Below are 48,198 nucleotides of genomic sequence, written 5' to 3'. Positions count from 1 at the left end.
CCCGACCGATCCCGCCCCTCACGTCCGGGGGCCGGCGCCCCCGCGCCCCGCCGGGGGCCCCGCCGGGCGGGGGGGGGCCGGGACCGGGCACGGGGTGTGAACGGTGCCACGTGGTACGAACGGTGCCACGTGGTACGAACGGTGCCACGTGGTGTGAACGGTGCCACCGGTACGAACGGTGCTACGCGGTACGCGGTGCGGGTGCGATTCCGGTCAGAGCAGGCTCTCCGGGCTGACGAAGGTGTAGCCCAGCGCCAGGATGCCCTCGACCGTCTCCTTCAGCGGCTCCACCGGCTGGTACGGGTGGTAGTAGAAGCTGGCGAAGCCGTCCCGCACGGCGAGGTTGGCCTTGGCGTTCTTGACCAGGTCGGCCGCGAGCCGGGGCGGGTTGTTGTTGTGCGCGTCGGGCTCGTAGCTGCCCAGGTTCTCCGGGAGCACCTTCGAGCCGTAGACGTCGGTGACGGGGTACGGGAAGAACTGCCCGAGGTAACGGCTGGAATCGGTCGGCTGACCGGACAGCGTGCCCGCGAAGTACAGCGGACGCTCCATCCTCGCCTCGAAGTTCTGCGCGAACACCCGGTAGTCGGTGGCCGAGGCCGCGTAGTGCGGGGTGACCCACAGCCGGGGCTGCGGAAGGCCGACCCGCGCGAACTCGGCCAGCGCGGCGGTGACCCGGCCCTGCGCCCACTCCGCCGAGTCCTCCGTCGCGGGACCGTCGTAGATCACCGTGTCGGTGGCGTCCACATGGGCCCGGAAGAACTCGAAGTCGTCGGCGCTCAGCCCGTTGTACGGGTTGTCCGCGTTGCCGTACTGATGCGTGTAGCCGTGGTCCATCAGCACCGCGCCGTTGGCCAGCATGTACTTGAGGGTGTTCACCAGCGCCGGACGCTGGGAGAGCCGGACCGTACGGGCCACACCGTTGTTCTGTACGCCCTTGGGGTCGCTGTACACCGGGATGACATTGATGCCGTACGGGATGTTCTTCGACTTCAGGTAGTCGGCGATCGCCCGCATGCTGGTGGCGTCGGACAGCGGAGTGATGTCCTCCAGACGCACCATCGCGCGGTGCTGCTCGGCCGTCCCGGGCGCCAGCGCGTCGAACAGCATGTCCTGGAAGGCGAGAATGCGGTCCGTCTCGGAGACATAGGTGAAGGGGATCTCACCGATGTACGTCAGATTGCCCGAACGGATCGCCCACGGCGAGGTCCTGGTCGTCCCCCCGGCCGTGTCCACCGCCCGCGCCACCTCGGTCACCTGCGGATCGCCCGCGGCGGCCGTGATGTGCGGGTGCAGCACCCCGGCGTCCTGGCCCGCCGGGATCTTCCGCGTGAGCTGCTGGCCCTTGTAGTCGACCCGGCTGATCTGGCCGACGCTGCCGTCCGTCTCGTAGAAGGAGGACGTCGGGTCCCAGCCGTACCGGTACTGGAACTCCTGGAGGCTGATGGAGTTCGCCATGTTCCAGATGTTCTCGCCGATCCAGATCACCGGCCGCTCGGACAGCAGTGTGTCGAGGTAGAAGTCCTCCGGCACGGCGTCCGGGAGCTCCTCGCCGTAGTACGTGGAGCCGATGTACACGGTGGCGTCGAACGCCTCCATCAGCTCCGGGGTGTACTCCTGGACCGGCTTGGCGACCACGGTGCCGAAGTGGCCACCGAGGTTCGCCACGCCCATCGCGTACAACTCACCGAGGTGCCCGAACGGGCCCGCGGTGTCGTACAGGACCAGTGTCTTCGCCTCGCCGGGCTCGGCGGCCCGCGGCGCGGTGCGCGCCTGCCGGCCGGCGGCCGACGCGAGGCCCTTCGACAGCTTCGATGTCCGGTTCCCGGCGGTGGGACGAGCGCTCTTGGCGGCCCGCCGCTCCGCGTCGGCGGAGCGCTGCGCCGCCGCCCAGCCCTTCAGTTCGTCGGCGCGCACACCGGTGGAAGGCGTGTGTGCCGACGACCGGTCGGCGTCCCCACGGCCGACCCGGTCGGCCGCGGTGGCCGGTGCCAGCAGGCCGCCGCCGACCAAGGCGGCGATCGCGAGAGCGATCACGGCCAGCCATGCCGACCGTGCTCTTCTCCAGGGTTCACTCATGCTTTGTACCCCCCTCGATTTGGACCCCGCATTACGTGGAACAAGGAGCTGAGGCATCGGCGGATCATGGCCGACAATCGATGCGATGATCCTGTCCTGCCCGTCGTGCAATTCCACAGGCGGGATTAATGAGCTCGACAGGCCGGTGATTCTTCTGACCATTCCGGCCGACTGTCAATGGGGCCTCTGGGGAGAAAATCCAGACATGTGATTGCGCCGGAAGAGTCCTCCCCCGGGGGTGCTGCCGGGGTGATGCGTCTGGTACTTTCCGTAAGCGCGCAGAGGCGGTTCCGTTGGGGAGCGCCCGCCACTCCTGCGCCGAGTTGACTGTGGGGGACCGATGTATGGTAGGTCTGTTTTGGGTTCAGCCCTGCCCTTGGTGGGCCTGGCTGCTGCGCCCGAGGCGATGCCCGGAATTCCGCTGGCCAGAGGTTTGCAGGCCGCTGCGGGTGCGGGTTTTCTGTTGTACTGCCTGATTGTTTTCGGCCTGTTGGTGGCTCGTTTGCGTTTACGCTCCGGGCTCTCCGCGGCTGATCGTGGTGTTCCGGTGGCAGGCGACCGGACCGCGGCGGACCGGTCGTGATCGGGGAGGTCCTGATATGGGCCAGCATCGCCCTGATCGCGATGGCGGGAACGTACAACTTCGCGCTCTTCCTGCTTTCCCGCCGTCAGGTGCCCTACCGCCCCGACTCCGGTGAGCAGCGCTTCTACGTCTTTCTTCTGGCCTGTCTCAACGAGGAGATGGTGCTGGCCGAAAGCCTCGCGCGAATAACCGCCCTGCCCGCCGGGAACTGCGTCGCCCTGGTCATCGACGACGCCTCCGACGACCGGACGCCCGAGATAGCGCGCGCCGCCGACCCGGAACGCGTCTGGCTCCACCAGCGCCGGTTGCCGAACGCCCGGCTCGGCAAGGGCGCGGCGCTCAACGACGGGGTACGTCTGCTGCGCGCCTCGGGGCTCCTCGGCGACCGGGACCCGGGGGATGTCATCGTCTGTGTGGTCGACGCGGACGGCCGGCTGGACCAGCACGTCATCGACGCGGTCGACCCGTTCTTCAACGACCCGATGACCGGGGCCACCCAGATCGGCGTCCGGATGTACAACCGGCGGGAGGGCCTGCTCGCCCGGCTCCAGGACATGGAGTTCGTCGTCTACGGCGACATCTTCCAGAGCGCCCGCCGCTTCATCGGCAGTGTGGGGATGGGCGGCAACGGACAGTTCATGCGGCTGTCCGCGCTCGACACACTGGGCGAGGACCCGTGGAGCGACAGCCTCACCGAGGACCTGGACCTCGGGGTGCGGCTGATCGCCCGCGGCTGGACCAACCAGCACTGCACCACGGCGGCCGTCTCCCAGCAGGCCGTACTGAACCTGCGGCGGCTGATCCGCCAGCGGTCCCGCTGGTTCCAGGGCCACCTCCAGTCGGCCAACCTGGTGCCGCTGATCCTGCGTGACGTTCCCGGCCGGGCGGCGATGGACCTGATCTACCACCTCTCCAGCCCGGTGCTGATCCTGCTCACCTCGCTGCTGCCGCTGTCCTTCCTGGTCGCCGTGGTGGGTACGGTCGTGGGGTCCCTCATGACCGGCCACGCGCAGGTCTCCTTGATGTGGTTCCTCGGCCCGTACCTGCTGTCGTTCACCGCGGCCTGGATCTACGGCTTCGTGTACCGGCGGCGCGAGCGGTCGCTCGGCGCGCTCCACGCGGCCCTGCTCGGACATGTCTTCGTGATCTACGGCTACATCTGGTTCGCGTCCGGCTGGTGGGGGCTGTGGCGGACCGCCACCGGCAAACGGACCTGGCTCAAGACCGCCCGCAGCTGACCCACGTACCGCACCGCGCCCCGAACCGAGCACCGCCTCTGATCGAGCACCGCGCCTGACCGTGCACCGTACGCCCGTGCCACCAGCGCCTCCCGTGCCACCAGAAACACGAGCAACACGCGCAACACGCCCAACGCGAGAGCAACACGAGCAACACCGTTGTGCCCTTTCACCGTTCGTGCTCCTCCACCGTTCGTGCTCCTTCCGCTCGCCCAGCCAAGGGAGACCCATGTCCACATCAGGCAGACCCCTGTCCTCCGCCACGGCCGTCACGGCTGCCACGACCGCCCCGGAGACCGGACCCGGCACGCCCGGGACCGTACGCACCATGCTCGTCCTCGGTACCCGGCCCGAGGCGATCAAACTGGCCCCGGTGATCCGGGCGATGGCCGCCTCCACCCTCTTCCAGCCGATGGTGGTGACCACCGGCCAGCACCGCGAGATGCTCCAGCAGATGCTCGGCCTGCTCGGGGTCGGGGTGAAGACCGATCTGGCGGTGATGCGCGACCGGCAGCGGCTCTCGGAGCTGACCGCCCGGCTCGTGGACGGGCTCGCCACCGTGATCAGGACCGAACGCCCCGAACTGGTGGTGGTCCAGGGCGACACCACCACGGCGCTGTGCGGCGCGCTGGCCGCCTTCTACGAGCACACCCCCGTGGCCCATGTCGAGGCGGGCCTGCGCACCGGGGTGCTCGACAACCCGTTCCCCGAGGAGCTGAACCGCCGGCTGATCGGCCGGATGGCCCGCTGGCACTTCGCCCCCACCACCCGGTCCGCCGGCCATCTGCGGGCCGAGGGCATCCCCGACGAGCAGGTCATGACCACGGGCAACACCGTGGTCGACAATCTGCTGTGGGTGCTGGCGGAGGGCGCGGGACGCAGCGCGTTCCGCACCGACGGCCGGCGGGTGCTCCTGACCCTGCACCGCCGGGAGAACCAGGGCGACCGGATGCGCGCGATGGGCGCCGCGCTGCGCCGGCTGGCCGACCGGGGCGATGTGGAGATCGTCCTGCCGCTGCACCGCAGCCCGGCGGTGCGCGAGGCCCTCTTACCCGCGCTGGCCGGGCATCCCGGGGTGAGGGTGGTCGATCCGCTCGACTATCTGGACTTCGCCGCCACCCTGGCCGCCTGCGACCTGGTGCTGACCGACTCCGGCGGGATCCAGGAGGAGGCCCCGAGCCTCGGCAAGCCGACCCTGGTGCTGCGGACCACCACCGAACGCCCGGAGGCGGTGGAGGTGGGGGCCGCCCGGCTGGTGGGCACCGATCCGGACGCGATCCTCGCCGCCGCCGGCCGGCTGCTCGACGACCCGCACGAGTACCGGCGGATGGCGGGGGCGGGCAACCCGTTCGGCGACGGCCGGGCCGCCGACCGTATCGTCGCCCGCCTCACCGAGGACTTCGGCGGTGGTACGGAACCGGGGCGCGGCGCCCTCGCCGGCACGTACGATCCGGCGGCATGAGGACCGTGCGGTGGAGCGACCGGAGTCCGGGCAACCGGCAGTGGTGTGACTGGCGTCGGGCCGGGGGACTGGTGCTGGCCTTCGTCGTCCTGGCGACCGGCGGGGTGGTGCTGGCGGGCCTCTGGGAAGAGGAGAGGCGCGCCCCCTCCGCCGCGTCCTGGCAGGACGGCACGGTGCACGGCCCCTGGCGCTCGGTGTTCCACGGGTACGGGGGCAACACCGGCGGGGTGGACGAACTCACGCTCACCCCGCGCGCGGCCCGCGAGCGCGACCGAACCCACGCCTGTCTGGTCGTCTCCACCGCACGGTACGGGCGACTGGACTACCGGGCGCGGATGCGTACCGTCGAGCAACTGCGCACACCGGAGCCCAACCCCTGGGAGGTGGCCTGGCTGGTCTGGGCCTACACCGACCCGGAGCACTTCTACTATCTGGCGCTCAAGCCCAACGGCTGGGAACTGGGCAAACGGGACCCCGAATACCGGGGCGGACAGCGGTTCCTGGCCACCGGCACGCCGCGGTTCCCCGTCGGCGACTGGTCGGACATCCGGGTGCGGCAGCGCGGCCCGCGGATGACGGTGACGGTGGACGACCGTGAGGTGGTCGCGTTCACCGACACCGAACGGCCGTACACGGCGGGCAGTGTGGGCGGCTACACCGAGGACGCGCGGGTGGAGTTCCGGGACATCACGGTCGCCGAGCCGGAGGGATGACCGCGCGGACCGCCTCCCGTCGGCGCGGGAGGCGCTCTGTCCGGCCAACTGAAGCCGCTCGCATATCACTTCGAGTTGACCGACGGGCGACGACTCGTTGTCCGAGGCTTCCCCTGACTGATCACCGAGGGAAAACTGTGCCGAGCACAGTAGGGGACCGCGTGGGTCGGAAGACCGCGCGACAACGATGTCAGACGTCGGACGGACCCGGGCGCGCCCGGGTCACGGACCACCGTCCGGCACGAACCGAGAGGATCACCGCCATGCGGGACTCGATCCGGGCCGCCCGCGGTCCGTCGGCGCGGCGGCATCGGCCGCCGTCCGGAGCCGGCCGTCTGCGCACCGCCGCGCTCGCCGCGCTGCTCTCCGGCGCGCTCCTCGCCGGACTGGCCCCCGCCACCGCCACCGCCAGGACCACCGAGTCCCGGGCCGGCGAGCCCCGGGGTTCCGGCGGCCCCGGTGGCTCCGGCCGCGAGGTGAGCGCCTACGACGCGGTCGACCAGTTCATCGGCACGGAGCTGGACACGGGGCAGAACAAGGGCAACAGCGCGTACGGCAACACCTGGCCGGGCGCCACCGTGCCGTTCGGCATGGTCCAGTCGAGCCCGACGACGTACCGGTCGAGCGACGGCGACCAGAAGGGCGGGTACGAGTACACCGCCGACAAGATCCGCGGCTTCGGCATGACAAGGCTGTCCGGCACCGGCTGCGAAGGCCGGTTCAGCGCCTTCGACTTCCCCGTGCTGCCCTACACCGGGGCGCTCCCCGACGGCGCCCTGCCGACGAGCCCGGCGTCCGGGACCGGTTCGTACCACCTCGACTTCGACCACGGCGACGAGACGGCGCGGCCCGGCTACTACCGGGTCGGTCTCGGCAACGGCGTGAACACCGAGCTGACCGCGACGACCCGCACGGCGGTCAGCCGCTTCGGCTTTCCCACCGGGACCGGCGGCAGTTCGACCCTGATCGTGGACGTGGCCGGCTCGAACAACCGGGTCTTCGACAGCGAGGTCACCGTCCGGGGCCGTACGGTCAGCGGCTGGGTGGAGACGGCCTCGGTGTGCGACGAGGGGGGCCGTTACCGCGCCTACTTCTCGACCACCTACGACCGTCCGTTCACCTCGTACGGCACCTGGCAGGGCGACCGGGTCACCGCCGGAGCGACCGCGGCGCGCGGCGGCGAGGGCAGACACCGCGCCGGCGCGTACCTGGTCTTCCCCCGGGGCTCCCAGGTCACCGCGAGGACCGGTCTGAGCTACGTCAGCGTGGCGAACGCCGCCGAGAACGCGGCCGAGGAGACCGGCCGCCGCTCCTTCGACAGCGTCCGGGCGCAGGCCGCGCGGGTGTGGAAGGACGCGCTGGGCACGGTCGACGCACGCGGCGGTACCCGGGCGGAGCGCGTGAAGTTCTACACCGCGCTCTACCACGCGCTGCTGCACCCGAACACCGCCGACGACACCAACGGCCAGTACGCGGGCCACGACGGCACCGTACGCACCGTCGCCCGCGGCCGGCACCATTACGTCACCTACGCGGGCTGGGACATGTACCGCGGCCAGTCGCAGCTCGTCGCCCTGCTCTTCCCGAAGGTCGGCGACGACATCAACCAGTCCATCGTGGACCTGGTGCGGCAGACCGGGACCTGGCCCAACTGGCCCCATCTGAACCAGTCCCAGCAGAAGATGAGCGGCGACTCGCTCCAGGTGATCCTCTCCTCCGTCGACGCCTTCGGCAGTACGCGCTACGACCGCAGGGCCGCACTCGACTCGATGGTGACGACGCAGTCGCTGCCCGCCGACACCACCCGGCGCGCCCACGCCCAGCAGTACTTCAGCACCGGTTTCGTCGAGAACCGCAAGGGGGACTCCGCCACCTCCAAGACACTTGAGTACGCCGTCGACGACTTCGCCATCGCCCGGCTCGCGCAGCGGCTCGGTGACAGCGGGACGCGCGAGCGGTTCATGGCACGCGCCCAGAACTGGCAGAACGTCCTCGACCCGGAGACCGGGCGGATACGGCCCCGGGACCGGGGCGGCTTCGACCGCGCCTTCAACCTCGGCGAGCGCGGCAACCAGTTCGAGCAGGCCACCGGCTACCAGTACGGCTGGATGGTGCCGCACAACATCGGCACCCTGATCGAGAAGCGCGGCGGCATCGAGGCCGTCACCAGGGACCTGGACGAGCACACCGCCTCCCTGGACGCGGGCGTGTACGACACGAAGGGCGCCTACCTCAGCAACCAGCCCAGCTTCTCCATGCCGTACGTGTACAACTGGCTGCGCCTGCCGCACCGGACCACGGACGTGCTGCGCCGCGCGGTCGGCGAGATGTACGACACGACACCCTCGGGCCTGCCGGGCAACGACGATCTGGGCGCGCTGAGCGCCTGGTACGTATGGGCCGGGCTCGGCATGTCGCCGTCGGTCTACGGCACCGCCGATCTCGTCCTGAGTTCCCCGATGTTCGACCGGATCACCATCGACAGCGCGGGCACCGGACGCGAGATCACCGTCAGGGCGCCGGGAGCCACCACCGGCAGGCCGTACATCACCGGCCTGAAGGTCGACGGCCGGACGACCACGAAATCCTGGCTGGGCGAGGAGTTCACCCGGCGCGGCGGCGACCTCTCCTTCACCATGGGCAGCGCTCCGAAGACCTGGGGCACCGGCGCGGGGGACGTGCCCCCGTCGTACACCGAGGGCGGCGACAGTCGTAACAACGTCGGTGTCTCACCGGACGGCCGGTCCCATCTGGCCTCGCTCGACCTCAGCGGCAACTCCCTCTCCCGGGAGAAGCTGGCGGCGGCCGGCGCCACCCCCGGCGCGAAGCTTCCCCTCGGGGACACCGGCGTGGAGTTCACCTGGCCGGGGACCGAGCCCGGCGAGCCCGACAACTGGATCCCGCACGGCCAGCGCGTCGACCTCTCGGGCCGGGGCGGCAAGGGCACCACGGCGACCGGGATCTCCTTCCTCGGCCTCGCCACGAACGGTCCCTCCCAGGGGACGGCGGTCGTCGAGTACACCGACGGCTCGACGCAGAACGTCACCGTCGGCCTGACCGACTGGACACCCGGCACCACCTACCGGTTCGGCAACGTGCCACTGGTCGTCACCGGGGGCCGCAACCAGGCGGGCGGCGCGGCGGACACGGTGCGCACGCTGGTCTTCGGCACCGTGCCGCAGGTGCTCGACCCCGCCAAGCGGGTGCGGTCCGTCGTGCTGCCCCAGGGCAGCGACCGCGGCATCATGCACATCTTCGACGTCGCCCTCACCTCCGACCCCGACCTGGACGTGCCCGGCGCGAGCCCGGAACGCGTCGTGCTCACCCCGACCGCCACCCCGGCGACCTCCCAGGCCGTGACCTGGCGCACCGGCAGCGCGATCTCCACGGGCGAGGCGCTGGTCCGCGAGGCGGGTGCCACCACGCCCTGGCGGAAGGTCACGGCGGTGACCGACGAGGAACTGATCAGCGGCGGTCTGCCCACCCGTGCCCACTCGGCGGTCCTCACCGGTCTGAGCACCGGCACCCGGTACGAGTACCGCGTGGGGACGGGCGACCGGCTCAGCCCCGTACACACCTTCACCACGGCCCGGGCACCCGGCGAGGAGTTCACCTTCCTCTACTTCGGGGACGCGCAGAACGAGCTGACGGAGAAGTGGGCACCGGTCGTCGACCAGGCGTACGGGCGCTTCCCCGGCGCGGTCGGCAGTGTCAACGCCGGTGATCTCGTCAACTCCGGTGGCAACGACGCCGAATGGGAGGAGTGGTTCGGTGCCATGGACGGGCACCGCCAGACCACCAATGTGATCGCCGCCCCCGGCAACCACGAGTACAACGCGGACCGGTTCCTGAAGACCTGGAAGTCGACGTTCGCGTACCCGGCCAACGGCCCCGCCGCCACCCCGGCGAAGAACGACACCCCCGCCGAACGCCAACGCGCCGCCTACGAGGCGCACATGGCCGAGGCGCTGACGGAGACCGCGTACTACACCGACTACCAGGGCGTCCGCTTCATCACCCTGAACGCCAGCACCGGTGACGCCAGGGACCTGATGACACCGCCCGGCCTGCCGTCCTGCTCGGAGAACTGCCCCGACCCGGAGAAGCTCTGGCTCGCACTTCAGTCACGGTGGCTCGACACGATCCTGGAGGACAACCCCAACCGGTGGGCCGTCGCCGTCTTCCACCAGCCGGTCTTCTCCGCCGCCGAGGGACGCGACGAGAAACCGGTCCGTGACGCGTGGCTCCCGGTCTTCGAACGCCAGGACATCGACCTGGTGCTCATGGGCCACGACCATGTCTACGCCCGAGGCCATCTGAACACCAGGGCGACCGGAACACCCGGGGTGACCACGGGCCCCGTCTACACCGTCGCCGTATCCGGCCCGAAGTACTACGAACTGGCACCCGCCGACGACAACGTGTGGACCCGCAACGGCGCGACCCAGGTCGTCCGCGCGGGCCACACCTCGACCTTCCAGGGCATCACGGTCTCGGCGGACCGGCTCCGTTACGAGGCGGTGGTGGCCGCCACCTGGGACAACCGGCCGACGACCGACAAGAAGCCCGGAGAGACCCTGGACGCGTTTACGATCACCAAGGACGAGGACGGGACGAAACACGTCACGGACGACACCCCGCCGGCCCCCGCCACCGCCTCGCACCGGTGAGCCCCCGGGGATCCGGTGAGCCCCGGGGGCCGACGGCCCGACCCGCGGATCAGCTCACGGTGAGCGTGTGCAGCAGGTTGTTGTAGCCGGTCGACGCCTCCCACGTGCCCTGGTTGGCGAGCCTGAGGGAGTACTCGGGCCGCTGCGACAACTGGGGGTCGGGGAGGTTGAGCAGCAGGCTGTAGCTGCCCGCCGGCAGGTTGGCGGGCAGCGTCACCGTCCGGTCGACCGTGGTGGTGGTGCCGGCCGCCCAGCTCCGCGGGTCACCGCTCATCGGCAGCCGGTACACCTGGGACGTCGAGGTGTTGCGCAGGACCAGTTCGAGACCGCGCGGATTGAACGGCGCCGCGAACCCGTCGTTCCTGACGGTGAAGCGCACCGGCAGGGATCCGCCTTTGGCCGCCGTGCTGGGGAAGGTGCCGTTCTGAAGGGCGAACCGGTAGCCCAGGTTCCGGGTGACCTCGGGCAGACAGCCACCGCTTCGCCAGCCGTTGATGACGTTCGGCTCGTAGTCGGTGTTGAGGTACGACCAGTGGAACATCTTCAGCTCGGACAGTGTGGTGGGACAGCTCGTCCGCGGTGTGTTGACTCCACAGGTCTCGCCGCCCATCGCGAGATAGGAGGTCTCGGCCGCCAGATAGGGGTATTCGACGGCGGGGTTCTCGTAGGTGCCGTAGTCGTCCGCGCTGGCGAGGAAGCAGTCGTTGTGGTGGCCGAGCCGGGCGAGCGACGAGCCGTCGTACGCCTGACCGGCCGGCAGCGGGGTGGTGCCGTACATGGTCCGCTTGTACTTGGGCGTGCGCAGCTGCACCATGCGGTTCGACGGCAGTGAGGCGAGCGTCCTGTCGACGACGGCCTTGCGGTTGGCCCAGTCGGCGGTGGTCACATTGCCCGCGTCGCCGAAGTTCTTGGTGTAGTACCCCTCTCCCCAGGCCCCGACGAAGCCGGCCTGCACCACGTAGATCACATCGCTGTTCGCGCGGAGGTACGGCGCCAACTGGTCCAGATGGGCGAGCACCCGGTCCTTGGGCGCGTCGGCGCCGTCGGTGGACTCGGTGTAGGCGAACCGGACGATCGCCTTGAGACCGGCGCTCCGTACGGCGGCGAACTGCCGCTGGAGCCGGTCGAGCGCGCTCTGGCCGATGGCGCTGTTCTTGAACTCGGCCAGATAGAAGACGCACATCACCAGGGAGATGCCCTCGCTGGTGCGGTAGCTCTGGAGGGTGGCCGCGCTGAAGTCGCTCTTGTCGCAGCTCTCGGTGTGGTGGTAGAAGCCGCGCTCGGGGTTGGCGAACGCTTCGGTGGTCTGGGGGTACGTCACCGAGTCGGCGCTCGCGGCGGTCTCCCCGTCCGCCCGGGCGACCTGGGCGGAGACGGGGGAGGCACCGACCAGCAGTGCGCCCAGCAGCCCCATCGCGGTGAGGCTCCTGGTGAGCGACGGTCGGAGGAGGGGTCTTCTCATCGGGTGATTCCTGTTCTGGAGTCCGGTGGGGGCCCGGCCGGTCGGGCGGCCGGGAGCATGGGGGGTGGTGGGGGCGCGGGAGCCGCGCGGCGCTCAGCCTTTGACGCCGGTGTGAGCGATCCCCTGGATGAACTGGCGCTGGAGCAGCACGAAGACGGCGATCATGGGCAGGGAGGCGAGCAGGGAGCCCGCCATCAGCACCGGGTAGTCGGTCTGGAACTGCCCCTGGAGGGCGGTGAGTCCCGCCGAGAGCGTCATCTTCTCCGGGTCGGTGTTCACCACCAGCGGCCAGAACAGATCGTTCCACGACCAGAGCAGCGCGAGTACGGACAGCGCGATCACCCCGGGGCGGGCCAGCGGCAGCATCACGGACCAGTAGATCCGCAGCGGTCCCGCGCCGTCGAGGCGGGCCGCCTCCTCCAGTTCCGGGGGCAGACCGAGGAAGAACTGCCGCAGCAGGAACACACCGAACGCGCTGAACATCCCCGGTACGACGATGGCCTGGAGGGAGTTGAGCCAGCCGAGGATCGCCATGATCTCGTACTGCGGCAGGATGAAGAGCTGCGGCGGCACCATCAGTACGGACAGGAAGAGCCCGAACAGCACCCCGCGCCCCGGGAAGCGGAGCCGTGCGAACGCGTACGCGGCCAGTGGGCAGAGCAGGATCTGCCCGGCCGTACGGCCCGCCGCCATCAGCGCGGTGTTGAGGAACTGGTCGCCGAACGGCAGCAGGTCGAACATCCGCCCGTAGTTCTCCCAGCGCCCCTCGGGCAGGAGCGACGGCGGGACGCGGGTGGCGCTGGAGAGCGACTTGAGGGAGGTGACGACCTGCCAGAGGAAGGGCGCGACCATCACCAGGGAGGCGGGGATCAGTACGGCGTGCACCCCGGCATGGGACCGCCACCGGGATGCCGACCGCTTCCGCGACCGGGTACCGCGCCGGGACGGATCGGCGTACGGACGGGCCTCAGCCATAGTGCACCCACCTCTTCTGGAGCCTGAACTGAAGGGCGGTCAGCGCGATGATGAGCAGCAGCAGCGCCATCACGATCGCCGCCGCGTAACCGCGGTCGTTGGTCACGAAAGCCCGGTCGTAGAAGAGCTGGACGACCGTCTCCAGCCGGGGGAAGGCCGGGTTCGCCCGCGCGGTCTGGCCCGAACCCACCAGCACGTAGACCAGATCGAAGAGTTGCAGGGAACCGATCACCGAGATGACCGAGACGAAGAACGCGGTGGGGGAGATCAGCGGGACCGTGATCCTGAAGAACTGCCGTACCGGACCCGCGCCGTCGATGGCCGCGGCGTCGTAGTACTCCTTGGGGATCGCCTGCATCCCCGCCAGGAAGATGATCAAGTTGTAGCCGAGGCTGCTCCAGGCCCCCACCACGACCAGCGCGAACAGCGCGGTGTCGGGGTCGGCGACCCAATTGGGACCGTCGATCCCGACCAGCGACAGCACATGGTTGATCAGTCCGTAGTCGCCGTTGTACAGCCACCGCCAGACCATGGCGATGGCCACCGGCATGGTGACGACGGGCAGGAAGAACAGGGTGCGGTAGATCCCCGTACCCCGAAGCCCCTCCCGGTTGAGGAGCGCGGCGAAGACGACGGCGAGCGGGATCGCGACCAGCCCCAGCACGGTGTACAGCACCGTGTTGAGCAGCGCCTGCCCGAACTCCGGGTCGGTCAGCAGACGTTGGTAGTTGCCGAGGCCGTACCAGGTGTGCCCGCCGAACGCCCCCCACTTGGTGAACGAGAAGTAGCCGGTCTGCACGACGGGCCACAGGTAGAAGACCGCGAGCCCCAGACCGGCGGGCGCGATGAACGCGTACCCCCACAGGGCCTCGACGGTACGGTCCCGGCGTGCGCGCCGTCGGCCGGGGGAGTCCGGCCGGCGCGCCGGGGAGGGTTTCCCGTTCCGGGCCTCGGGTGTGCTGGTGATCGTCATCTCACTCCTCGGCGAGCAGGTCGTCCATCGCCGCCGCGAGCGCGGTGGCCGCCTCGTCGACCGTCTGCTCGCCGGCCCACGCCTGGGTGAGATAGGTGAGTTCGGCCTGGTTCCAGGCGGCGGTGTTCTTCGACACGGGGAACGGCACCGCGTGGTCGACGGCGTCCAGGAAGGTCGTGAGCGTGAACTGCGGATGCGCCTTCACCCACGCCTCCTGGGTGCCCTCGCGCGCCGGGAGCGGTCCGCTGCGTCCGATGGCGAGCGCCGCCTTCTCGGAGCCGAGGAACTCGACGAACCGCGTCGCCTCCCGGGGATGCGCGGTGTCGGCCGAGACCACGTTGGCCACCCCGTGGATGATGCCGGCGCGCTTCTCGCCCCTGGGCAGCGGCGCCGCGTCGACCCTGTCCTTGGTGTACTCGTCCGCGGAGAACTCGCCCGCGTTCCACGAACCGCCCCAGTACATGGCGGTCTTGCCCGCCTCGAAGAGCTGGATGGGGGCCGTGTCGGTCATGGTCTTGAGATCGGGCGACTGCTTCCGCTCGATCAGATCGGTCCAGAAGCGCAGCCCCTCGATCGTTCTCGGATCGTCGTAGCCGGACTTCCCGCCGTCGGGGGAGACGACGTAACCGCCCGCCTGGGCGATGGTGTTGTACTGGTACTCCTGGAAACTGGTCAGCGACGCGGCGACGCCGTACACGCCCTTGGCCGGATCGGTCAGCCGGGCCGCCGCGCTCTTGAATTCGCTCCAGGTCCAGTCGTCGGAGGGGTACGCGACGCCCCGGGCGTCGAAGAGCTCCTTGTTGTACCAGACGCCGACCGTGTCCATGTCCTTGGGAAGGCCGTAGAGCTTCCCCTCGTACGTGTACAGATCCTTCAGGGCTTTCGGGTAGGCGTCCAGATCGACGCCGTCCCCGGCGAACTCCTCGTCCAGCGGCAGGATCACGCCGTTGGACGCGTAGAGCTGGAACTGGGGGCCGTTCATCCAGAAGACATCGGGCGCGGAACCGCCGGTGACCGCCGTCTTGAGCTTGTTCCAGTAGTCGGGCCACGGGGTGAGCTGCACCTGCACCGTCACCCCCGGGTGCTCCTCGGTGAACTCCCGGCCCAGCTCCTCCATCACCTTCTTCTGGTTGTTGTCCCAGACCGCGTACGAGAGCCGTACCGATCCGTCCCCGCCCCCGCCGCCGGAGCCCCCGCCGCTCGAACAGCCGGAGGCCGCCAGCACCACCCCCAGCACAGCCGCACAGAAACGCGCCGACTTCCGCATACCGGACCTCCTCATGTACGAGGCGCACCCGGCGCCACGCCCGACGGCAGCCCCCGGGACGGCGCAACGCATCGTCAGGGCCGCGAAGTTGTACTAATCATGGAGACCAGGGAAAGTAAGTCAAGACCTGTGCGTGTTACGGGAACGGACATCTCCGCGACCCGCAGACCCCGCGCGCGGTCAGCGGCGGTCCGGCAGAAAGCTCTCGGGCGGGGCGATCTCCCCCGAGGCGCGCAGTCCCTGTTCGACATGGTCCAGCGCCAGCCGCAGCGCTCCCAGCGCCACCCCCTCGTCGCCGAAACCGGACACCCTGACCTCGGGCGTACGGATGCACCAGCGGTCCAGTTCGCGGCGCAGCGGTTCGACGATGAGATCGGCCGACCGGGAGAACCCGCCCCCGATCACCACCAGTTCGGGATCGAGGGTGAGGACGAGGGCGGAGGCGCCCACGGCGATGTCGCGGACGTAGCGCCGTACGGCCGCCTGCGCCTTGCGGTCGCCGTCACGGGCCGCCGCGAAGACGTCCTCCGCCGCCGCGTGCGGATCGTCCCCGCCGTCGGAGCGGGAGGTCCCGCCCGGCCAGGACCGCAGATGGTCCGGCGCCCTGGTCCAGCCGGCCGCGGGCAGCGCCCCGATCTCGCCCGCCGCGTTCCCGAACCCCCGGTGGAGCTTCCCGTCGATGATCAGTCCGGTGCCGGTACGCAACCCCGCGAGCAGGAACACCACGTCCTTGGCGTGCCGGGCCACCCCGCGCCAGGACTCCGCCAGCGCCGCGAGCTTGCTGTCGTTCTCCACCAGGATCGGCCCGGCCACCAGGGCGCCGACATGGGCCGCGACATCCAGCCCCGTCCACTCGGGCAGCGCCTCCGAGAGCATCACCCGGCCCGTCCCGTCGACCAGCCCCGTGGTGGCGACCCCGGTCACCCACACCCCGGTGGCGGCGGTGCCCGACCCGGTGAGCGCCGCGCGGACGGCCCGGTCCACGGCGGCCAGCCGTTCGGTGCGCCCCATCGACGGGGTGACGGAGACCCGGGCGCTGTGCTGGACCTCGCCGTCCAGGTCCGCCACCAGGGCCAGTACCTTGTGGCCTCCGATGTCGACGCCGAGCACCCGGCCGGCGTCCGCGCGGAAGCGGTAGCGGCGCGCGGGGCGCCCCACCGCGCCCGCCGTCGGCGCCGCCTCCACCACCCAGCCGCGCTCCAGCAGCTCCCGGACCACGTCCTCGGTGGACGCGCGCGACAGGCCCGTACGCCCGGCGAGTTCGGTGAGCGTGAGCCCCGGTCCGCCGCGCAGGGCCCCGATCGCGGCCAGCGCGTTGAGCCTGCGGAGCTGGGAGAGATCTCCGCCGCCCGGATTTTCGGTCATGACACACCCTTGAGGTCAAACTCGAAACGGCTAATAATAAGGGATTCCTGTGTAACTCTTGAAGGGGATCCCATGTCTGCGGTGACTCTAGCCCTCGTCGGTTCCGGTCTGCGCGGGCAGACGTACGCCCGCCACGCGGTGGCGTCCGGCCTGGGCCGGGTGACCGCCGTGGCCGAACCGGACCCGTACCGCAGGGCGGCCGCCGCCGCCGAGTTCGGGGTGCCGGCCGAGCGGGTGTACACCGACTGGACGGAGCTGGCACGCCACCCCCGGGTGGCCGACGCCGCGATCGTCGCCACCCAGGACCGGTTGCACACCGACCCCACGGTCCGGCTGGCCGATCTCGGCTACCACATCCTGCTGGAGAAGCCGATGGCCACCGCCGAGGCGGACGCCGTCGCGATCGCCGAGGCCGCCGAGCGCAACCAGGTGCTGCTGGCCGTCTGCCATGTGCTGCGCTACACCCCGTACACCCGGACCCTGCGCGGGCTGCTGGAGTCCGGCGCGATCGGCCGGCTGGTCAGCGTCCAGCACCTGGAGCCGGTCGGCTGGTGGCACCACGCCCACTCCTTCGTCCGGGGCAACTGGCGCCGCCAGGACACCTCGGCCCCCATGCTGCTGACCAAGTCCTGCCACGACATCGACTGGTTGATCCATCTCTTCGGCGAACTGCCCGACCGGGTCGCCTCCTTCGGCGGGCTGACCCACTTCCGCGCGGAGGACCGGCCGGAGGGCGCGGCCGACCGCTGCCTGGACTGCCCGCTGGAGCCGTCCTGCCCGTACTCGGCGAAGCGGCTCTACCTCGGCTGCCTCGGCAACCCGGACGACGAGTTCTGGCCGCTGTCGGCGGTCACCGAGGAGCACACCGAGACGGCGGTGCTCGACGCGCTCCGTACCGGCCCGTACGGCCGGTGCGTCTACGCCTGCGACAACGACGTGGTCGACCACCAGGTCGTCAACATGGAATTCCCCTCCGGCGCGACCTGCTCCTTCACCATGAGCGCCTTCACCCCCATGGAGCACCGCCGCACCCGGCTGCTGGGGACGCACGGATTCGTCGACGGGGACGGGCACACCCTGCGGGTGGTCGACTTCCGTACCGGCGAGGAGCGGACCGTCGAGGCGGACCCCGAGGCGGACCCCGAGGCGGGCGCCGCGGTGGGGCCCTCCGCCGAGGACGGCCACGGCGGGGGCGACGAGGCGCTCACCGAAGCCTTCCTCACCGCCGTCGCCACCGGCGACGCCTCGGCGCTGCGCTCCGACGCGGCCGAGAGCCTGGCCACCCACCGGGTGGTGTGGGCCGCCGAACGCGCCAGGGTCGCCGGTACGGTCGTCCGGCTCGACGAGGCCGCACCGCTGACGACGGCCTGACGGAGCCCGGGCGTACGCCCCTGCGCGCGGCGACCACGCGTCACGGCCCCGGGACGCGCTCGATCCGCAGATGCCGGGGCCCGCGCAGGATCGGGCTGCGGCGGTACGGCGGCGGGTCCTCGGCCGGCCGGAAGTCCCGCAGCCTCGGCAGGAGCGTGTGCAGGGCGAGCTGGGTCTCCAGACGGGCGAGCGGCGCCCCGAAGCAGTTGTGGACACCGCTGCCGAAGCCGAAGTGCTGGTTGTCCGCACGGGCCGGGTCGAAGCGGTCGGGCCGGTCGAACCGGCGCGGGTCCCGGTTGCCCGCGGCGAGGACCAGGATCAGCGGCGCGCCCTTGGGGACGGTGACGTCCGAGACCTCGACATCGGTGAGCGGGGTGCGCTGCGGAAGCAGGTGCACGGGAGGCTCGTACCGCAGCAGCTCCTCGACCGCGCCGGGCATCAGCTCGGGGTTCTCGCGCAGCCGCCGGCAGGCGTCGGGGTCGCGCAGGAGGGTGAGCGCCCCGTTGGTGATCAGGTTGACCGTCGTCTCGTGCCCGGCGATGAGCAGCAGCGTCGCGGTCGCCATCAGCTCGCTGCGGGTGAGGCGCCCGTCCGGACCGGAGTCGTGGACGAGCGCCGAGAGCATGTCGTCCGACGGGTCGCCACGGCGCTTGTCGGCCAGGTCCCCGAGGTACATCCCCATCGCCTGCCGGGCCTGGAGACCCGCCTCGCGGTGGGCCTCCTCCTCCTTGCCGGGCTTCAGGTCGAGACTGGCGATGATCTCGTCGGTCCAGCCGCGGATCCGGGGCACGTCCTCGTGCGGCACCCCCAGCAGCCGGCAGATCACGGTGACGGGGAGGGGGTAGGCGAAGTCGTCGACCACGTCGATCCGGTCCTTGTCCCGGAACTCCGCGGCCAGTTCCTCGGCGATCCGGGCGATCTCGCCGCTCAGGGCGTCGATCCGGCCGGGGGAGTGCGGCGGCCCGAACGGCCGCATCGCGATACGGCGGAGCCGGTCGTGCTCGGGGTCGTCGAGACCGATGAAGGCGGCCAGTTGCGTGTTCCTCCTGAGCAGCGGGACGGTGTCCGGGTCGGCGCGGTTGCTGCTGTCCGAGCTGATCCGCGGATCGTGGAGCAGCGCGGCGATGTCGTGGTACGAACCCACCAGATAGCTGCCGTTGGCCTGGCGTGCCACCCCGTTCTCACGGAGTTCCGCGTAGAGGGGATAGGGGTCGGCGCGGTTCGCGTAGTCCGTGATGCGTTCGAAAAGGGTGTCCGCGGACATGGGCGGGGCTCCTCAGGGACGGTGGGCGACGGCGGCGGGCGGTGCGTCACGGACCAGGGTCAGACGCCGGTCCGGCAGATGACCGGTGAGCGCCACGGTCGGCCCGTGCGACAGCATCCGGGGATCCGGTACGTCGGAGGGGACGGGCGCGGCCGACTCGGGCCGGTCGGCGGCGCCGCGGCCCGGCGGGAAGGGGGCCGCCGTCTCGATGAGGTGCTGGTAGTGCTCCAGCCACTTGGCCCGGTTCACACTCACCGCCGCGGTGACCCGCCCCCGGTAGCCGTAGACCGCGACGAGCCGGCCCTCCCGCAGCGACCCCTGTGCGATGACCACATGGTCGGAGAAGGTCGGTACGCCGACGGACTTGATGTTGAGGCCGAACTGACTGGACCAGAAGGAGGGCACCGCCAGATGCGGGCGCCTCTCCGGTCCCGGGCTGACCATGTTGTGGGCCGCGACCTCGGCCTGGGCGACCGCGTTGCCCCAGTGCTCCAGCGCGAGCATCTGGTATTCGAACAGCGGGTGCGGGAAACGGGCCACGTCACCGGCGACGAACACGTCGTCCGTGACGATCCCGTACATGTTGAAGGCGCGGCACCCCGCGTCGCACGCCAGGCCCCGTTCCCCGGCGGCCAGCCCCGACCCGGCGAGCCACTCGGTGTTACGGACGGCGCCCAGCGCGACCACGGCGACATCGGCGTCGATCCGGCCGCCGTCGGAGAACTCGGCGCCCGTCAGCCGCCCGTTCCGGCCCGTCAGCGCGGTGACCGTCACATCGCAGCGCAGATCGACGCCGTGCGCCCGCTGCATCCGGGCGGCGAACGCGCCGAGCGTGCCGCCCAGCGCGCCGACCAGCGGCGAGGGCCCGCGCTCGGCGACCGTCACCTCCAGACCGCGCTCCCGGCAGGCGGAGGCGATCTCCGAGCCGGTGAACCCGGCGCCGATCACCAGGACCCGGCGCGGCCCCGCGTCGAGCCGGGCCGCGAGCGCCGCGGCGTCCTCGGCCGTACGGAGCGTCAGGACGCCGTCGAGCCGAGCCTCCGCCGGGTTCGGCCAGGGACGGGCGCGGGTCCCGGTGGCGATCAGCAGCCGGTCGTACGGGAGCCGTTCGCCGTCCGCGAGGATCACCCGCTTCTCGACGGGGTCGACCCCGGTGGCCCGCACCCCGAGCCGCCAGCGGGCGTCCACCTCGCGGCGGGCCGGCAGCCCGACGTCGTCGGCGCCCGTCCGCCCGAGCAGCACCTGCTTGGAGAGCGGCGGCCGGTCGTACGGAGGCCGCGTCTCCTCCCCGACCAGTGTCAGCGACCCGGTGAAGCCCTCGTCGCGCAGCGTCTCGGCGGCCCGCAGACCGGCCAGCGACGCCCCCACGACGACGATCCGGCCCGGCCGCGGTTCACCCTTCACCGGGACCCGCCCGCCCACCGACGAGGATCGCCTGCACCGGACAGGCCGCCGCCGCCCGGTGGACGCGCTCGCGCTGACCGTCGGGGACGGCGGGTGTGAACATCAGGGCCTCCTCGCCGTGCAGCTCGAACACCTCGGGAGCGAGGAACGCGCACTGCGCGTACCCCTGGCAGCGATTGAGGTCCACAACGATCTGCATCCAGGTCCACTCCTCCGCGTGTCGCCCGCAGTCTCCGTCTTACGGCCTGCGGGCAGGAGGCGCGAGCGGTACTGGGCCAAGGGGGAGCACGGGGGACCGCGACGGACCCCGGGGCCGGTGCGGGCCGCGTCGGGGCGGAGCGCGCCGGCCCGTCCGGAGTGTGATCGGGGCCGGGGGAGCGGGTGTTCGCCCCCTGAGAGGTGTCAGCCGGTGGTGAACAGCAGCTCCGCCAGCGGGTCCTCGCCCAGGAACGCGGCCAGTTGGGCGCGGTCCGGTGCGGTGGCGGGGCCTCGGCGGCCCACCGCGTAGGCCGCCGCCGCGTTGGCGCCCCGCGCCGCCGTCAGGGGGTCCCTGCCCTGGGCCAGAAGGGCCAGGAACGAGCCCACATGGGCGTCGCCCGCACCGTTGCTGTCGACCGCCCGGACCGGGAAGCCGGGTACGTGCCGGGCGGGTTCCCCCGGGGCGGCCAGCCAGCAGCCGTCCTTGTCAGCCCGTACGATCACCCCCGCGCCCGGCGCCAGCCGTTCCCGCAGCGCCGTCGCGGCCGTCCCCGGGTCGTCGTGGCCGGACATCAGCCGGGCCTCGCGGGCATTGGCGCTCAGCCAGTCCGTACGTTCCAGTACCGGTGCCAGGACCGCGTCGGGAATCTCCGCGACCAGCGGCGCCGGGTCGAAACAGACCGTGACGTCCGGGCCCAGCGCGGCCGTGAACCCCGACAGCAGGGGGCCGCCGGCCGGAATCGCCAGACCGTATCCGGAGAGCTGCACCAGGTCCCCCGGGCGCAGCCCGGCGGCGACGGTGGCGGTGTCCGTCTCCGTGAGGTGGGACTCGACGCCGAAACTGGTGACGAAGGTGCGTTCCCCGCCGCCGTCGATCAGGGCGACGGTGAAGCCGGTGTCGCCGTCGGCGCGGACCGGCAGGAGGACGCCGACGCCCTCGGCGGCGAGCGCCTCGCGGACCAGGTCCCCGTACGGTCCTGTGCCGTGGAGCCCGGCGAAGACCGCTTCCGTACCGAGACGCCGGGCGGCCGCGAGGGTGTTGAAGCCGCCGCCCGCCGTCAGCCGGGCCCCGGAACCGATCACGTCCGCGCCCCGTTCCGGCAGTGCGGGGACCTCGATGACCAGGTCCGCGATGACATTGCCCGCGAGGACCAGACGGCGGCTCACCGGCCGGCCCCGTTCAGTGCGGAGGCGGCCGGGACGCTGTCCTGGGTGCGGCCCAGCCGGCCGAGGAGCGCGTACACCCCGGCGCCGACGGCCATCGAGACGGCCCAGCCCAGACCGTTCACCCCGAGCCAGGTGCCGGCGAGGGGACCGGAGAACCACACGTCCTTCGCGCTCGTCCCCGCCTCGGTGAAGAGCAGACCGGCCACGATGGCCAGTGCCCAGCCGCTGACGGCCGGCAGATGGAAGCCGCCCGTGTACCAGTACCGGCTGCCGCGTGTGGTGTCCATCAGCGCCGCCGGGTCGTAGTCGCGGCCGCGCAGCGAGTCCACCGCGACCACGCCGATCCAGGCCGAGATGGGCACGGCCAGCAGGGTCAGGAAGGTGGAGAAGGGCCCGTAGAAGTCCTTCGCGATCAGCATGAAGTACAGGCCGCCGGCGAACATCAGCACGACGTCGATGGCCACGGCCATCGGGCGCGGCACCCGCAGCCCCAGCGTGATCATGGTCAGGCCGGCGGAGTAGGTGGAGAGATGGTTCGACATCAGCAGTCCGCCGAAGGCCGCGACCAGATACGGGATCGCCATCCAGGACGGCAGCATGGCGTTGATCGCCGCGACGGGGTCGGAGGCGGTGGCGAGCGCCGGGTCACCCGCGGAGAGCAGCGAGCCGAGCGAGATCAGCAGCACGAGCGGGATGCCCGCGCCGAACGCCGACGCCACGACCAGCCGTCGCCCCGGGATCCGGCGCGGCAGGTAGCGCGCGTAGTCGGCGCCCGCGTTGGCCCAGCCGATACCGGTGCCCGCGGCGATGAAGCCGATGCCCGCCACCACTCCGCTGGTCGGTCCGGCCGGGGCGTCGAGCACCTTGGCCCAGTCGACGGTCGCCACCAGGAACCCCATCACGATCAGATTGAGGATCCCGAAGACGACGGTCGCCCACTTGTTGATCCACATGATGGTGGCGTGTCCGAGACCGCTGATCAGCAGTGTGCAGACGATGAAGACCAGCAGACAGACCAGGGTGAGCACGGTGTTCTGGCCGACGCCGAACGCGATGGCCAGCAGCGCCAGCAGGGCGTACGCCGCGGTGGTCGTCGTGATCGTCTCCCAGCCGATCCTGCTGAGCCAGCTGATCAGGGTCGGGCCGGCGTTGCCCCGCTGCCCGAAGACCGCGCGGGAGAGGGTGAGGGCGGGGGCTCCGCCCTTCTTGCCCGCGAGGCTCAACGCGCCGACCAGGGCGAAGGAGCCGAACGAGCCGACCAGGGCGACGAGCGCGGCCTGCCAGATGTTCAGTCCCCGGAAGGCGACGAGCGTGGCACCGAGCGGAAGCCCGAGGATGCTGATGTTGGCGGCGAACCAGGTCCAGAACATCTGACCTGCGTGGCCGTGTCGTTCGGCATCCGGGACCGGTTCGATCCCTCGGGTTTCCACGGAACCGACAACGTCGTTGGTTCTCGAAACGGTCATCACGGACTTCCTTGCGTGGTGCGAAGAGACGTGTGGGGCAGATGCGGCTATAGGTGCGGGTGCGGGTGCGGGTGCGGGTGCGGAGGTGGTGACCGGGCGGATGCCCGGACGCCTCGACCGCGCGGGCGGTTCAGACGGCGGGCGAGGGCGGAGGGGAGGACGGAGGGGAGGACGGGGCCGCGGGGCCGGAGCCGCGGAGGGCGAGGAGTCGTTCGGTCAGCGGTTCCAGTGCGAGCGCGTTGACGGTACGGAGCGTCCGGACGGCGTCGGCGGGCAGCCCGGAGAGCCCGGCGACCGAGCCCGCCACCGCCCCGGCGATGGCGCCGATGGTGTCGCTGTCGCCGCCCAGGCTGGCGGCGAGCAGCGTGCCGCGCCACGGGTCCCCGCCGGCCACCGCGAGCACGGCGAACGCCGCGGGCACCGATTCCTGGCTGGCGACGCTGGTGCCGACGAGCGCGCAGATCCGGTCCAGGGCCTCGGCCTGCGGTACCCCCTCGACCAGGTGCCACGCCCACTCGATCCGGGCGGCGATGTCCGCCCCGGCGATCCAGTGTCCGCGCCGGGCACCGGCCCGCGCCGCGGCGACGGCGGCGGCGACCGCCTCGTCCAGCGTGCCACCGCCGACCCCGGTGCTCACGGCGGCGGCGACGGCCGCGGCCCCCGCGATGCCCACCGTGGTGTCATGGGTGACCTGGCAGGACTCCACGACACGGTCGAGGAAGTCGGCCTGCGGCTCGGCCGGGAAGGCGATGCCGACCGGGGTGACCCGCATCGCGGCGCCGTTGGTGGAGCCGTACCGCCCGGCCTCCGAGGCCGGTACGCCCCGGGCGACGGCGTCCAGCGCGGCCTTGGTGGAGGGGCCCAGGAGATCGAAGGACCCCTTGGCCTTCATCTCCTTCTCCCAGGCGAGGAGTGACTGGGCGAGCCGGAGCGGATCGATCCGGCCGTTCCCCTCGGCGATGAGCTGTCCGACGATGACCGCCTGGTCGGTGTCGTCGGTGACCGATCCGGCGGGCATGCCGGCGCTGACCGGGTTGTCGGGCAGGGCGGGTTCGAAGCCGGTGACGGTTCCGTAGACCCGTACGACGTCCTCCCGGGACATGAGCTGCGTGGGCATGCCCAGCGCGTCGCCGAGGGCGAGTCCGTAGTAGGCGCCCAGGGCGCGGTCGAGCTGGTGGTTCACGAGTGGCCTCCTCGGCCCGAGCGGACGTGCAGTTGGAACCGGACCGGGTCGAGCAGGCTGGTGACCTGCTCGACGACCGAGCCGTCGGTGGCCCGGTAGACCTGGGCCAGGTGGAGGAACGATTCACCGGGGGAGCGGTTCAGCAGGTCGGCCTCCGCCGTGTCGAGCCCCCGGACCGACACCAGGCCCTCGCCGGAGTCGGTGACCCGGCCCGCGGCGACCAGCGCCGTACTCAGCGAGCCGCCGCCCAGGCCGCGCAGCGGAAGACCGGCCAGCTCCCCGACGGCGGGGACCCGGCTGCGTTCGAGCGAGACGCCCCGGCCGTCGGGCAGGCGCCTGACCCGGTCGAGCGCGATGAACGCGTCCGACCCCAGGCCAAGCTCCCCGGCCAGTTCCCGGTCGGTCACCTCCTCGAAGCGCAACACCTCGACCGGCAGCTCGATGCCCTGTTCGGCGAGTGCCTGGGCCCAGCCGAGACGGTTGTCCAGGGGCGTACCGTCGAAGGTGACGAATGAGCCGATTCCGGCGTGGGTCGAGATCAGGCCCTGTTCGCCGAGGACCTGGAGCGCCTGGCGCAAGGTGGTGCGGCTGACGCCGAACCGTTGGGTCAGGGCGTGCTCCCCGGGCAGTCTGACGCCGTCCGAGTGCACGCCGGAGCGGATCTCGTCGGCGAGAACGCGGGCGATTCGATAATGCTTCTGTACCTGTCCAGGCATGTCTAGAACGTACGCGCGCCCTCCCCTCCAGGTCCATGACCGTGACCGAATCTTTGCGTACGGCGGCAGCCCTCCTGCGGCCCTCCAGGACCGGTACAACCATCCGCAGCGATCGCGGGTCACACCCCGTGGAAGCAATCCGCTCCCACGGGACACGAGGGGGAAGTATGCGACTCACCCGCAGCATCGCCACCGCCGGCGCCTTGACCGCACTGGCGGTGGGGGCCACGACCGCGCTCAGTGCCACCGCCTCCGCAGCACCCAACACCACTCCGCAGGCCGTCTGCGGCAGCGCCTACAAGACCGTGAACTCGGCGGCCGTCGGCTCCCGGGGCACCGTCTATCTGACGTACAACTCCGCGAACGGCAAGAACTGCGTCGCGACCATCCGCACCAACCCGGGCACGGCCACCTACATGGCCGCGTACGTCTACGTCCCCGACACCGAGGAGTGGGCCGGGGACGACGGCAACTTCACGTCGTACGCCGGACCGGCCTCCGTCTACGGCAAGGGCCACTGTGTGAGCTGGGGCGGCAGCATCGACAACGTGTACGTGTCGGTGGAGAACTCCAACTGTTCGGCGCTGAAGGAGCACCGGGTCACCGGAGTCCGCTGACCGGGCCCCGCCCGGCCTCCTGCCCGGCCGTGAGCCGCCGGCCGTAAGTAATGAGCCCGTGAGCCATGAGCCACCAGCCGTGAGCCATGAGCGTCCGAGCCGCCGCCTCCCTGCGTCCGATTCAGGGGGGCGGCGGCGCGCGCGTCACGCGTCACGCCTCACGCCCCGTTCCCGGGCGGCCCGCCCCTGAAGGGCGTATGTCCCACACGCTCGTCGCATCGGGTGTATTTCCGCGCCGGGCGCCGCCGGAGCCGTGTCCTCACCGTACGGCGGGCTGTTGAACCTCCGGCCCGTCGGGAGCGACATCGGTGCGGAAGGGGTCGGGGTGGAGGTCATGGAGGTCAGCGGCGTACGCCATGCCTACCGTCGCCGGCGCCCGGTCCTGCGCGGTGTGGACCTGCGCCTGCGCGAAGGGGTGCTGGCCGGCATCGTCGGGGAGAACGGGTCGGGCAAGACCACCTTGCTGAAGATCCTCTCCGGTGAGCTGCGGGCGGACCACGGCACGGTCCGCCACCACGGCAGGTTCGGCTACTGTCCACAGGCCGCCGTCCTCGACGACGCCCTCACCGTCCGCCAGCACCTGGAGTTCTTCCGTACCGCCTACGACCTCCCGGATCTGCGCCACGCCGAGGAGATCATGGACCGGCTGCGCCTGCGCGCGTACGAACACCACCGCGCGGGCACACTCAGCGGCGGCACCCGCCAGAAACTCAACCTCACCCTGGCCCTGATGCACGACCCCCAGGTGCTGCTGCTGGACGAGCCCTACCAAGGCTTCGACTGGGAGACCTACCAGCGCTTCTGGGACCTGGCCGGAGTGCTGCGCCGGCAGGGCCGCTCCGTCCTGGTCGTCTCCCACCTCGCGTACGACACCGGGCGGCTGGACGAGCTGTGGCGCCTGGAGGGCGGTCTGCTCCACCCCGTACCGCGGGAGCCGGCTGGATGACGGGGTACCGCCATCGGCGGCCGTTCGTCACCGCCGCCCGCTACGCGCTCACCGAGCACCTGCGCAACCGTTTCGCGATGGTCCTCGTCGTCGGCTTCATCCCGCTGTGGACCGCACTGGCCTACGGGTCGATCCCCGACCGGAGGATCCGGTTCGAACTGCGCGCCACCGGGGAGGTGCTCACCCCCCGCGGCAACGAGCTGACCGAGATCACCGGCGCCCTCAACGCCGTCACACTCATCGTCGGCTTCATGATGTTCGCCGCGGCCTTCTCCGGCGGTACGTTCGACCGCCGTCTGGCCCTGGCCGGCTACCCCCGCGCCCAGCTCCTCCTCGCCAAGCTCACCTCGCTCGTCCTGGCCTCGGCGGTCGTGGCCGTGTACGCCACCCTCCTCACCCGGCTGCTGTGGGCACCCCGTCAGCCGGTCCTGCTGGCCGCCGCCTTCTTCTGCGCCGCCCTGACCTACGGCGCCATCGGTGTCGCGCTGGGCTCCCTGCTGCGCAAGGAGGTCGAGGGCATGTTCGCCATCGTCATGATCTCCGTCATCGACCTGGCACTCCAGAACCCCATCGCCAGCTCCGGTTCCGACAGCCCCGTGGTGAGCTTCCTGCCGTCCTACGGCGCCATGCAGGCCGCCAGCGCCGCCGGGTTCTCCACCACCGTCCTGACCGGCCACCTCGGCATCCAGATGCTCTGGTTCCTGGCCGTCGCCCTCGTCGGCCTCGCCGCCTTCCACCACCGCACGCGCAACGCCCTCCCGCACGGTGGCGGCCTTGCTCGTCGCACGACCGGCGATCTAGGATGAATGCGCTTTCATAGCGGTTCGGTGAGAGGCATCGACGCGTACCCGGGTACGGCGAGAAGAAGCAGAAGAAGCGGACGGTCGGTCGAGTGAGCGCGCCCACGGTATACGACGTCGCCGAGCGGTCGGACGTCTCCATCGCCACGGTCTCCCGGGTCTACCGCAACCCCGGATCCGTCCGCGCCACCACCCGCGAGCGGGTCCTGGAGGCGGCCCGCGAGCTGGGTTACGTACCCAGCGGGAGCGCCCGTGGACTGGCCAGCCGCACCACCGGGGTGCTCGGTCTCTGCTTCCCCGACTACGCCGACCCCGACGCCGAGGCCGACGCGGAGGCGGAGGGCGACGCCGACGACGCGGTGATGCTCTACTCCGACCAGATCATCCGCGGCATGGAGCGGGCGGCACGGCGCCACGGGTACGCGCTGCTGATCGCCGCCTCGCTGGAGGGCGGCCCCGAGAGCCTGGTCGCGAAGGTCGCGGGCCGGGTCGACGGCTTCGCCGTCCTCGCGCGGACGGTGCCGACCGAGGATCTCGAAGTGATTTCCAGCCGGCTGCCGATCGTGATGCTCGCCGGGCCCCGCGAGATCGACCATCTGGACCACATCATGGTCGCCAACGCCGACGGGGAACGGGCGCTCACCCGCCATCTGATCGAGGACCACGGGCTGCGCCGCCTCGCGTTCGTCGGCGGCGAGGCCGAGTCCCCGGACGCGGAGGCGCGGTTCTCCGGTTTCCGGGAGGCGTGCGGGGAGGCCGGACTGCCGGTGCCGGACGCGCCCGATCTACGGGTCGGGATGATGACCAGGGCCGAGGGCGCGCGGGCCGCCGAGGCCCTGCTCGACCGGCCCGGCGACCGGCCGGAGGCGATGCTCTTCGCCAACGACCAGATGGCGGTGGGCGCGCTGCGGGCGCTGGACCGGCGTGGTGTACGGGTCCCCGCGGACATCGCGGTGACCGGGTTCGACGGGATTCCGCTGGGCCGGATGGTGCAGCCCGCGCTGACCACCGTGCGGCAGCCGATCCGCCAACTCGGCGAACAGGCGGTGGAGTTGCTGGTCCAACGGCTGGGCGACAGCGGCCGCGACCCGGTCTCGCTGACCCTGCCGGTCTCCGTCGTACGGCGTGCGAGCTGCGGCTGCGGCTGACGGGACCGCAGGGCGCCGGCGGGGCGTCAGCAGGGTGCCGGCAGGGCGTCGCCGGGGCATCGTACGCCTTGATCCAGCCATGTCCGGGCTCTGAACTCCGCGCGTCCTCGGGGGGCTTCCTTCCGCCCGTCCTCCGGCTCTCCGTCGTCCGTTTTCCATGGGTTCCACCGCCTTCCACGGCGCCCATATCGCCCTTTCCCGGCGGCGCGTACCGTCGGGTGCGTCGTCGTGCCCGGTGTCCGCCACGTGTTCCGCACGTTGCACGAGTGTGACCCAGCAGCCTCTTGCGCATTTCCAGCCACCTGGCGCAGAGTGATGTATGCGCTTACAGGCAGCGCATACATCCGGATTGCTCAAGGAGGAGCCCTCCATGTCCCGCACCGCCGCCAGAACCGTTTCGGCCGGTATCGCAGTCGCTCTCGCCTTCGGCATCACCGCATGCGGCGGATCGGGCGGCGGTGACGTCGCCGCGGACGCGAAGCAGACGCTCACCGTCTGGGCCATGGGGGCCGAGGGCGAGAAGCTCGCGGAGGTGGCCGAGGAGTACACCGAGGCCAACCCGAACATCACCGTCAAGGTGACCCCGGTCGGCTGGGACGTCGCCCACCAGAAGCTGGTCTCCGCGGCGGCCGCCGGCACCCTGCCGGACGTGGCGCAGATGGGCGGCAGTTACCTGGGCGAGTTCGCGGAGCTGGGTGTGCTGGAGCCGGTCGACACCAAGACCTTCGACGAGAAGGACTTCTTCCCCTCCGGCTGGCAGCAGGGCGAGGTGGACGGCCAGGCGTACGGCGTGCCGTGGTACGTCGACACCCGCGTCCTCTACTACCGCACCGACCTGGCCGAGAAGGCCGGGATCGACAAGGCTCCGGCCACCTGGCAGGAGATGCGAGACCTCGCCACCGCCTACCAGCAGAAGGCCGGCACCAAGTGGGGCCTGTCCATCCAGCCCAGCGGCCTGGACACCGTGCAGAACTTCTACTCCTTCCTCTACTCGGCCGGCGGCGAGATCGTCGACGCCAAGGGCGAGGCGGTCATCGACAGCCCCCAGGCCGTCAAGGCGCTGAAGGAGTACGGGACGTACTTCGACAAGGGTCTGTCGAACAAGTCCGTGCAGCCGGGCTACGACGTGGTGAAGGACTTCGGCAACGGCCGGGTCCCGATGTTCTTCGGCGGCCCCTGGCACGTCACCCTGCTGAACGAGGGCCAGCCGGGGATCGCGGGCAAGTGGGCGGTGGCCAACGTGCCCGCCGACGCGTCCTCCGTCTCGATGGCCGGCGGATCGTCCCTGGTGATCTCCAAGGACAGTGAGCACAAGGCCGCGGCGACCGAGTTCATCTCCCACCTGACCGCCACCAAGGGCCAGGCCGACTGGTACGAGCGCACCAAGGACCTGCCGGCCAACACCGCCGCCTGGACCTCCGGCGACCTCGCCGACGACGCCACCCTCCAGGTCTTCAAGAAGCAGATGGACACCGCCAAGGCAGCCCCGTCGCTGGCCCGGTGGACGGAGATCACCGACAAGGTCGACCAGGCCATCGCCAAGGTGACGCAGGGCAAGGCGTCCGCCGAGGACGCGCTGAAGACCGCGCAGTCCCAGATCGAAGGGCTCGTGAAGTAGGCGCCATGAGCACCACGACCGGAAAGGCCGCACAGGCGGCCGGGGCGCGGCCTGGAACGGGGGCTCTCCCGGCCCCGGTCCCGGCCGACGGGCCACAGGGGGCGCGAAGGCGCCGGAAACACTCGACGGGCGTGCAGAACGTGGCCGGCTGGCTGTTCTCCACCCCCTTCCTGGTGCTCTTCCTGGTCTTCATGGCCCTCCCGATCCTCGCCACGCTGGCGATGAGCTTCACCGACTTCGGGCTGCGCAACGTCACCCGCCCGCTGGACGCGGAGTTCATCGGCTTCGAGAACTACGTCAAGCTCTTCCAGGACGACAAGTTCCTCACCTCGCTCTTCAACACGGCGTACTTCGTGGTCGTCGGTGTGCCGCTGACCGTCCTCCTCGGACTGGTCGTCGCCGTCCTGCTCAACAACGGCATCGACCTGGCGCGCACCTTCTTCCGCGTCGGCTTCTACGCCCCCGTGGTCACCACCATCGTCGCGGTCGCCGTGGTCTGGCGGTTCGTGCTCGATCCGAGCGACGGTCTCATCGCGGGGCTCTTCTCCGAAGTGGGCCTCACCGCACCGGACTTCCTCGGCTCGGAGACCCTGGCCATGCCCTCGATGATCGCGATGGCGGTCTGGCGGAATCTGGGCACGGTCATGGTGCTCCTCATCGCCGGACTCCAGGCGGTCCCCACCGAGGTACGGGAGGCGGCGCGGCTGGACGGGGCGGGCATCTGGCAGGAGTTCCGCCGGATCACCGTTCCGCTGCTGCGGCCCACCCTGCTCTACGCCACGGTCATCACCACGATCGGCTATCTCAACGTGTTCGAGGAGCCGTTCGTGATGACGCAGGGAGGCCCCTCGGACGCCACCCTCACCGTGTCCCTGAACATGTATCGCGAGGGCTTCAACTTCTTCCACATGGGCTATGCGAGCGCCATGGCGTACGTCCTCTTCGTGGTGATCATGGGCATCACGGTGCTCCAGCTCCGACTGCTGAAGGACAACACGAAATGAGCGCCACCCGCGCACCGGGCGCCGCGGTGACGGCGCCGCCGCGCCCCGATCCCCACGAGCCGGCCCGGCCCGCCGGCCGCCGCCCCCGGTCCGTGCGGCGGCTCCTCGTCCACGCGCTGCTCGCCCTCGGACTGCTCGTCATGTCGGCGCCGTTCCTCTGGATGGCCCTGTCCGCCTTCAAGACGACGGGCGAGCTGACCGCCGCGCCGCCCGTGTGGATCCCGACCGAGTGGACCCTGGACAACTTCCGGGAACTGCTCGACAAGCTCGATCTGCCGCTCCACTTCATGAACTCGCTGATCGTGGCGGTCCTCGTGACCGTGTCGAACCTGGTGTTCTGCTCGATGCTCGGGTACGCCCTGGCCAAGCTGCGCTTCACCGGCCGCGACAAGATCTTCGGACTGGTGCTCGGCGCGCTCATGGTGCCCGGCAACCTGATGCTGCTCCCGCTCTTCGTGCTGATGAGCAAGATGAGCCTGATCGACTCGTACGCGGCTCTGGTCCTGCCGTTCGCCGCCGGGGCGTTCGGGGTCTTCCTGATGCGGCAGTTCATGCAGTCGATCCCGGACGAGCTGCTGGAAGCGGCCCGGATGGACGGCGCCGGGGAGTGGTACATCTTCTGGCGGATCGTGATGCCCCTGGTGAAGCCCGCCCTGGCGACGCTCTCCATCTTCACCTTCCTCGGCTCCTGGAACAACTTCGTCTGGCCGCTCATCGCCACCAACGACCCCGACAAGTACACCCTCCCCGTCGCCCTGGCCACGTTCGCCACCGACCCCAACAAGGCGGGAGGCTCCAACGGCATGCTGATGGCCGGTTCCTTCCTGATCGTGCTGCCGGTCCTGGTGGTGTTCATCGCCCTCCAGCGGCACTTCACCCAGGGCATCGCCACCGCGGGCATGAAGTAGTCCCGCCCGGCCCCGCCCCGCCCGGCCCCCGCCCGTCAACCCTCCACGCACCGGAAAGACATCTCGCGATGACGCACACCCAGGTCCCGTTCCCCGAAGGCTTCCTGTGGGGCGCCTCCACGGCCGCCCACCAGATCGAGGGCAACAACACCAACAGCGACTGGTGGGTCAAGGAACACACCGCGGGCACCCACATCCAGGAGCCCAGCCTGGACGCCTGCGACAGCTACCACCGCTGGCGCGACGACATGGACGTACTGGCCGGACTCGGCTTCACCGACTACCGCTTCTCCATCGAGTGGGCGCGTATCGAACCGGCCGAGGGCCGCTTCTCCCGCGCCGAACTCGCCCACTACCGACGGATGGTCGAGGGCGCCGTGGAACGCGGTCTGCGCCCGATGGTCACCCTGCACCACTTCACCGTGCCGCAGTGGTTCGAGGAGCGCGGCGGCTTCACCGCCGACGGCGCCACCGAGCTCTTCGCCCGGTACGTCGCCGCCTGCGCGCCCGTCATCTCCGAGGGCGTCCGCCATGTCTGCACCATCAACGAACCCAACATGATCGCCGTCATGGCGGGCCAGGCCAGGCGCGGCGACATCGGCTTCCCGCCGGCCGGACTGCCCACCCCGGACGAGGAGACCACGCACGCCGTGATCGCCGCGCACCACGCGGCGGTCAAGGAGGTCAGGGCGATCAACCCGGACATCCAGGTCGGCTGGACCGTCGCCAACCAGGTCTACCAGGCCCTGCCCGGCGCCGAAGAGGTCACCGCCGCCTACCGGCACCCCCGTGAGGACATCTTCATCGAGGCCGCCCGCGGCGACGACTGGATCGGTGTGCAGTCCTACACCCGGACCAGGATCGGCGCCGACGGCCCGGTCCCCGCCGACGAGAACGCCGAGCGCACCCTCACCCAGTGGGAGTACTACCCCGCGGCGGTGGGCCACGCGCTGCGCCACACCGCCGAGGTCGCCGGCCCCGGACTGCCGCTGATCGTCACCGAGAACGGCATCGCGACCGAGGACGACGACCGCAGGATCGACTACTACACCGGCGCCCTGAACGAGGTCGCCGCCGCCCTCCAGGACGGTCTGCGCATCGAGGGCTACCTCGCCTGGAGCGCGCTGGACAACTACGAATGGGGCTCCTACACGCCGGCGTTCGGCCTGATCGGCTGGGACCCGGAGACCTTCGAGCGGCTGCCGAAGCCGTCCGCCGGCTGGCTGGGCGCGATGGGCCGCACCCGCACACTCCCGCGGACCGCCGGCTGACCCCTCCCCACCGACCGGGAGCCTCCTGACCGGCTCCCGCCCGTACGGGGACCGGCGCCACCTGACAGTCCGCCGGTCCCCGTACGGTTCCGTACGGTTCCGTACGCCTCCGTACGACGACCACATCCGTACCGGATCACACCGCGCGTCACACCGGATCACACCGCGCACGCCACGGAACTTCCCCGTCCCCCTTCTGCCCTCAGGAGCTGGATCGTCATGGACCGTCGCACCTTTCTCACCGCCGCCGGGAGCGGAGCCGCCGCTCTGTCCCTCGGCGCCGCCTCCGCCCCCTCGGCACTCGCCGCCCCCGCCGCGCGGGACGCCGCCGCACCCCCGCTGATGCGCTGGTTCCGCGACACCTACCGCTCCATCGAGGCGATGACCACCGACCTCGGTCTCGCCGTCGACAAGATCGACCTCAGCCGGGCCGGCGGCCCCGTCCTCTCCCGCCAGACCTCCCCGACCAACATCGGCTGCGGCCTCTGGTCGACCGTCGCCGCCGGCGGCCTCGGCGTGATCGACCGCACCACCATGGAGCGCCGCCTCGCCCGCACCGTCCAGGCCGTCGAGAAGCTGGAGCGCCACCACGGATTCTGGCTCAACTGGTACGACGCGCACGACGGTTCGGTGCTGACCGAGTGGCCGGGAACAGGCGCCCCCGTCCGCCCCTTCCTCTCCTCCGTCGACAACGCCTGGCTGATCACCGGGCTGCGTATCGCCGCCGACGCCGCGCCCGCGCTGCGCCCCCGGATCGCCCGTCTGCTGGCCACGGCCGACTGGTCGTACTACTACACCCCCTACGACCCCACCGACCCGGTCGCCGGGCCCGGACAACTGCGCGGAGGTTTCTGGACCGACACCGGGGAGCCGACGGGCCACCACTACGGAGCGCTCAACACCGAGCCCCGTATGGCGAGTTACCTCGGCATCGCGGACGGTTCACTGCCCGGGGAGCACTACTGGCACATGCTGCGCACCATGCTCCCCGAGCACGAGCAGGAACAGCGTCCGGGAGGCCGGTACACGGTCGTCGACGGTGTCCGCGTCTGGCAGGGGCACTACACCCACCGCGGCCGGGCGCTCGTCCCGAGCTGGGGCGGCTCGATGTTCGAGGCGCTGATGGTGCCGTTGTTCGTCCCCGAACCGGAGTGGTCGCCCCGCTCCTGGGGCCTCACCCACCACCGGTACGTCCGCGCCCAGATCGACCACGGCCTGGCGGAGGCGCGGTACGGGTACTGGGGGTTCTCCCCGTCCGACGTCCCCGAGGGCGGCTACCAGGAGTACGGGGTCGACGCGATCGGCATGCAGGTCGACGGGTACGCCTCCAACACCGACCGTACGTACACCACGGACGGGGCTCCGCTGCCGCCGCCGTCCGCGTTCACCAACGGGGTGGTCACACCGCACGCCTCTTTCCTCGCCCTGCCGTACGCGCCCCGCGAGGCGGTCGCCAACCTGAACGCGCTCGACCGTGACTTCGGCGCGTACCACGACGGCTACGGCTTCCGTGACTCCGTCAACGTCTCCACCGGACGGGTCTGCGACTTCGTGCTCGCCCTCGACCAGGGCATGGTCGCGGCGGCGCTGGCGCAGGCGATCCGCCCCGGACTCCTGCAACGGCCTTTCCGCACGGGTGGGTTCCGCACCCGGGTGCGCCCGCTGCTCGCCAAGGAGCGGTTCTCCATCTGACGCGCGGCCCGCGTCGCACAGGTCCAGGAGTCGCGGCGGGGACGGGGTGCGCGCAGAATGAGGGAAATTCCCGGCGTTGGGAGCACACGTGATCGTCCTCGGCATCATCCTGCTGGTCGTCGGTTTCGTCACCAGCATCTCCGTCCTGTGGACCATCGGGATCATCCTGGTCGCGATCGGCGCGATCCTGTGGGCTCTGGGCGCTCTGGGGCACGCGGTGGGCGGCAGACGCCACTACTGGTGACGTTCCCGTCCTCCCCGTTCCTGCCCTTCCGGGGTCCAGTGCGTACGCGCACGGGTGGCTCCCGTTCCGGGACCGGCACCGTACTCCCGGTGCCGGTCCCGGCGCAGGGCCTGGTGGACCGCCCAGACCACGGAGACCAGCGGCACCGCCACGACGGCTCCCACCACACCGGCGGCGATCGCGCCCCCGATCACCGAGAGCGCGACCACGACCGGATGCAGCCGCACCGCCCAGCTCATCACGAGCGGCTGGAGCAGATGGCCCTCGATCTGGCCGATGATCACGATGAGCGCGATCACGGCCGCCGCCACGACCGGGCCCTTCAACGCGAGCGCGACCACCGCGGCGATCGCCAGGGCGACCGGTGACCCGACCAGCGGCACGAAGGTGGCGAAGAACTCCAGCAACGCCAGGGGGAAGGCCAGCGGCACCCCCAGCGCGAGCAGGGCGAGCCCCACGAGTACGGCGTTGGTCGCGGCCACCAGGACGATGCCGTGCGTGTATCCGACGAACGTCGTCCAGGCCGCACGGCCCGTGATCTCCACCCGCCCGCGCACCGCGGCCGGGAGCTGATCGCAGAACCACTGCCACTGGCGTTCGCCCGAGTGGATGAAGAAGACCGAGCAGAACACCGCCAGGGCGAACACCGTCAGGATCTCGATCAGCCGGCCCACCCCGGTGAGCGCCGTGCTGAGCAGGGCCGACCGATGGCTGGACAGGAAGTGCCCCGTCCGGTCCCGGACATCGCTCAGCGCAGTGGGGCTCAGCCGGAACGGCGGCTGCTCCAGCCAGCGTCCGATCCGGGAGAGCCCGTCGCCGAACTGCCGTTCAAGGCCGGCCATCTCTCCCGCCACCACCTCGCCGATCAGCGACAGCACGCCGAGGAGCAGGAGCACGCTGCCGACGAGCGCCACCGCGACGGCGAGCGGCCGGGGCATCACCCGGTCCAGGAGATCCGCCACCGGGCGCAGCATCGCGGCGCCGACGAGCCCGAGGAAGACGGCGACCACGAGATCGTGGAACCGCCCCAGGACGACGAGCACGCCGTACACCAGGGCGGCCACGAGGAGGATCCGCCAGGCGTACGCGGCGCTCTTGCGCAGGACGGGGGAGACACGCGGCTCGCCCGTGGGAACGGCCGCCGCGCGCCGCGCCCCGACGCGCCGGGCCGCGGTTCCGCCGGTACGGCGCGGTACCCGGCGCCGGGCGGCGCGGATCCGCCGCCGCCACCCGGCGCGCGGCGGGGCTGGATCCGGAAGGTCGGGCTGCGGGTGCGATCGGCTGGGCATTCCTTGCTGGTACCAGACGGCGGCACGTCGTCCCGGCTCCCGCGACCGGGTGCGCGCGAAGTCACCCCCACGGACCCCATGGGCGGATCCCCGGAGCGGTCAGGGGCCGCCCCGGCGGGCCCGGGACGGTATCCGGTCAGGCGTGCGCACCGGGTACGGGGGCGTGGGCCAGCAGGTCGGCGTGGCGCTGCTGGAGCAGGCGTTCGTGGGCGGGGGTGAAGTGGCAGCGCCAGATGCCCACCGTGAGGTCGTCGCCGTCCCGCGCGTGGTCGGCGGGGGAGACGGGTGCCGGCAGCGGCGCGCCGGAGGAGGGGGCGCCGACGGCGTTCCGCAGCCGGTCCAGGGCCTCCCGCCGGGCTTCGGCGGTGCCGCCGTGGGCGGGGCCGGCGAGCTCTTCGTGGGTGAGCACGCACACCGCCGGGTGGTGCAGGAGCCATGCGCAGCGGCGGGCGTCCTCCATACCGGGGAAGCCGGGGTCGGTCAGGGCGAGGGTGATGCGGGCGTCCATGCCGGGCAGGGCTCCGACGATGTCGCGGTAGACGAGGTGGTCGGGCAGGGAGCCGACCTCGTCGGCCGGCCCGCAGAGCATCCGGATCTGACTGACGATCCGGTCGCGCACATCGCGGTGGTGGAAGACGACCGGTGGCCGCCCGGTGGCCTGCCAGAGGCGCAGCAGGCCCGCGTCGGCGCACTGGAGGTCGAGGCTGTTGACGTACCAGCAGCCGCGGCCCGGCAGGAGTCCGAGGAGGTCGGCGTCGGGGATCCGGGTCAGCCGGTCCTCCGGACCGGGGCCGACCGGTGAGGCGGCGGTGACGGGCTGCCCCAGCCGTGTCCACCACACCCGCCACAGAGCGCTGACGGCGTCCTGGTAGGCCGTCTCCAGACGGTCCCACTCCCCGTCCTGCCTGCGCAGCAGCAGGGCCGCACGGTCGGGCCCGTACGCGGCGGTCAGCAGCCGGTGGACCTCCCCCGGCCCCGGAGCCTCCCCGGCGCCATCGGGCCGGGGGTCGCTCATCGTGCCGTACGGGGTGTAGCCGAGCGCGGTGGTGACCTGGGCCAGCAGCGGGGTGCCGCTGCCGCGCGGCGAGACGGCGATCACCTGGGGCACTGCCATGGAGCGTCTCCTCGGAGAAGGGGTACGGGTGCCTCGGGCGAGGCGGGGCTCAGCGGACCGGTGTGGCGCGAGGGACGGGAGAGTCGGGAGCGGTGGGCGGTGCGGGCGCCGGGACGGTGCGCGGGGTGAGGAGGAGGTCTTCGTAGACGTGGTGGCGGCGGGTGGTGGTGCGGTGGTGCAGCAGACCGGCGGCGCGGGTGTGCGCGCCGGTGTCGACGAGGGCGCGGGCGAGGGTGTCCTGCACGATCTCCCGTTCGACCCGTACGCCGCCGAGACGGTCGGTCCACTCGGCCGGCCCGGTGAGACGGTCCACCGCGGCGTGGGGGCGGCCGGCCGTGATGTCCGCCAGCGCCTCGACGACGGGGGCGAGGACCTCGTGGTAGTCGGGCCGTGCGTCGGCGGCGGCCCGCCGGGCGAGGGCGTACAGATCGTCGGTGGCGGCCTCGACGGCGAGGGCCAGGGCGAGGTTGAAGGTGTGGAAGACCTCCGCCATCCCGCCGGGGGCCGCCAGCAGCTCCCGGACGTGGTCCGGTTCGCTGCGGTGGGCCGGCCGCTGCCCGGCCAGCAGCAGACGCCAGTTCGTCGCCGCCCGCATGCCCACGTCCGTCCGGTCCAGCACCGCGTCGGCCCGTCCGCGGGCGTCCGCGAAGTCGCCGCAGGCCAGGGACTGGAGGGCGGCGTGCCAGTTCAGATGTCTGAACTGGAGGGCGTGGGGATCGGCCGCCAGCCACCGGTCGAGGAAGGCGGTGGAGACGGGGCCGGCCCCCAGCTCCTGTTCGGCGTGCGCGCGGGCGTGGGCCGCGAGCCCCGAACGCGGACAGTGCGCCAGAGCCGTCCCGGCCAGTTCGTACGCCTCCACCGGCCGGCCCTGTTCGGCGCGGACCCAGGCCATCCGGCTCGTCCACAGCCAACTGTCCGCCCCGGACGCGGCGTACTGCCGCTCGACCAGGGTGTCGCCGTGGGTGCGGTAAGCGGCGTCACCGCACGCGTGGAAGGCGTCCACCAGCAGCCCGGCCACCTCGTCGCCGGGCCAGCGCGCGAAGTGCGTCAGGAGATGGTCGGCGGTCAGCCGGTACTGCCGGTGGGTGTGCAGGAACACGCCGTACACCAGGCTCATCGACCGCTCGCCGGCCGCCCGGGCGTCGCGGTGGGCGACGACGAGTTCGTCGCGCAGCGTCGTGTCGCTCAGCCCGTCACCGGTCGCGAGCATCAGCAGCGCCCGTGCCACGCCGTGAGTCGGGTGTTCCGCCACCCACCGCCGCAGCAGCCCGGGTCCGCGCCCGCTGAGCATCGCCAACTCCCTTACGGCGGGCTGCTCCAGCGACACCTCCGCCCACGCCGGGGCCGTCATGACCGCGTACGTGGCGGGGAGCCCGGACCGGTCGGCATCAGACGGAGGATCGGAACAGCGCGGTGCAGACGATGCCGCTGGTGCCGCACTGGTTGCGGGGCAGACTCAGCGGCAGGCTCGCGTAGTTGCCGCTCGCCGCACCGCTGCCGGCGGCTGTGCCGCCCACGGCATGCGCGTCGCCCTGGTTGACACAGGTGTTGCCGAAGGTCGCGTTCCCGACCCCGATGACGCTCGCGTGCGCGGCCCCGGCCGGAGCCAGCGCGGCCCCCAGCACGGCACCGGCCACCGCCACCCGCCGGCCCGTGAGGCGGGCCCCGTTCTCCGCCTCGCGCCGGGTGTCCCCGGACACCGGACCGTGTTCCTCGCGTACGGCTTTCATCGCACCGTTCCCTCCTCGTGCGCGCCGGATCCGCCATGGTCGGACCCGGCCCGGATCCCGCCCGGAACGAACATCCCGGGCCTCGGTCGGTCAACGAGCGGATCAGGAAGAGGTAGCGGGCGCCGGGTGTCCGTGGCGTGGTGTCCTGGCCGAGGTCACCGCCGGAGCCCTTCGGACCGCTCCAGGGACACGGCCGACCGGCGGCGCGTGCTGCCGGAGGTGGAGGAGAAGGCCATGGAGCTGGGACGGGCCTTCTCCGGGCCGGTGATCGGGGAGGTGGTGACGGCCGCGGAAGGGTTCGAGGCGGGTGGGTCGGAGACGGTACGACGCTTTCCGGCCGCGGTGCTGGAGCCCGGGGGCGGGAGCGTTCGGACTGACGCGACCGCCCCGCCGCGCGGACCCGCCGGGTCGCACGGCGGGCGGGACGTCGGGGCACCCGGCCGACGGGTCGTCAGCCGCGCGCCGCGTCCTCACCCGCCGGACGCGTCGTCAGCCGCGTGAGCGGACGGCCGCGACGGCGCCGCCGTCGACGAGGAGGTCCGTACCGGTGATGAAGGTCGCGGCCGGGCCGAGCAGGAAGGCGGCGGCGTCGGCGATGTCGTCGGGTGTGCCCAGCCGTCCGGTGGCGGACGCCTCGACCAGGGCGCGCATCTGCCGCCCGGCCTCCCCGGCCAGTTCCTGCCTGCCCATCGGGGTGGCGATGACACCGGGGCTGATGGAGTTGACCCGGGCGCCGCGCGCGCCCCAGACCGGAGCGGCGGCCTGGACGCGGAGCACGTTGGCGCGCTTGGCGAGGCTGTAGGCCCTGCCCGCGTCGGTGGCCGTCTCCCCGCCCGTGTACGGCAGAGCCAACAGCTCCTCGGCGGGGGTGCGGGCCAACTCGCGTTCCTGCGCGGGGTCGAGAGGGGCCGTCAGATGGCCGGCCATGCTGGCGACGACGACGCCCGCGCCGCCCTGGGCGACGATCCGGCCGAACTCTTCGAGGACGAGGGCGACCCCGACCAGATCGACCCGGAGGATCGCCGGGGCCGGCGCCTGCGCGGGGGAGAGCCCCGCCGTGTGGACGACCTGGGTGACGGCCCCGCGCTCCGCCGCCGCGGCGGCGAGGCCGGCCACCGACGCGCGGGAGGAGACGTCGACGTGGTGGGCGGTGACGTCGTGGCCGTCACCCCGCAGCGCCTCGGCGGTGGAGTCCAGGGTGGCCCGGTCGAAATCGGCCAGCAGCAGGGCCCGGCCCGCGCCCTGGCGGCGCGCGATCTCCCTCCCCATCCCGCCGACACCGATCACGACGACTACGTCCCTGTTCATGAGCTGCCTTCCCGTCACCCGACGGCTGGGCCGTCGCCTATTACGAAACAATCCGTCTCGTAAAGAGACCGTACCCCTCCGCGGTCCCCGGGGAACGCCGGCTGCCTACCCTGGGGCCATGACAGAGGCGCGCGGCCGACCGCGCAGTGCGACCGCGCACCGGGCCATCCTCGACGCCACACGCGATCTGCTGATCGAGGACGGTTACGCCCGGCTGTCGATCGACCGCGTCGCCGCCCGGGCCGAGGTGGGCAAGCAGACCGTCTACCGGCGCTGGCCGTCCAAGGCGCCGCTCGTGGCCGAAGCGGTGCTGGACGGCTCCCACGCCCCGGCCCCGGCCGACACCGGCGATGTCCACCGGGACCTGAGGGCCTGGCTGCACGGGCTGGTGGCGTTCATGGCCGACGCGCGGAACGCGGCGCTGATCCGGGCCCTCACCGCGGCCGCCGCGGAGGACCCGCGCGACGCCGAAGCCCTCTACGAACGGCTCACGGGGCCGCAGCGCGACGGACTGGTCCGGCGGCTGCGGGCCGGCGCCGGGGCCGGACAGGTGCGGGCCGACGCGGACCTGGACGCGGTCGCCGACGCCCTCACCGGCGCCCTGGTGTACCAGACGCTCGCCGGTGACGACTCGCTCTCCGTCCGGCGGGCCGACGGGCTCTTCGACGTCATCATGCGGGGGCTGCGGGCCGGCCCGTAGGCGACGGGCGACGGGCGGGGGCCGCTCCTCGGCGTCGAAAGGTTTCGTCACCAAGTCCGAATGGTGTGAGGGGTATTGACGCTTCCGTCAGGACTCCTATCATCCAAGTTGTCCGAAGAACTGGTCCATGTTCGATATGTCGAACGCTTTTGGTGAGTCATGGCGTGCCCGTGGCGGTTGCGACTCCCCGGAGCCCGCCGGTAGTTCGGATGGAAACGTCGAAACCTTTCGCATCCGTACGAGGAGGCGTGACGTCGACATGACATGACCAGAACAAGCACTCGACCGGCGTGGCGCGCCGACGACGGCCACCGCACCACCGCATCCGCATCCGCATCCGACCGTACGAGGAGAGCCATGAACCCACCCCTGCGACGACGCGGCCGGCGGCGCCGCGCCACCGTGACAGGTCTGCTGACCGCCGCCGCCCTCCTGGCGACCGGGGGCGCCGCGGCCGCGCCCGCCCCGGAGACCGCGCCACCGGTCCAGGCGAGCACCCTGGGCGCCCAGGCGGCCCAGTCCGGGCGGTACTTCGGGACCGCCGTCGCCGCCGGCAAGCTGGGCGACGGGGCGTACGCGACCATCCTGGACCGCGAGTTCAACTCCGTCACGCCCGAGAACGAGATGAAGTGGGACACCGTCGAGCGGTCCCGCGGCTCGTTCGACTTCGCCCCCGCCGACCGGATCGTCGACCGCGCCTCGGCGCGCGGCCAGCGGGTCCGGGGCCACACCCTGGTCTGGCACTCCCAGTTACCGGGCTGGGTCGCCTCCCTCACGGACGCGAACACACTGCGCACGGTGATGAACAACCACATCACCACCGTGATGAACCACTACAAGGGCAAGGTTCAGACCTGGGACGTGGTCAACGAGGCGTTCGCCGACGGCGGCAGTGGCGGGCACCGCCCCTCGGTGTTCCAGAACCTGCTCGGCGACGGCTTCGTCGAGCAGGCGTTCCGCACCGCGCGGACGGCCGATCCGGCGGCCAGGCTCTGCTACAACGACTACAACATCGAGAACTGGAGCGACGCCAAGACCCAGGGCGTGTACCGCATGGTGCGCGACTTCAAGGCGCGCGGCGTCCCCGTCGACTGCGTCGGGTTCCAGGCGCACTTCGGCACCGGCGGCCCGCCGGCCACCTTCCGGACGACACTGTCGAACTTCGCGGCCCTCGGCGTCGACGTACAGATCACCGAACTCGACATCGCCCAGGCACCGACGGCCGCGTACACCAACACCGTCCAGGCGTGCCTGAACGTTGCGCGGTGCACCGGGATCACCGTATGGGGCATCCGGGACAGCGACTCCTGGCGCAGCGGGGAGAACCCGCTGCTGTTCGACCGCAACGGCGGCAAGAAGGCGGCCTACCAGGCGGCCCTGACAGCCCTCGGCGGCAGCGCGGCCACGGCGGTGCCCGCCGCGAGCAGCCGCCCGGCCGCCAACCCGGCCGCCCTGCCCGGCAGTTTCTCCTGGAGCTCCAGCGGTGCGCTGATCGCCCCGAAGCCGGACTCGACGCACAACATCGCCGGGATCAAGGACCCCTCGGTCGTGTACTACAACGGCAAGTACCACGTGTTCGCCAGCGCCGCGAGCGCCTCCGGCTACAACCTGGTGTACCTGAGCTTCACCGACTGGTCCCAGGCGGGCTCGGCCACCCACCACTACCTGGACCGCAGCGCGATCGGTGCCGGGTACCGCGCCGCGCCGCAGGTGTTCTACTACGCCCCGCAAGGGCTGTGGTACCTCGTCTACCAGACCGGGAACGCGTCCTTCTCCACCAATCCGGACATCAGCAATCCGAACGGCTGGAGCGCGCCCCGCAACTTCTACTCCGCGATGCCCGACATCATCCGGCAGAACATCGGCAACGGCTACTGGGTCGACATGTGGGTGATCTGCGACAGCGCCAACTGCTATCTGTTCTCCTCCGACGACAACGGGCACCTGTACCGCTCGCAGACGACCGTCTCCCAGTTCCCGAACGGGTTCACCAACACCGTCATCGTGGCCCAGGACGCCAACCGGTACGCCCTGTTCGAAGCCGCCAACGTCTACAAGGTGCAGGGGAGCAACCAGTATCTGCTGCTGGTGGAGGCGATCGGGTCGGACGGCCGGCGCTACTTCCGGTCGTGGACCGCGAGCGGCCTCGGCGGATCGTGGACGGCGCTGGCCGCCTCCGAGGCCAACCCCTTCGCGCGGGCGAACAACGTCGCCTTCCCGGCCGGATCCTGGACCAGGGACGTGAGCCACGGTGAGATGATCCGGGCGGGGTACGACCAGACGCTGACGATCCCCGCCTGCAAGCTCCAGTACGTGTACCAGGGCATGAACCCCGGGGCGAGCGGCGACTACAACACACTGCCGTGGCGGCTCGGTCTGCTCACCCAGACCAACGCGGCCTGCTGACCGGCCGGCCGGGCACCGCGGGGCTCCGGTCCGGAGTCCCGCTCCGGTCCACCGGATCCCGCGGCGGTCCGGCCGGACACACCGCCCGGCCGGGGGCTACCCTTCCGGGGTGACGCAGCATCCCACGCCGAACGGGCGGCGGCCCGCCAACGACGGTCCGAAGGCCGCGGGCCGCAATCGGGCCGCTCTGGTCGCCGCTGCCCGGGAGATCTACGCGGAGCACGGACTGGACGCCCCGTTCTCCGCGATCGCGCGCCGGGCCGGGGTCGGGCAGGGCGTCCTCTACCGCCACTTCCCCGACCGGGCCGCCGTGGCGACCGCGGTGCTGGAGGAGAACGTGCGGCAGGTCGAGGAGGCGGCCGCGACCGAGGAGCTGACCTTCGCCGGTGTCCTCGGCGTGCTGACCTGGCATCTGACGGAGTCGGCGGCCTTCATCGGCCTCCTGCACGCCGGTGAGGCGGGCCGCGCCGACATCCGCGCGTACGCCCTGGCCCTCTCCGGGCGGGTCGAGCGCGCCCTGCGGGCCGACCTGCCGGACGGACACCGGCTGGAGGCGGCGAACGACCTCATGCTGGCGGTCGCCATGGTCTCCGGCGCCGTGACCGGCCCCACCCGCGAGGAGCGGGAACGCCGGGCGCTGGCGGCCTGGCGGCTGCTCGACGTGCGGGTGGGACCGGTCCGGCCCCTCGGAGGGTGAGGGGCGGGGCGGTGTGTCAGCCGCCGTTGGACTGCCGGATGCCCTTCGCCAGCGCCTCGAAGGTGTAGAGGTAGCCGCCGGCGGGGCCGCTGACGGTCATGTACGCCGTGGTCCCGCCGGGCTTGATCGCCACGTTCGTCGCCGACTCCAGCCCTTCGGCGCGGCCGGGGATCTCGACCGTCGCCAGACGCTCACCGTTCCGGTCGTACACGACCATCGCGGGCCTGCCGTGCAGCGCCTGGTAGAGGTTGCCGTCCGCGTCCACGGCGATCGAGTCGGTCTGCGCGATCCCGCCGTCGACGCGGATGGCGGTGTGCCGGGAGGCCACCCCGCCCTTCGCGTCCAGGCGCAGGTAGGAGATCCGGTTCTGGGTGAGTTCGCTGATCCACAGCCCGCGGTGGCCCACGTCGAACGAGATGCCGTTCGTCGCGGCCAGCCCGTCGGCGAGGACGGTGGCCTTCTTCCCCTCGCGGTCGACGCGCACCACCCGGCCCTGCTCCTTGTTCTCGGACAGGCCGCGTGAGTCGCTGACGTACAGGTTGCCGTCCGGGTCGAAGGCGAGATCGTCGGGGTTCATCGGCGCGCCGTCGACCTCGCCGGAGAAGAAGGTCCGGGGATCGCCGCCGTCGGGGGCCAGGCTCACGATCTCGCCGTGGGCGTAGTCGGTCAGGTAGAGCCGTCCGTCGTACGGGCTGAACTGGGCCGAGGTGTAGGCGCCCCGGCCGTCGGTGTGGACGCCGCGCGACGTCTTCTTCGCGACGTCGACCCGTATCACCTTCGGCTCGCCGGCGGGCGCGGTGACGTCGACGACGTACAGGCCGCCGTCCTTGCCGAAGGTCGGGCCCTCCAGCAGGGTCATCCCGGTCTCCTCGTGCACCCGGGTGAGTTGCATGACCTTCTGCGCGCGGATGGTCCGGTCCTGGTGCGCGGAGGCGGCCGCCGTACCGCCGGGGCCGGCCGTTTCCGTACCGCACCCGGTGAGCGTCAGCGCACCGACCGAGGCGAGCACGGCAAGGGATCGGAGGGGGAGTCGTCGCATGGGGGGATCACTCTTCCTGTCCGCTGTGTGCGGGCGCCGCCGGCGGGGGAGGTCCGCGCGCCCGCCCGGGGCGCGGACGGGTTCCTCCTCGGGTGCGGCGGTGCATCCGCGTCCAACCGGACATCGTTGTCCGGTAGTTGCTACCGTAGCGGAAGGCCGCTCGTCCTGCGCGGCCGGTACGACAGCGACCCCACAGGATCGAGGCCCCCACATGACGACCTCCCACGCGCCGGCCCCCGACGAACTCGCCGAACTCCGGCAGCGCTACCGCCTCGAACGCGAGCGGCGCGTACGGCCCGACGGCGCGCTCCAGTACCGCGACACCGACGCCGAGTTCGGCTACTACGCCGCCGACCCGTACGCGGGGGAGCCGGCCGAGCGCGAGCCGCTGGACGACACGGTCGACGTCGCCGTGGTCGGCGGCGGCTTCGGGGGCATCCTCGCCGGGGCCCGGCTGCGGCAGGAGGGCGTGCGGCGCGTCCGCGTCGTCGAGAAGGGCGGCGACTTCGGAGGCACCTGGTACTGGAACCGGTACCCGGGCATCCACTGCGACATCGAGGCGCACGTCTATCTGCCGATGCTCGACGAGACCGGGTACGTGCCGGAGTGGAAGTACGCGCCGGGCGAGGAGATCCGCCGCCACGCGGTACGGGTCGCGCAGCAGTTCGACCTCTACACCGACGCCCTGTTCTCCACCGCGGTCACCTCGCTGACCTGGGACGAGACGACCGGGACCTGGCTCGTGGCGACCGACCGCGGTGACGCGTTCCGGGCCACGTACGTGGTCACCGCCACCGGCACCCTGTCCGAGCCGAAGCTCCCCGGGATACCCGGCATCGAGGACTTCAAGGGCCACACCTTCCACACCTCGCGGTGGGACTACGGCTACACCGGCGGCACCGCCGACGGCGGCCTGACCGGTCTCGCGGAGAAGCGGGTCGGCGTCGTCGGCACCGGTGCCACCGGCATCCAGGTCATCCCGATGCTGGCCGAGGACGCCGGGCACGTCTACGTCTTCCAGCGCACCCCCTCCACCGTGGACGTACGCGACAACCGCCGCACCACGGCGGGCGATGTCGGCGCCGACCGCGACGGGTGGGCGCGCGAACGCCGCGACAACTACCTCCGTATCGTCTCCGGCGAGAGCGCCGGGCAGGACCTCGTGGCGGACCGCTGGACCATGTCGGCGGGGCTCCTGGAGAAGCTCCTGCCGAGCTTCCGCCGCCAGGGCGACCGCAAGGCGTTCGAGGCCGCGTACGAGGCCGCCGACGCCGCCAAGATGAACGAGCTGCGCGCCCGCGTCGAGGAGACCGTCACCGACCCGGCCACGGCGGAGCGGCTCAAGCCCTGGTACCGGTACGCCTGCAAGCGCCCCACCTTCTCCGACAAGTACTACCCGGCCTTCAACCGCGGCAATGTCACCCTGGTCGACACCGCCGACACCCACGGCATCGAGCGCGTCACCGAGAACGGTGTCGTGGTCGGCGGCACCACCTACGAACTCGACTGCCTGATCTTCGCCACCGGATTCTCCGTCGGCACCTCCGGCATCCACTCCGGCAAGCTCCCCGTCCACGGCCGCGACGGCACCCAACTCCTGCACGCCTGGGCGCGACAGGGCCCGCGCAGTGTGCACGGCTTCACCAGCAACGGCTTCCCGAACCTGATCCAGATGGGCTCCCTCCAGAACGCCAGCAGCGTCAACTTCACGCACATCCTGGACGAGCAGGCCGTCCACGCCGCCGCCCTCGTCGCCGCCGCCGAGGCCGAGGGCGCCGTCATCGAACCGCCTCGCGAGGCCGAGGACGCCTGGATCGCGGTCCTGGCCGAGGACGCCCCCGACCACGAGTGGTTCCACGCCGAGTGCACCCCCGGCTACTACAACCGCGAAGGGCGGGGCCGGCCGAACGGCCCGATCGCCTACCCCCACGGAGCCTTCGCCTTCCACGCGCTCCTGAAGCGGTGGCGTACGGAGTCCATCGGTGAGATCCTCCGGGCCGGAGCACCCCGGCAGTAGCGGTCCCGGACGGCGCCCGTCCGGGCGGGCGCGGGGGGGGGCGGGCGCCGCGCGCCGGCGGCGCGACCCCCCCCGCGGCGGCGGGGAGAGAGAGAGA

At 71.6% G+C, this 48,198-nt stretch carries 38 protein-coding genes; 19 read left to right on the top strand and 19 right to left on the bottom strand.

Features of this window, described 5'->3' with window-relative positions; all coding sequences use genetic code 11:
* Nucleotides 1–213: 213 nt before the first annotated feature.
* Nucleotides 214–2,076: a DUF2334 domain-containing protein gene (locus ACFXPK_RS20865; protein ID WP_385077444.1), complete on the bottom strand. Its 1,863-nt coding sequence runs from the start codon at nucleotides 2,074–2,076 to the stop codon at nucleotides 214–216.
* A 579-nt stretch (nucleotides 2,077–2,655) separates the two neighbouring features.
* Here ACFXPK_RS20865 and ACFXPK_RS20860 point away from each other — a divergent pair.
* The 4 genes from ACFXPK_RS20860 to ACFXPK_RS20845 all read left to right on the top strand — a co-directional run bounded on the left by ACFXPK_RS20860 (nucleotide 2,656) and on the right by ACFXPK_RS20845 (nucleotide 10,742).
* Nucleotides 2,656–3,897 carry a glycosyltransferase family 2 protein gene (locus ACFXPK_RS20860; RefSeq protein WP_384991239.1) on the top strand — a complete coding sequence of 414 codons (1,242 nt, stop codon included), beginning with the start codon at nucleotides 2,656–2,658 and terminating at the stop codon, nucleotides 3,895–3,897.
* Nucleotides 3,898–4,225: 328 nt separating this feature from the next.
* A complete protein-coding gene (gene wecB, locus ACFXPK_RS20855; protein ID WP_384991316.1) occupies nucleotides 4,226–5,359 on the top strand; it encodes a non-hydrolyzing UDP-N-acetylglucosamine 2-epimerase in 1,134 nt (377 codons plus the stop codon).
* Nucleotides 5,356–6,072: a family 16 glycoside hydrolase gene (locus tag ACFXPK_RS20850; RefSeq protein ID WP_385077441.1), complete on the top strand. Its 717-nt coding sequence runs from the start codon at nucleotides 5,356–5,358 to the stop codon at nucleotides 6,070–6,072. The genes wecB and ACFXPK_RS20850 overlap by 4 nt, the downstream gene beginning before the upstream one ends.
* Nucleotides 6,073–6,335: 263 nt before the next feature.
* Nucleotides 6,336–10,742 carry a GH92 family glycosyl hydrolase gene (locus ACFXPK_RS20845; protein WP_385077438.1) on the top strand — a complete coding sequence of 1,469 codons (4,407 nt, stop codon included), beginning with the start codon at nucleotides 6,336–6,338 and terminating at the stop codon, nucleotides 10,740–10,742.
* Between the two features lie 49 nt (nucleotides 10,743–10,791).
* On the opposite strand, the gene ACFXPK_RS20840 is transcribed toward ACFXPK_RS20845, so the two are convergent.
* The 5 genes from ACFXPK_RS20840 to ACFXPK_RS20820 form a co-directional block, all read right to left on the bottom strand.
* Complete coding sequence (locus ACFXPK_RS20840) at nucleotides 10,792–12,204, bottom strand: DUF4832 domain-containing protein (RefSeq protein WP_385077436.1); 1,413 nt, start codon at nucleotides 12,202–12,204, stop codon at nucleotides 10,792–10,794.
* Nucleotides 12,205–12,297: 93 nt separating this feature from the next.
* Nucleotides 12,298–13,089, bottom strand: a complete 792-nt coding sequence (locus ACFXPK_RS20835) for a carbohydrate ABC transporter permease (protein WP_385077433.1) — start codon at nucleotides 13,087–13,089, stop codon at nucleotides 12,298–12,300.
* An 82-nt stretch (nucleotides 13,090–13,171) separates the two neighbouring features.
* Nucleotides 13,172–14,152 carry a carbohydrate ABC transporter permease gene (locus tag ACFXPK_RS20830; RefSeq protein WP_384991250.1) on the bottom strand — a complete coding sequence of 327 codons (981 nt, stop codon included), beginning with the start codon at nucleotides 14,150–14,152 and terminating at the stop codon, nucleotides 13,172–13,174.
* Nucleotide 14,153: 1 nt separating this feature from the next.
* Complete coding sequence (locus tag ACFXPK_RS20825) at nucleotides 14,154–15,419, bottom strand: ABC transporter substrate-binding protein (RefSeq protein WP_385077430.1); 1,266 nt, start codon at nucleotides 15,417–15,419, stop codon at nucleotides 14,154–14,156.
* Between the two features lie 180 nt (nucleotides 15,420–15,599).
* Nucleotides 15,600–16,784, bottom strand: coding sequence for an ROK family transcriptional regulator (locus tag ACFXPK_RS20820; RefSeq protein WP_385077427.1), 1,185 nt, complete (start codon nucleotides 16,782–16,784; stop codon nucleotides 15,600–15,602).
* A 72-nt stretch (nucleotides 16,785–16,856) separates the two neighbouring features.
* Between ACFXPK_RS20820 and ACFXPK_RS20815 the strand changes: the two genes are divergently transcribed.
* Nucleotides 16,857–18,155: a Gfo/Idh/MocA family protein gene (locus ACFXPK_RS20815; protein WP_385077424.1), complete on the top strand. Its 1,299-nt coding sequence runs from the start codon at nucleotides 16,857–16,859 to the stop codon at nucleotides 18,153–18,155.
* A gap of 40 nt (nucleotides 18,156–18,195) precedes the next feature.
* On the opposite strand, the gene ACFXPK_RS20810 is transcribed toward ACFXPK_RS20815, so the two are convergent.
* The 7 genes from ACFXPK_RS20810 to ACFXPK_RS20780 form a co-directional block, all read right to left on the bottom strand.
* Nucleotides 18,196–19,419, bottom strand: coding sequence for a cytochrome P450 (locus ACFXPK_RS20810; protein WP_384991262.1), 1,224 nt, complete (start codon nucleotides 19,417–19,419; stop codon nucleotides 18,196–18,198).
* Between the two features lie 12 nt (nucleotides 19,420–19,431).
* Nucleotides 19,432–20,823, bottom strand: coding sequence for an NAD(P)/FAD-dependent oxidoreductase (locus ACFXPK_RS20805; RefSeq protein ID WP_384991265.1), 1,392 nt, complete (start codon nucleotides 20,821–20,823; stop codon nucleotides 19,432–19,434).
* Nucleotides 20,813–21,022, bottom strand: coding sequence for a ferredoxin (locus ACFXPK_RS20800; RefSeq protein ID WP_384991268.1), 210 nt, complete (start codon nucleotides 21,020–21,022; stop codon nucleotides 20,813–20,815). The genes ACFXPK_RS20805 and ACFXPK_RS20800 overlap by 11 nt, the downstream gene beginning before the upstream one ends.
* 203 nt (nucleotides 21,023–21,225) lie before the next feature.
* Nucleotides 21,226–22,188 (bottom strand): PfkB family carbohydrate kinase, encoded by a 963-nt coding sequence (locus ACFXPK_RS20795; RefSeq protein ID WP_385077420.1) that lies wholly within the window; start codon nucleotides 22,186–22,188, stop codon nucleotides 21,226–21,228.
* Nucleotides 22,185–23,654, bottom strand: a complete 1,470-nt coding sequence (locus ACFXPK_RS20790; protein ID WP_385077417.1) for a purine-cytosine permease family protein — start codon at nucleotides 23,652–23,654, stop codon at nucleotides 22,185–22,187. Before ACFXPK_RS20790 ends, ACFXPK_RS20795 begins: the two co-directional genes overlap by 4 nt.
* Nucleotides 23,655–23,784: 130 nt before the next feature.
* Entirely contained in the window at nucleotides 23,785–24,837 is a 1,053-nt protein-coding gene (locus ACFXPK_RS20785; protein WP_385077414.1) for an ADP-ribosylglycohydrolase family protein, read from the bottom strand.
* Nucleotides 24,834–25,553 carry a GntR family transcriptional regulator gene (locus tag ACFXPK_RS20780; RefSeq protein ID WP_385077412.1) on the bottom strand — a complete coding sequence of 240 codons (720 nt, stop codon included), beginning with the start codon at nucleotides 25,551–25,553 and terminating at the stop codon, nucleotides 24,834–24,836. The genes ACFXPK_RS20785 and ACFXPK_RS20780 overlap by 4 nt, the downstream gene beginning before the upstream one ends.
* A gap of 167 nt (nucleotides 25,554–25,720) precedes the next feature.
* On the opposite strand from ACFXPK_RS20780, the gene ACFXPK_RS20775 reads away from it, so the two are divergent.
* The 10 genes from ACFXPK_RS20775 to ACFXPK_RS20730 all read left to right on the top strand — a co-directional run bounded on the left by ACFXPK_RS20775 (nucleotide 25,721) and on the right by ACFXPK_RS20730 (nucleotide 35,801).
* The gene (locus ACFXPK_RS20775; protein WP_384991278.1) at nucleotides 25,721–26,170 is read left to right on the top strand and encodes a spore-associated protein; all 450 of its coding nucleotides are present in this window, start codon (nucleotides 25,721–25,723) and stop codon (nucleotides 26,168–26,170) included.
* A 334-nt stretch (nucleotides 26,171–26,504) separates the two neighbouring features.
* The gene (locus ACFXPK_RS20770; protein ID WP_385077447.1) at nucleotides 26,505–27,116 is read left to right on the top strand and encodes an ATP-binding cassette domain-containing protein; all 612 of its coding nucleotides are present in this window, start codon (nucleotides 26,505–26,507) and stop codon (nucleotides 27,114–27,116) included.
* Entirely contained in the window at nucleotides 27,113–27,922 is an 810-nt protein-coding gene (locus ACFXPK_RS20765) for an ABC transporter permease (RefSeq protein ID WP_384991280.1), read from the top strand. Before ACFXPK_RS20770 ends, ACFXPK_RS20765 begins: the two co-directional genes overlap by 4 nt.
* A gap of 86 nt (nucleotides 27,923–28,008) precedes the next feature.
* The gene (locus tag ACFXPK_RS20760; protein ID WP_384991282.1) at nucleotides 28,009–29,064 is read left to right on the top strand and encodes a LacI family DNA-binding transcriptional regulator; all 1,056 of its coding nucleotides are present in this window, start codon (nucleotides 28,009–28,011) and stop codon (nucleotides 29,062–29,064) included.
* 370 nt (nucleotides 29,065–29,434) lie between these two features.
* A complete protein-coding gene (locus tag ACFXPK_RS20755; RefSeq protein WP_384991285.1) occupies nucleotides 29,435–30,682 on the top strand; it encodes a sugar ABC transporter substrate-binding protein in 1,248 nt (415 codons plus the stop codon).
* A 5-nt stretch (nucleotides 30,683–30,687) separates the two neighbouring features.
* Nucleotides 30,688–31,686 carry a carbohydrate ABC transporter permease gene (locus ACFXPK_RS20750; protein WP_385077407.1) on the top strand — a complete coding sequence of 333 codons (999 nt, stop codon included), beginning with the start codon at nucleotides 30,688–30,690 and terminating at the stop codon, nucleotides 31,684–31,686.
* Nucleotides 31,683–32,594 (top strand): carbohydrate ABC transporter permease, encoded by a 912-nt coding sequence (locus ACFXPK_RS20745; RefSeq protein ID WP_385077404.1) that lies wholly within the window; start codon nucleotides 31,683–31,685, stop codon nucleotides 32,592–32,594. Before ACFXPK_RS20750 ends, ACFXPK_RS20745 begins: the two co-directional genes overlap by 4 nt.
* Before the next feature lie 68 nt (nucleotides 32,595–32,662).
* Nucleotides 32,663–33,865: a glycoside hydrolase family 1 protein gene (locus ACFXPK_RS20740; RefSeq protein ID WP_385077401.1), complete on the top strand. Its 1,203-nt coding sequence runs from the start codon at nucleotides 32,663–32,665 to the stop codon at nucleotides 33,863–33,865.
* 219 nt (nucleotides 33,866–34,084) lie between these two features.
* Complete coding sequence (locus ACFXPK_RS20735) at nucleotides 34,085–35,557, top strand: glucoamylase family protein (protein ID WP_384991296.1); 1,473 nt, start codon at nucleotides 34,085–34,087, stop codon at nucleotides 35,555–35,557.
* Between the two features lie 88 nt (nucleotides 35,558–35,645).
* The gene (locus ACFXPK_RS20730; RefSeq protein ID WP_384991320.1) at nucleotides 35,646–35,801 is read left to right on the top strand and encodes a DUF6131 family protein; all 156 of its coding nucleotides are present in this window, start codon (nucleotides 35,646–35,648) and stop codon (nucleotides 35,799–35,801) included.
* Here ACFXPK_RS20730 and ACFXPK_RS20725 read toward each other — a convergent pair.
* The 5 genes from ACFXPK_RS20725 to ACFXPK_RS20705 all read right to left on the bottom strand — a co-directional run bounded on the left by ACFXPK_RS20725 (nucleotide 35,792) and on the right by ACFXPK_RS20705 (nucleotide 41,242).
* Complete coding sequence (locus ACFXPK_RS20725; protein ID WP_385077397.1) at nucleotides 35,792–37,090, bottom strand: AI-2E family transporter; 1,299 nt, start codon at nucleotides 37,088–37,090, stop codon at nucleotides 35,792–35,794. The two genes, ACFXPK_RS20730 and ACFXPK_RS20725, sit on opposite strands and share 10 nt — an antisense overlap.
* Before the next feature lie 136 nt (nucleotides 37,091–37,226).
* Complete coding sequence (locus ACFXPK_RS20720) at nucleotides 37,227–38,204, bottom strand: hypothetical protein (RefSeq protein ID WP_385077394.1); 978 nt, start codon at nucleotides 38,202–38,204, stop codon at nucleotides 37,227–37,229.
* Nucleotides 38,205–38,253: 49 nt separating this feature from the next.
* Nucleotides 38,254–39,555, bottom strand: coding sequence for a hypothetical protein (locus ACFXPK_RS20715; RefSeq protein ID WP_385077391.1), 1,302 nt, complete (start codon nucleotides 39,553–39,555; stop codon nucleotides 38,254–38,256).
* Nucleotides 39,556–39,592: 37 nt separating this feature from the next.
* Nucleotides 39,593–39,934 (bottom strand): chaplin family protein, encoded by a 342-nt coding sequence (locus ACFXPK_RS20710; RefSeq protein ID WP_385077389.1) that lies wholly within the window; start codon nucleotides 39,932–39,934, stop codon nucleotides 39,593–39,595.
* 489 nt (nucleotides 39,935–40,423) lie between these two features.
* On the bottom strand, nucleotides 40,424–41,242 hold the full coding sequence (locus ACFXPK_RS20705; RefSeq protein ID WP_385077386.1) for an SDR family oxidoreductase: 819 nt from the start codon (nucleotides 41,240–41,242) through the stop codon (nucleotides 40,424–40,426).
* Nucleotides 41,243–41,360: 118 nt separating this feature from the next.
* On the opposite strand from ACFXPK_RS20705, the gene ACFXPK_RS20700 reads away from it, so the two are divergent.
* The 3 genes from ACFXPK_RS20700 (at nucleotide 41,361) to ACFXPK_RS20690 (ending at nucleotide 45,045) form a co-directional block, all read left to right on the top strand.
* Nucleotides 41,361–41,942 (top strand): TetR/AcrR family transcriptional regulator, encoded by a 582-nt coding sequence (locus ACFXPK_RS20700; protein ID WP_384991312.1) that lies wholly within the window; start codon nucleotides 41,361–41,363, stop codon nucleotides 41,940–41,942.
* A 357-nt stretch (nucleotides 41,943–42,299) separates the two neighbouring features.
* On the top strand, nucleotides 42,300–44,348 hold the full coding sequence (locus ACFXPK_RS20695) for a non-reducing end alpha-L-arabinofuranosidase family hydrolase (RefSeq protein ID WP_385077382.1): 2,049 nt from the start codon (nucleotides 42,300–42,302) through the stop codon (nucleotides 44,346–44,348).
* A 109-nt stretch (nucleotides 44,349–44,457) separates the two neighbouring features.
* A complete protein-coding gene (locus ACFXPK_RS20690; RefSeq protein WP_385007646.1) occupies nucleotides 44,458–45,045 on the top strand; it encodes a TetR/AcrR family transcriptional regulator in 588 nt (195 codons plus the stop codon).
* Between the two features lie 16 nt (nucleotides 45,046–45,061).
* Here the strand turns inward: ACFXPK_RS20690 and ACFXPK_RS20685 are convergent, their stop codons facing one another.
* Nucleotides 45,062–46,084: an SMP-30/gluconolactonase/LRE family protein gene (locus ACFXPK_RS20685; RefSeq protein WP_385077380.1), complete on the bottom strand. Its 1,023-nt coding sequence runs from the start codon at nucleotides 46,082–46,084 to the stop codon at nucleotides 45,062–45,064.
* Between the two features lie 211 nt (nucleotides 46,085–46,295).
* Between ACFXPK_RS20685 and ACFXPK_RS20680 the strand changes: the two genes are divergently transcribed.
* The gene (locus ACFXPK_RS20680) at nucleotides 46,296–48,101 is read left to right on the top strand and encodes a flavin-containing monooxygenase (protein ID WP_385077377.1); all 1,806 of its coding nucleotides are present in this window, start codon (nucleotides 46,296–46,298) and stop codon (nucleotides 48,099–48,101) included.
* Nucleotides 48,102–48,198 lie beyond the last annotated feature (97 nt).

It is taken from the genome of Streptomyces sp. NPDC059142 (assembly GCF_042755665.1).
In the GTDB taxonomy this organism is placed as follows: domain Bacteria; phylum Actinomycetota; class Actinomycetes; order Streptomycetales; family Streptomycetaceae; genus Streptomyces.
The sequence above is the reverse complement of the archived record's forward strand: the minus strand, read 5'-3'. Positions and strand labels throughout refer to the sequence as shown.

Bases quoted from the DNA above. Each gene is read 5' to 3' on its own strand.
- ACFXPK_RS20865 (WP_385077444.1), bottom strand. From the start codon at position 2,076: ATGAGTGAACCCTGGAGAAGAGCACGGTCGGCATGGCTGGCCGTGATC.
- wecB (WP_384991316.1), top strand. From the start codon at position 4,226: ATGCTCGTCCTCGGTACCCGGCCCGAGGCGATCAAACTGGCCCCGGTG.
- ACFXPK_RS20850 (WP_385077441.1), top strand. From the start codon at position 5,356: ATGAGGACCGTGCGGTGGAGCGACCGGAGTCCGGGCAACCGGCAGTGG.
- ACFXPK_RS20845 (WP_385077438.1), top strand. From the start codon at position 6,336: ATGCGGGACTCGATCCGGGCCGCCCGCGGTCCGTCGGCGCGGCGGCAT.
- ACFXPK_RS20840 (WP_385077436.1), bottom strand. From the start codon at position 12,204: ATGAGAAGACCCCTCCTCCGACCGTCGCTCACCAGGAGCCTCACCGCG.
- ACFXPK_RS20830 (WP_384991250.1), bottom strand. From the start codon at position 14,152: ATGACGATCACCAGCACACCCGAGGCCCGGAACGGGAAACCCTCCCCG.
- ACFXPK_RS20825 (WP_385077430.1), bottom strand. From the start codon at position 15,419: ATGCGGAAGTCGGCGCGTTTCTGTGCGGCTGTGCTGGGGGTGGTGCTG.
- ACFXPK_RS20820 (WP_385077427.1), bottom strand. From the start codon at position 16,784: ATGACCGAAAATCCGGGCGGCGGAGATCTCTCCCAGCTCCGCAGGCTC.
- ACFXPK_RS20815 (WP_385077424.1), top strand. From the start codon at position 16,857: ATGTCTGCGGTGACTCTAGCCCTCGTCGGTTCCGGTCTGCGCGGGCAG.
- ACFXPK_RS20810 (WP_384991262.1), bottom strand. From the start codon at position 19,419: ATGTCCGCGGACACCCTTTTCGAACGCATCACGGACTACGCGAACCGC.
- ACFXPK_RS20800 (WP_384991268.1), bottom strand. From the start codon at position 21,022: ATGCAGATCGTTGTGGACCTCAATCGCTGCCAGGGGTACGCGCAGTGC.
- ACFXPK_RS20790 (WP_385077417.1), bottom strand. From the start codon at position 23,654: ATGACCGTTTCGAGAACCAACGACGTTGTCGGTTCCGTGGAAACCCGA.
- ACFXPK_RS20780 (WP_385077412.1), bottom strand. From the start codon at position 25,553: ATGCCTGGACAGGTACAGAAGCATTATCGAATCGCCCGCGTTCTCGCC.
- ACFXPK_RS20775 (WP_384991278.1), top strand. From the start codon at position 25,721: ATGCGACTCACCCGCAGCATCGCCACCGCCGGCGCCTTGACCGCACTG.
- ACFXPK_RS20770 (WP_385077447.1), top strand. From the start codon at position 26,505: ATGGAGGTCAGCGGCGTACGCCATGCCTACCGTCGCCGGCGCCCGGTC.
- ACFXPK_RS20765 (WP_384991280.1), top strand. From the start codon at position 27,113: ATGACGGGGTACCGCCATCGGCGGCCGTTCGTCACCGCCGCCCGCTAC.
- ACFXPK_RS20755 (WP_384991285.1), top strand. From the start codon at position 29,435: ATGTCCCGCACCGCCGCCAGAACCGTTTCGGCCGGTATCGCAGTCGCT.
- ACFXPK_RS20750 (WP_385077407.1), top strand. From the start codon at position 30,688: ATGAGCACCACGACCGGAAAGGCCGCACAGGCGGCCGGGGCGCGGCCT.
- ACFXPK_RS20745 (WP_385077404.1), top strand. From the start codon at position 31,683: ATGAGCGCCACCCGCGCACCGGGCGCCGCGGTGACGGCGCCGCCGCGC.
- ACFXPK_RS20740 (WP_385077401.1), top strand. From the start codon at position 32,663: ATGACGCACACCCAGGTCCCGTTCCCCGAAGGCTTCCTGTGGGGCGCC.
- ACFXPK_RS20735 (WP_384991296.1), top strand. From the start codon at position 34,085: ATGGACCGTCGCACCTTTCTCACCGCCGCCGGGAGCGGAGCCGCCGCT.
- ACFXPK_RS20725 (WP_385077397.1), bottom strand. From the start codon at position 37,090: ATGCCCAGCCGATCGCACCCGCAGCCCGACCTTCCGGATCCAGCCCCG.
- ACFXPK_RS20720 (WP_385077394.1), bottom strand. From the start codon at position 38,204: ATGGCAGTGCCCCAGGTGATCGCCGTCTCGCCGCGCGGCAGCGGCACC.
- ACFXPK_RS20715 (WP_385077391.1), bottom strand. From the start codon at position 39,555: ATGACGGCCCCGGCGTGGGCGGAGGTGTCGCTGGAGCAGCCCGCCGTA.
- ACFXPK_RS20710 (WP_385077389.1), bottom strand. From the start codon at position 39,934: ATGAAAGCCGTACGCGAGGAACACGGTCCGGTGTCCGGGGACACCCGG.
- ACFXPK_RS20705 (WP_385077386.1), bottom strand. From the start codon at position 41,242: ATGAACAGGGACGTAGTCGTCGTGATCGGTGTCGGCGGGATGGGGAGG.
- ACFXPK_RS20700 (WP_384991312.1), top strand. From the start codon at position 41,361: ATGACAGAGGCGCGCGGCCGACCGCGCAGTGCGACCGCGCACCGGGCC.
- ACFXPK_RS20695 (WP_385077382.1), top strand. From the start codon at position 42,300: ATGAACCCACCCCTGCGACGACGCGGCCGGCGGCGCCGCGCCACCGTG.
- ACFXPK_RS20685 (WP_385077380.1), bottom strand. From the start codon at position 46,084: ATGCGACGACTCCCCCTCCGATCCCTTGCCGTGCTCGCCTCGGTCGGT.
- ACFXPK_RS20680 (WP_385077377.1), top strand. From the start codon at position 46,296: ATGACGACCTCCCACGCGCCGGCCCCCGACGAACTCGCCGAACTCCGG.